This is a genomic window from Flavobacterium frigidum (assembly GCF_048286795.2).
In genome coordinates this window covers 57,672-107,291 of the sequence record NZ_JBLVPT020000012.1, presented here as the reverse complement: position 1 = coordinate 107,291, position 49,620 = coordinate 57,672, and the positions used below count along the sequence as shown (strand labels likewise).

The following is a 49,620-nucleotide window of genomic DNA, read 5'->3' as shown; positions in this document are numbered from 1 at the left end:
CGAAAAAACATCTATAAATGAACTACTTATGAAATCAGATTACAATAATGTCAATGAACATAATACTAACCAGCTGGTTTTCAACTTATTTTAATTGGACACTAGTGTTAAAATATAAAATCAAAATGCTTTTGGAAATTCTACCAAAAGCATTTTTTTTTACAAAATATTGTACAACTGAAAATTAAATTTCAAAATTTCGCTTTTACGTTCAACTTCTAAAATGATTCTTTTTTCCTCTTCGGATTTAAAAAGAGCGTTGATCTCTTGTAGAGTACGCTTGTATGTTGGATTATAGTTAATAGTTATAATCACATCTCCTTTTTGTAATCCTGCAATTGCCGCTGGAGAATTTGGGCGAACGTAAGCAATCTCATAAATAGGCTTTAATTGAAACTTATATTTAAAATCATTGGCACTAACTTTAACACCTCCCGCCTCATTATAACTAGAAGATAGCGTCACGGTTTCCATACGTACTGTTTCCTGTACCCATTGCAATCCGCTTTGCTGGATCTCAACACCACTTTTATTGTAACTAAAAGGCGTACTATAATTCCCATTCTTTTTTAAAAACATTTGATTGTTTTTATAATCAAAAACCACTGTAAATCGTTTCATAACCTCACCTCCCACAGAGCCTTTTCGGTCTACAACCATATTTACATTTTTAATAGAAACTGAATCCGGAAAAGCAACTACAGGATTATTAAATTCAAAATCTGCCATCTTAAATTTATTAACTAGAGCTCTTCTCCCTTTCACATCGCCGCTAAATCCCCTTCCCAGAAAATCTTCAAAATTCTTTGTCGGTATTTTAATTAATTCGGATCGATCTTGAAAGAGCCATAAAGCATCACTGTTTCCAATATCTATCAATAACTTAACAGGTATTTCTTTATTATCTTGAACAATGGTACTTTGTATATATGGCTTGGACTTTTCAATAGAAATAGGTATTTTTTTATAACTTTTTTCAATTTTTAGTCGATTTTTTTCCGTCTCTCTGTACACTACAACTTTCTTTTTGCTATAATTGACTTCAACTAAATAGTTTCGGAAAAACTGATAGCCAATAATACCATTAACTGGAATTCCAACATTAGATGATAGATTAAATTCGGGATCCAAAATAATATAAAGCATATGATTCCGAAATTTCATAGCATCAAATTCCAGAAGGTTATTGGTAGATTTCAAACCCTCTACTGCTTCTTGACTGCCCAATCCTTTTAGTAAAATTCTTTCTGTATTAAAAAAACGGACTTCTTTTTTGTCTTCCAAACTAAATAATATGGTTTCGTCGACACCCGTATCCAAAAGAAAATTAAGCTCTACACCATTTACTTTTATAGGAATAAAAACTAAATTATTGATCAGCTTAAATGGGATGCTGATTTTATTAACGCCATTTTCAAACTGAAATCCTTTTTGGGCAGAAATAGAGCAAAAAAATAGGCAAATGAGAATTGTTACTACTGTTTTTTTCATTGTTAATCTTTGACATAAAAATACTAAAAAAATTATATCAAAACTGCAGTTTTAACAATATATACTCGTTTTGATTGTAATACATTCGGAAAAAAAATCGCAAATTTGCAATTCAATAATTATATGACTATGCCAAAAATATCTATCAAAGGCACACAAATGCCAGAATCACCAATCCGTAAATTGGTTCCTTACTCCGAAATCGCTAAGAAAAAAGGAAATAAAGTATATCATTTGAACATTGGCCAACCGGATATTAAAACACCCGAGGTTGCAATGGAAGCTGTTAAAAACATTAATTTAACTATTTTAGAATACAGCCACTCAGCAGGAAACGAAAGCTATAGAACAAAATTGTCTGCTTCTTACATTAAGCAAGGTGTATCTGTAAACAAAGAAGATATAATTATCACTACAGGTGGATCAGAAGCGTTAATGTTTGCAATGGGAAGCACTATGGACCAAGGTGATGAAATCATCATACCAGAACCTTTTTATGCAAATTACAACGGATTTTCAACAGCCTCAGGCGTTACTGTTGTTCCTGTAATCTCAACAATTCAAACTGGATTTGCTTTGCCAGCAGTAGCTGATTTTGAAAAACTAATTACTCCAAAAACAAAGGCAATCTTGATTTGTAATCCAGGAAACCCGACTGGATATTTATATTCAAAAGAGGAAATAATGCAATTGGCCGCTTTGGTTAAAAAACATGATTTGTTCTTAATTTCTGATGAAGTATATCGAGAATTCACCTATGATGGCGACATTCATTATTCGGTTATGAATGTTCCCGGACTAGAAGAGCACGCTATTATGATTGATTCGGTTTCAAAAAGATACAGCATGTGCGGTGCAAGAATTGGATGTATTGTCTCTAAAAACAAAGAAGTGATGGGGGCAGCTATGAAATTTGCGCAAGCAAGACTAAGCCCACCCACCATTGAACAAATTGCAAGTGAAGCGGCATTAGACACTCCACAAAGTTATTTTGACGAGGTAATTTCAGAATATAGAGAACGAAGAGATACTTTAGTAACTGAGTTGAATAAAATTGAAGGCGTTGTGGTATCCAAACCAAAAGGTGCGTTTTATTGTATTGCACAACTTCCAATTGAAAACGCTGATGATTTTGCGCAATGGCTATTGGAAACCTATGATTTAAACGGTGAAACAGTAATGGTAGCGCCAGCTGCAGGTTTTTACTCTACTGCTGGAATGGGTTTGAATCAAGTTCGAATTGCTTACGTGCTAAAAAAAGAAGATTTAATTCGTGCAGTACAAATTATAAAAACAGCGATACCAATCTATAACGCAAGGTAAAGTAATAGCAAAAAAGGGGCTGAAGATTAGTTTCAAAACATAGCACCTTACATTTTAAAAGAAAGGCAATAGCGAATTCGTTGTTGCCTTTCTTTTATTTTAAAAAAACATAGAATACAAAACGCAAACAATAAAGTACTCTTAAATACTTAGGCTATAGAAATACTTTACTTTTTATTATTTATCTTTACCGCTCAAATAAATATACCCACTATAATAGTTGCTTTTAATGATAAAAAACGAAGAATTTCAAGACGAAATAGGAGATAATCATTTTAGTTTATCTGCAAAAAATCCAGTAAGAGATGATGCTTTTGACCTTTCTGATGATGACAAAATTGAAAAAATAAAAAAAGATGTTGAGAGTATTTTAAGTACCCTTGGAATGGACTTAACAGATGATAGTTTAAAAGGCACGCCCAATCGTGTAGCAAAAATGTTTGTAAAAGAAATTTTTGGAGGTTTAAATCCTTCAAAAAAACCAAAAGCATCTACTTTTGATAATAATTACAAATACGGCGAAATGCTAGTAGAAAAAAACATAATTGTTTACTCTACTTGCGAACATCATTTATTACCAATTATTGGAAGAGCACATGTTGCTTATATTTCAAATGGTAGGGTAATAGGTTTGTCTAAAATGAATCGTATTGTTGAATATTATGCCAAAAGACCTCAGGTGCAAGAGCGTTTAACGATGCAAATTGTTCAGGAATTACAAATCGCTTTAGGTACTGAAGATGTAGCTTGTGTAATAGATGCCAAACACCTTTGTGTTAATTCAAGAGGAATCAGTGATATTGAGAGTAGCACGGTAACCTCCGAATTTGGTGGAAAATTTAAAGACAATGTAACGCGCAGAGAGTTTTTGGATTATATCAAATTAGAAACAAAGTTCTAGTCCTCTCCCCGACCCTCTCCAAAGGAGAGGGAGCCTGGTCTGGTAAAATCAAAACAATTATTATTAACACATTCACGTCTCAACTCCCTACCCTTTGGGGAGGGCTGGGGTGGGGAAAACAATAATCTACAATGCCATTATATAGTAACCAAACTCTAAAAATATACAATTCTCTTTCTGGAGAAAAAGAAACATTTGTACCCATTCACGAAGGTAATGTAGGAATGTACGTTTGTGGACCTACTGTTTATAGTAATGTGCATCTTGGAAACGTTCGTACCTTCATGTCATTTGACATTATTTTTAGGTATTTTTTGCATTTGGATTATAAAGTACGCTACGTGCGAAATATTACAGACGTAGGGCATATTGTGGATGATGTAGATGAAGGTGAAGATAAAATTGCAAAAAAAGCGCGTTTAGAGCAACTAGAACCTATGGAAGTGGTACAACGCTATACGGTTGATTTTCATGATATCTTGAACGAATTTAATTTTTTACCACCAAGTATAGAACCAACAGCTACGGGTCATATTATCGAACAAATTGAAATTATTAAAACTATAATCGACAAAGGAATTGGGTATGAAGCCAACGGATCTGTTTATTTTGATGTAGTAAAATTTAATGAAACCAATCATTATGGCCGATTAAGTGGCAGAAATATAGAAGACATGCTTGCTAACACTCGTGATCTAGACGGACAAAGTGATAAGAGAAATTCACAAGATTTTGCACTTTGGAAAAAAGCAGAACCGCAACATATCATGCGTTGGCCTTCACCATGGAGCGATGGATTTCCAGGATGGCACTTAGAGTGTACGGCTATGAGTACAAAATATCTAGGCAATCATTTTGATATTCACGGCGGTGGAATGGATCTGAAATTCCCACATCATGAATGCGAAATTGCTCAAAATGAAGCCTGCACCGGTCAGACTCCTGTTAATTACTGGATGCATGCCAACATGTTGACTTTGAATGGAAAAAAAATGGCCAAATCTACTGGTAATAATATTTTACCAAGAGAAATATTAACTGGTGAAAACACCATTTTAAGCAAAGCTTTCTCTGCATCGGTAGCTCGATTTTTCATGTTACAAGCACACTACAGAAGCATTCTTGATTTTTCTGATGATGCAATAGTTGCCGCAGAAAAAGGATATAAACGATTGATGGAAGCAATGCATTCATTAAAAGATATCTCAGCTAGCGCAAAAAGCACTATTGATATTCCTGCTTGGAAACAATTGTGTTATGATGCGATGAATGATGATTTTAACACGCCAATTTTAATTGCGCAGTTATTTGAAGGCGTTCGTTTTATAAATATATTAAAAGATGGGAAAGAAACATTGAATACCGAGGATTTAAAATCATTCGAGAAAGCAATGACCGATTTTGTTTTTGAAGTTCTTGGAATGGAAGATGAAAAAATTTCAGATAGCAGTAATGACAAATTAGAAGGAACAGTTAATATGCTTATTGAAATGAGGAAACAAGCCCGTGACAATAAGAACTTTGCATTATCTGACCAAATTAGAGATCAACTAATAGCATTAGGAATTCAGCTCAAAGACGGTAAAGAAGGAACTACTTTTAGTATTTAAGTTCCAATTGCTACGCGAACCAATTGTAAAAAATAAAAGTGACGTTTTACATAACTATTCAAAATATGTTATCAAAAATAATTGTTTACCCTTTTTTAGTATTGGTTCGGTTTTATCAAGTTGCTATTTCCCCTTTTACACCTGCAGCTTGTAGATTTCAACCAACTTGCTCATCTTATATGATTGAAGCATTACAAACTCATGGTTTATTTTATGGTGGTTTTCTTGGAATAAAGCGCATCTTGAGTTGCCATCCTTGGGGAAAAACAGGTTACGATCCCGTTCCTAAAAAGTAAGGCATCACAAACATTAACTTTTTATACTTTAAAAATTGAACTTTAAATATCTATTTTTACGATCAATAAACAAATTTAACACTAAATGACACACGCTTTAAACATTGTTTGGAATCCATCAGAAGGAATCGATTTAGGCTTTTTTATTATTCGATATTATAGCTTAATGTTTGTAATTGCTTTTGGATTAGGCTGGTACATCATGAAACACATTTTTGAACGTGAAGGAGAATCTCTTGAAAAACTAGATTCTCTATTTATTTGGACTGTTCTTGCCACTTTAATTGGAGCACGATTAGGTCACGTTTTCTTTTATGATTGGGAATATTATCGCAATCACTTATCTGAAATTATTTTACCGTTTCGTTTTACTCCAAATTTTGAATTTACAGGATATCAAGGGTTGGCAAGTCATGGAGCTGCTATTTCTATTATTGTTGCCATGTATTTTTACAGCAAAAACATTCTTAGACGACCACAATTATGGATTTTAGATCGAGTTGTAATACCAGTAGCCAGTGGCGCCATTTTTGTACGATTAGGGAATTTTTTTAATTCAGAAATTATAGGCTATAAAACACAATCTACTTTTGGAATAAAATTCATTAGAGATCACTTTAGTGCAATGGATGCAGTTAATGCCACACAAATAGCAAATCCAAAAGACGCGTACACTGCCATAGCCACTGATCCAAAATTTGCATCATTACTGGAGCAAGTTCCTGCTAAACATCCTACCCAGTTATATGAAGCGTTTTGCTACATTTTTGTTTTTGCCATCTTATTTTTCTTCTATTGGAAAACTGAAAAAAGAAAATACACTGGCTATATTTTTGGTATGTTTCTAGTTTTGTTATTCTCCGTACGTATAGTAGTAGAATCGGTTAAAGAAAGTCAAGGAGGATTTGAAAGTACCTTAGGATTACTTTCTACAGGTCAGTGGTTGAGTATTCCTTTTATACTCATTGGACTTTATTTTGTATTTACTGCAAAAAAAGAACAGAGTAGTTTATAAAAACTATATTATTACAAAATAACAAAGCGTTATCTGCAACTGAGTGGATAACGCTTTTATTTTGATACTAGTTCTGTGTTAACATTAAAACTAAAGTGAAAGAATATATAAACAACAAACTAACAACGCGGAAAGTAACATTGCAAAGAAAAACTTTACAGCTACGCACCCATTATGATGATTATTAAATATTCTAAAACTAGTAATTCTTTTTTCAAATCGTAGTTCAACACTTTCAAAGTAATGAACGTCACTCCACCTTTATTAATTTAATTGAAAAATACTAAATAAGATACGGTGGTATTCACATACAAATTGTATTATAAAAACCTCAATACTTTAGAATAGTAAATACAAGGTAAAATTTTTTACACAGTAGCAAAACAAAGAAAGAGAATAATCTACAGGCTACTTTTGACCAAAAAAAAGAGATTCAACTTTCGTTGAATCTCTTTTTTTAACCTTGTATAAAAATTATACTAAACTTCTTGATGTGCTTTTTCTACCTTGTTTTTATCTTCTTTAGAAATAGTATCAACTAAAACTGGTGTTGCAATAAACAATGAAGAGTATGTTCCTACAATGATACCCACTAACATTGCAAAGATAAATCCTCTAATAGATTCGCCACCAAAAATAAACATGATTAATAAAACAACAATCATCGTTAAGGACGTATTAATCGTTCTTGACATTGTTGTATTAATAGATTGATTTACAATATCAGAGAAAGTACCTTTAGTCTTTCCAGCTAAAAATTCACGAACTCTATCAAATACAATTACAGTATCATTCATTGAGTAACCAATTACAGTAAGAATCGCAGCAATAAAATGCTGATCAATCTCCATTCCGAAAGGCATAAATTTGTAACATAAAGAATAAATACCTAAAACAAAAATAACATCGTGCGCTACAGCTGCAATCGCACCTAAACTATATTGCCATTTTCTATAACTGATCATTAAGTATAAAAACACAATTGCCATAGCACCAAGAACGGCCCAATACGCATTTGTCTTAATATCCTCAGCAACTGTTGGTCCAACTTTTGATGCTTGTACAATACCTAATGTTTTACCTTCGTAAGCATTCACAAATTTTTCATAGGTCATATCTGCTGAATAATGCTTTTTCAAAGTTCCAAACAATAGTTTGTTTACTTCTTCATCTGCTTTTATTCCTGGCTCTTCAACTTTATACTTCGTTGTTATTTTTAATTGGTTGCTGTTACCAAAAATTTTCACCTCGGCGCTACCATCTAAAACTTTAGCTAATTCTGCTTTTACAGTTTCTGTTTCAATTGGTTTCTCGAAACGCACTTGAAAAGTTCTTCCTCCAACAAAATCAACTCCTTCATCTAAACCATTTGTTGCTAACGATATTACACTGATTACAACTACGATACTCGAAAACAAATACGTCCACTTTTTAACTCCTAAGAAATCAAAATGAAAGTTATTGAACATGTTCTTAGAGAAATTAGTAACAAATGTCAAGTTGTTCTTTTTGCTAATATTCAAGTCGATAAAAATTCTAGCGATAAAAATAGAAGTAAATAATGACGTTATAATACCTATTAATAATGTAGTCGCGAAACCCTTAATTGGTCCTGAACCAAATATAAACAACACAGCACCTGTTAAAATGTGCGTAACATTCGCATCTGTAATTGATGACATAGCACCTCTCCAGCTATAGGATGTTTTAACTGCTTCCTCCAGCGTTTTTCCCGCTCTTAATTCTTCTTTTGCTCTTTCATAAATAATAATATTTGCATCGACAGCAGTTCCCATTGTTAAAACAATACCTGCAATACCTGGCAAAGTTAAAACAGCTCCAAGACTTGCTAAAATTCCGAATAAGAAAAGTAAGTTTATCGCCAATGCAATATTAGCATACCAACCTGCTTTACCATAATAAATCATCATCCATAATGATACTAAAAGCAAACCTATAATTGCTGAATTAGTTCCATTGTCAATAGCTTCTTGCCCTAAGGATGGCCCTACAACTTCTGACTGCACAATATCAGCAGTAGCTGGTAATTTACCTGCTCTTAAAACATTTGCTAAATCTTTAGTTTGAGTTACATCAAAAGCTCCAGAAATTTCAGACCTACCACCTGAAATTGGTCCTGTAGAAACACCTGGTGCAGAATAAACCACATCATCCAGAACAATCGCAATATTACTTTTTTGAGTATATGCTCTACCAGTTAATTCTTCCCAAGCTTTTGCACCTTGACCATTCATTTGCATCGAAACCGCTGGTTTACCCGATTGATCAAAAGTATCTTTTGCATCAGTAATAACACCACCAGCCATAGCAGGAACATTATCTCTATTTCCTTTTAAAGCATACAATTCTAATACTTCAATATCTTTTGCCTTAGCATCTTTTATTGTTGTTGGAATACCCCAAACAAATTTAGCGTAACGCTGATCACCTGCTAATAAAATTCTGATATCTGCTCTTTTTAAATATCCGTTAATTGTTGCCGTATCTTTTGGAGAGAAAAGTCCTAAAACTGGACCTCCACCTTGACCAACAATTTTATCAAATATAGGATTTTGACCTTTTTTAGCAACAGTAGAATCTTTAGTATCTGCAAGCAAAGCGCTTAATGAATCTTTTACTACCGGTTTAACTTCAGTAGTTTTTACTTCTGTTTTTTTCAATGACTCATTAGCAGCCATTAAGAAATTACCAATTTCCTCAATTTTATACGTTTCCCAAAATTGTAATTGAGCCGTGCTTGATAATAATTTTTTTGCACGATCTACATCTTTAGCACCCGGAAGTTCTACAAGAATTTGACCAGAGTTACCTAATTTTTGAATATTAGGTTGTGTTACACCAAATTGATCTATACGTTTTCTTAATACACCAAAAGCACTTTCAACAGATTCTTCAACTTTTCTTTTGATTACTTTTTGAACTTCAGAATCGGACATTTGAAAATCAACACCACCTTCACCTTGCAAACTTCTATTTGCAAAAATATCTGGAGAAGCTAATTTTACCGTTCCTTTTGAATTTGCTTCAAAAGCATCAAAAAATTTATCCAAGTAGGATTTATTACCTTGCATATCCGCAGTTGCGTCAGCCAAAGATTTATTGAAAATTGGATTTTTAGAATTATTGGATAATCCTTTTAAAATATCTTTAACTGATATTTGAAGTATCACATTAATACCTCCTTCTAAGTCAAGACCTTTATTGATTTGTTTGTCACTTACCTCATTAAAAGTAAAATCAGTAAAACCAATATTGAATACTTTTTCCTTACCAATAGAATCTAAATATTTTACTTCTTTGTCAGCATTTCCATTAGCAAAAGATTTTGCATCGCTTTTTACTTTACTGGCTACAAAAGTGAACGAAAGTTGGTAAATACTTACCAATGCAAATAGAATTGCGAAAAATTTAATAAGTCCTTTATTCTGCATTATTACTAAAAATTAATTATTTTTATTTATTTATTTTTGCTTTAAACCTTATAAAATGTGACTTGGCATCCATTTTTTTACCAAAAAAAAGACAAATCAAGTTCTACATTATTTTTTTAAACCGAGCAAATATATAATTAACGTTAAGATTAACCAATTTATTTATTAATTAATCTCAAGAAAAAGACTGCATAGTAGCAGTCTTACTCATTATATGTATATTTTTTTACGCTAAAATCGATTTTAAGGCATCATTCATTTGCCTAACCGCGTCTGCACTTTTTGCAAACAAGGCTTTTTCTTCATCATTAAGTGCTATATCAAGAATTTCTTCGATACCATTTTTACCAATAATACAAGGAACACCGATACAAATATCCTTTTGACCGTATTCTCCTTCTACAAAAACAGAACAAGCGATCATTTTCTTTTGGTCATTCAAAATGCTGTCTACCAAGAAAGCAACTGAAGCTCCCGGAGCATACCAAGCTGATGTCCCAAGAAGACCTGTAAGTGTTGCTCCACCAACCATCGTATCTGCAGCTACTTTTTTCAATTCTTCTTCAGATAGAAATTGTGAAACTGGAATTCCATTATAAGATGCTAGTCTTGTCAACGGAATCATAGTAGTGTCACCATGCCCGCCGATAACCATCGCTGAAATATCATTAGCCGGTTTGTCTAAAGATAAAGATAAATACGTTCTAAAACGTGAACTATCCAGTGCTCCTCCCATTCCAATAATTCTATTTTTTGGCAATCCAGTAGCTTTCAATGCTAAATACGTCATGGTATCCATAGGATTAGAAACTACAACTATTATTGTATCTGGAGAAAACTTAAGTACGTTTTCAACAACTGTTTTCACAATTCCTGCATTGATTCCTATCAATTCTTCACGAGTCATTCCTGGTTTTCTTGGAATTCCTGATGTAATCACTACCACATCACTTCCTGCTGTTTTAGAATAGTCATTAGTAACGCCTGATACTTTGGTATTAAAACCCGTATTGGTAGCACATTGCATAATATCTAGCGCTTTACCCTCAGCAAAACCTTCTTTGATATCAAGCAACACTACCTCGCTAGCAATTCCTCTATAAGAAATCACGTCTGCACAGGTTGCACCTACATTCCCTGCTCCTACAATGGTAACTTTCATATTTTAAAGTTTATTCGGTTATTAGTTAATTTCTGTGGTTAATAGTTTATTTATTATGCATCAATATTTGCATACACTGCATTTTTCTCAATAAACTCTCTTCTTGGTGGTACTTCGTCACCCATTAACATAGAGAAAACCCTATCGGCTTCCGCCAAACTGTCAATTGTTACCTGACGCAAGGTTCTGAAACTTGGATCCATTGTAGTTTCCCATAATTGCTCCGCGTTCATCTCTCCAAGACCTTTATAACGTTGAATTCCTGCGCTTCCGCCCATTCGTTCATTCGCTTGATCGCGTTGTACGTCATTCCAAGCGTATTCTTTCTTGTTTCCTTTTTTGACTAAATATAAAGGTGGTGCAGCAATATATACGTGACCTTCTTCTATTAATTCTTTCATAAAACGGAAGAAGAACGTCAAGATTAAAGTAGAAATGTGACTACCATCGACATCGGCATCACACATAATAATTACTTTATGATAGCGTAATTTTTCAATATTTAAGGCTTTACTATCTTCGGCAGTTCCTATTGTAACTCCAAGAGCAGTAAATATATTTCGAATCTCTTCGTTTTCAAAAACCTTGTGGTGCATCGCTTTTTCTACGTTCAAAATCTTACCACGTAATGGCAAAATAGCTTGAAACGCACGATCACGACCTTGTTTTGCAGTTCCTCCTGCCGAATCTCCCTCGACAAGATATACTTCGCATTTTGCAGGATCTTGCTCTGAACAATCTGATAATTTCCCTGGCAATCCACCGCCACCCATTACGGTTTTGCGTTGTACCATTTCACGTGCCTTTTTAGCTGCGTGACGCGCTTGTGCTGCAAGAATTACTTTTTGAACAATGATACGTGCATCATTTGGATTTTCTTCCAAATAATTTTCAATCATTTCACTCACCGCTTGAGAAACCGGAGAAACAACTTCTCTGTTTCCTAATTTCGTTTTGGTTTGTCCTTCAAATTGTGGTTCAGCAACTTTTACAGAAATAATAGCTGTTAAACCTTCACGGAAGTCATCACCAGAAATATCAAATTTCAGTTTATCTAACATTCCAGAAGCATCTGCATATTTCTTTAACGATCTCGTAAGACCGGTCCTGAAACCTTGCAAGTGCGTTCCTCCTTCGTGTGTGTTGATATTATTTACGTAAGAGAAAATATTCTCTGTATAACTTGTATTGTAAATTAATGCAACCTCAACTGGAATTTCACCTTTTTCATGGTCCATAGAAATCACGTGCGCAATAATTGGCTCACGGTTCCCGTCTAAATAACGGATGTATTCTTTTAGACCTTCATCAGAATGAAAAATTTCAGAAACAAAATTCCCATCTTTATCTAATTCTCTTTTATCAGTAAAAGTAATTGTGATTCCTTTATTCAAATAAGATAATTCACGCATACGAGCGGATAAAGTATCATAAGAATACTCTATTGTTTGCGTAAAAATACTTGGATCCGGATAAAAAGTAACGATTGTTCCTCTTTTGGTTGTTTCTCCAATTTGTTTAACCGGATACAACGCTTTTCCTTTTTCATATTCTTGCTCGTATACTTTTCCATCACTACTGTGAACGGTAGCTCTCAAATGATTGGACAAAGCATTCACTACAGAAACTCCAACACCGTGAAGTCCTCCAGAAACCTTATAAGAATCTTTATCAAATTTACCTCCAGCACCAATTTTAGTCATTACTACTTCCAATGCTGAAACACCTTCTTTTTTATGAATACCAACCGGAATACCACGTCCATTATCTTCAACAGAAATAGATCCATCTTCATTAATATCGACTCTGATGGTATCACAATGACCACCCATTGCCTCATCAATAGAGTTATCTACAACCTCATAAACTAAATGGTGTAGTCCTCGAACACCTACATCTCCAATATACATCGATGGTCGCATTCTTACATGCTCCATTCCTTCTAACGCCTGAATACTATCCGCTGAATAATTGTCCTTCTTGATTTCTTCGCTCATATATTTTATTCTAAAAACGTAATTTTTGTCTAACAGGCAAATATATAAAATCACAAATTATATAACCGTTAAAATACCTTTTTAAGTACTTAAGTTATTAACATTTGTTCATATAAGACAAAAAAAATGCGCTTCAACTAGAGCGCATTTTTATATCTAAAGCAAAACAAAAATAATGGGTTAAAAAGTACCTCTTGTTTTTGCAATTTCAGTATCTGCTTGCATGTGTGCCGAATTTGCTCTTCCACTTGGATCCAAATTTTCTTGCCATTTTGGAATCCATTTCCTAACAGTCTGTGCAGCACTTATCTGTGGATAGTACTTATTAAAAATAGACCTGTAAAAATAGGCTTCTTTAGTTGCAGGAGAATTATACGGAAACTCGATTGCAGCTCCAGCTAATTGCTCATCTGTAACTTGTGTTGCACAATAATCAATCAATTCATCAATCCAATTATACCCAACACCATCCGAAAATTGCTCTTTTTGCCTCCATAAAACTTCGTCTGGAAGATAGGAATCGTCCTGAAAATCAAAAGCTTTTCGCAAAATGTATTTTTCTTTACCCTGATACGTCTTAGGCATTTTTTCTTCTGCTTTAATTCGTATGGCAATATCTAAAAATTCTTTATCTAAAAACGGAACTCTAGTCTCAACACCATGAGCCATCATTGCTTTATCTGCTCTTAATAAATCAGCTGTGAACAATTTTTGGACTCTTTCGATGGTTTCCTTCTGAAAATCTTCAACCGAAGGGGCATTGGCAAAATACAAATACCCACCAAAAATTTCATCTGCACCTTCACCAGACAAAATGACTTTAATCCCTGATTTTTTTATAGCTTTTGCAACAAAATACATAGGAACACTTGCTCGTACAGTAATGACGTCATAGGTTTCTATTTGCCGTATCACTTCTTGAATAATTTCGATTCCGTCTTGGACAGTAAAGTAAATTTCGTTGTGCTCAGTATTCAAAAAAGCCGCTACTTTGCGCGCTGCTGCAACGTCAGGCGCATTAGCATCTAAACCAATTGCGAAAGACTGTAATTTTTTTCCGCTTTCTGCTTGTAATCTCGCAGCTATAGCCGTTATCAAAGAAGAGTCTAAACCTCCTGACAGTAAGACACCAATAGGAACATCTGCTATTAGTCTTTTTTGGGTAGCTTTTATCAGTGCTTTTCTAATTAGTGTAAAATCTGTTTCTTGATTTGCTTTCTCAAAATTTTCAAATTCAGGTCTAAAATATTTTACAAAACCCGTATTGGCCGTGTAATAATGCCCTGGAGGAAACGTAGAACATGTTTTACATTGATCAACAATAGCTTTCATTTCGGAAGCAAAATAAATTCTTCCTCGTTCGTCTAAACCATAATATAAGGGTTTCACGCCTAATGGATCGCGAGCGGCCATATAATTGTCTCCATCAACTATGACAAAAGCAAAATCGCCGTCCAGTTTATCACAGAAATCAAAGCCAAATTCTTCGTACAAATGCACGATTACTTCTGAGTCTGATTGCGTTCTAAAAGTATGTCCTTTCAAAATACCGGAACGAAGTTCTTTGTGGTTGTAAATTTCTCCATTATGAATCATGTAGGCAGTGGCGGTCCCTTGAATGGGTTGCTTTCCAGTACTTAAATCTAAAATAGAAAGCCGTTCATGACTTAAAAAATGTCCTTTTTCAGTAATAAACAAACCGTTTTCATCTGGACCTCTATGAGCCATTCTTTTAGAGAGATCCCTTACTAGCTGCTCCTCTTTTCCTTTACCAATGATCGCTAATATTCCGCACATAGTACCCTAATTTAATTTTTTTAATTGCAGTTTGACAAATATGCGCTACCTACTACCGATACGAAATATAATTTCAACTATTAATTACTATCTGTTACTAAAACTTAACTTTTAGATTTAAAATGTAACTCAAAATTTATCTTTGATCATGAATAAGAAGATAAAATCTTTCTTACCACCTTATTTCACTTTCTGACCTTTTAAATAGGTTGCTGTAGGTTTCATTTTAACTATTTTATTCTCTTCTACTTTCATCAAATCTTGATCATACATCACAAAATCAGCCCATTTACCTACTTCCAGACTTCCTTTTTCTTTTTCTTCAAAATTAGAATACGCCGCCCACAGTGTCATTCCTCTCAAAGTCTCTGCTCTTGAAAGCGCATTTTCCATTTGAAAACCACCTTTTGGATATTCTTTTGTATCTTTTCTAGCTACTGCTGCATGAAAAGTAAGCATCGGGTTCACTTCCTCAACCGGAAAATCAGTTCCCAATGCAATAGTCCCCGCTTTTTGTAGCAATTTTTTATACGCATAGGCATTTTTTAACCTTTTTTTTCCCAATCTGTCTTCAGCCCAATACATATCTGATGTAGCATGAGTAGGCTGTACCGAGGGAATAATTCCGAATTTAAAATAATCAAAATCTACTTCTCGCAACACTTGAGCGTGCTCAATTTTCCATCTGCGGTCTTTGGTTCCAGCCAAAGCTTTGCTGTAAATCTTCAAAATCACTGTGTTAGCTGAATCTCCAATAGCGTGCGTATTCAATTGAAATTTTGAAGCTGCAATTTGCATGGCCACATCTTTTAATCCTGAAATTGGCGCCAACAAAGCACCATATTGATCTGGTTTATCCGAATATGGTTTGTGCATACAAGCGCCACGCGAACCCAGTGCACCATCGCCGTACATCTTGAATGAACGTACATTCAAATTATCTGTTTTGTAAATTCCTTTTTTAAGGTACAAATCAATATTCTTTTGGTTGGCTGTGATCATAGCATATACGTTCAACTTCATTAATTTTGCTTTTTGCAAACTATCCATTAGGTTGATGATATCTGGATCTAAACCAGCATCGTTTACAGTAGTTAATCCATAATCGAACATTACTTTTTCAGCATCTAATAAAGCTGCTATTTGTATTTTTCGTGTTGGTTTTGGAATTATTTTAAAAACCAATTCCATCGGATTATCCACTAAAATTCCTGTTGGCTCTCCATTTGCAATTTCTATTTGACCACCATCAGCATTCGTGTTTTTTGTAATACCCGCCATCTGCAAGGCTTTACTGTTTACAATAATAGCGTGACCATCTACCCTATTTAAAACAACTGGAATATCAGGAAATGCCGCATCTAAATCGGCTTTTGTAGGATACTTTTTTACTTGCCAATCGTTTTGATCCCAGCCGTTACCCACAATAAAAGTTGGTTTTTTATCCTTTTGAAATGCTTGCAAACGGCTAACGATTTCAGCCATACTTTTAGTACCGCGCAAATCAGCTTCTTGCAAGCTTAATCCATAGCTGTAAAAATGGCAATGCGCATCAATTAATCCTGGATAAATAAACTTGCCATCCCCATCGATTGTATTTTTAGATTCGTATTGTTTTGATATGTCACTATTTGAACCAATAGCTACAATTTTTCCTTTATCAATAGCCATTGCAGAAAACTCCTGAAAAGAGTTGTTTACTGAGTAAATTGTTGCATCAGTAATTATAGTATCGACAGAAATTTTATTTTTTTGATCACAGGAGATCATCAAAATTAAAGCTAGGTAGAGTGAAATAGATTTCATAATAAAAAATTTAGTTAGGCTAATATAAAAAAACTGAACCGAATTATTTTAAACAAACGGAATTAAAAGAAATTTTTGAATTCTTAACTTGACCATTATGATTACTACTATAAAAAAACGCCCTCAAATAAGAGAGCGTTCGTCTATTTATAAAATTCTGATTTTTTTGCTGTTTATGCTTTCACATACGCATCATCATGCACACTCGTGACTGCTCTTCCGGAAGGATCGTTCATGTTTTTGAAGGCTTCATCCCATTCTAAAGCAATTTTTGTACTGCACGCTACACTTGCTTCTTGTGGTACGCACAAAGCTGCGGCATCACTCGGAAAATGTTCATGAAAAATAGAACGGTAGTAATATTCCTCTTTTGATGTAGGAGTTTGTAAAGGAAATTTATATTTTGCATTGGCTAATTGTTCATCAGAAATTTCAACAGCAACTGTAGCTTTCAAGGTATCGATCCATCCGTATCCAACACCATCACTAAATTGTTCTTTTTGTCTCCAAGCTACACTTGGCGGCAACATCTCTTCAAAAGCTTTACGAACGACCCATTTTTCCATTGGATGTTCTGCATTAATCATTTTATCTTGTGGATTGATGCGCATCGCCACATCCATGAATTCTTTATCTAAAAACGGAACTCGCCCTTCAATTCCCCATGCTGCTAAACTTTTATTAGCACGTAAACAGTCATACATGTGCAATTTCCCTAATTTGCGTACGTTTTCTTCATGAAATTCCCTTGCGTTTGGCGCTTTGTGGAAATACAAATATCCTCCAAAAAGTTCATCTGCTCCTTCACCCGACAATACCATTTTGATCCCCATTGATTTGATCACTCTCGCCATTAACCACATGGGTGTCGAGGCTCTAATGGTAGTCACATCATAAGTTTCTAAATTGTAAATCACATCTTTAACCGCATCTAAGCCTTCTTGTATAGTGAATTTAATTTCGTGGTGAATCGTTCCAATATGATCAGCAACAATTTGTGCAGCGGCTAAATCTGGAGAACCTTCTAAACCAACAGAGAAAGAGTGCAATTGTGGATACCAAGCATCAGCAATATCCCCAGATTCGATACGTTTTTGTGCATATTTTTTGGCTACAGCCGAAGTAATAGAAGAATCTAATCCTCCTGAAAGTAAAACACCATAAGGCACATCACTCATCAATTGTCTATGAACCGCAGCTTCGAGAGCTACTTTTATATCTTGAATGTTTGTTTCATTATCCTTTACGGCATCATAATCAATCCATTCTCTTTTATACCATTGTACAAATTCCCCGTCTTTGCTTGTCATATAATGTCCGGGAGGAAACAATTGGATCTTTGTACAATATCCTTCTAGCGCTTTCAACTCAGAAGCCACATAAAAAGTTCCGTGCTCATCCCAACCAATATATAATGGAATAATTCCCATGTGATCCCGAGCAACAAAATACTCATCTTTCTCTACATCGTAAATAGCAAATCCAAAAATCCCATTCATTTCATCTATGAAATGAGGTCCTTTTTCTTTGTACAAAGCTAAAATTACTTCGCAATCACTTTCGGTTTGGAATTTGTACTTGCCTTCAAATTGTTTACGCAATTCTCTGTGGTTGTAAATTTCACCGTTTGCTGCTAAAACCAATTGTTTATCTTCACTGAGTAAAGGTTGTTTTCCCGAAGCTGGATCTACAATAGCCAAACGCTCATGAGATAAAATCGCTTTTTCATTACTAAAAATTCCACTCCAATCTGGTCCACGATGACGAATAATTTTAGACATTTCTAATACTTGCGGTCTCAAAACATCCGCTTTTTGTTTGAGGTCAAAGGCACATACTATTCCACACATAACGCTATATTTTTTTAAAAAAATTTATTTATTTTGATAAAGCAAAGGTGGCGTTATAGTTCTAATTGAAAAACATAAATACTATTTTTGGTTATAAATGATAATCAAAAAATAGTATTTGTATCTAAAATGTAATTTAAAATGAACAAGGAGCAACATGAAGTTGCAGATATTAAAAATGATATCCGAATCTAGTCGATAATGAAGTGTTTAGTTCTTATTTAATTTCCTCCACTAAATACTTTGTACCATTAATTTCAAAAGTAAAACCTTCTTGATTGCCCATCAGTTTATTTCCTAAGGGAGATTGAGGTGATAATGCGATAACATTGATACCATCAACAGCAATTTTTGGAAGTGCGACACTTAAGTATAAATAAATTCCGTTTGCTTTGACCAAACTCCCGACAATAATAGTCTCAGCAATTGTAGTAGCATCAATTTTGTCTAAAACTGTTTTTTGATCCAATACTTCTCTCAATTTACGATTGAGTTTTTCCTGCTCAATATGCATCATTGACAAAGCGGTTTCGTGTTTGTCTCCGGCAGAACCTTTGGCATCGTTCTTAGAATCTTCGGTTAGGGCCACAATCATATCTTTAAAAACATCGATCCGATCCTGAACTAATTGCAAATAATGGGTATGTATTTTTTGTTTGAAAGTCATTTATTAAAGTTTAACCACAAAGTTCACAAAGAAAGCACAATCTTCACGAAGTTTTTTTTAATTGTATTTCGATACTTAAAAAAATTTAACCAATAAAGGCAAAAGATTAACCTAAAATCTTAAATATTCTTTTGTGGTCTTTGCGCTTTCTTTGTGAACTTGGTGGTTACGTAAAAAGATTAGAAATCAAATTTATAGTTCACTCCCAAAATCACTTGAAATCCTTGCACTGGATAATTTTGCCATTTTTGGTAGGCATTATTAGTGATATTATTGGCTCTGGCAAAAGCAGTCAATCGATCACTGTATTTAAATCCAACATTTGCATTGACATCAAAATATGATTTTAAAGTCGCAGTTCCCTCTATATACGCCGGTTCAAATGCCAATACTGTAAAATCTTTTCGCTCGCCAACATAAAAAAGATTAGCACCTGCAAACCATTTTTTAGTTATGGATACATCCAAATTAGAACCCACTTGAATCGTAGGCAAATTCCAAGCTTCTTGTTGTACATCATTCGTATAACTACTAAAAGTTCCGTTGATCCCAAAAGATACATTTTCAGAAAAATCAGCTTTTAGCTCCCCATAAAAACGCAACGTTAACATGTCATCGTACACTACTTGAAAAGAATTCCCATAAGCATAATCGGCATTTGCTGCATAATCATTGCTTCGAAACAAGGCTTTATTTCTTTCGTTTACATAGGACGCTTTGACATTATAACTTACTGTATTAGTCAATTTACCTTTTAATCCTGCAAAAATATCATATTGCTTGTCTGTAGGTGCGACTGTTAATGTTGGCGATACAAATGGATTTTCATTTACAAAGTCCATATAGGAGTTCTGTTCTAAATTTCCTTCGGCACCAGCATAAAAAATCATCAAATCGCCAACCACTTTATACGATGCGTTGAACTTCGGATATATTAAAAATTTATTATTGCTGTTCACGTTATCCATACTGTAAAACAAACCAGCTCCAATATTTAGCGTCCAATCGTCCTCTTTCATCACAAAACTCGGAACAATTCCAAAATTGGTAAAACCATATTTTACACGCTCCGTATTTGTTTTAGAATAATTATTCTTGAAACTTCCGCCCACATAATCAACAATAATATTTGTTTTTACGGCACTTTCCATAACATCAAATGTTACCGTTGACTTTGCATAAAATCGGTTTTCAGAAGTTCCTGAAGCATCCGAAAAGTGATGATACATAAAGCTTGCTTTGTTTAAAATACTTTCGTTAAAACCAATATTACCGCCTAATGATAACGTTCCATACGTTTGCTGCGGCCTGATACTATTAATCAAAGTCGCTTTATCTTGTGGCGTTAAACTACTCCCAAAATAAGTTGGCAATCCGTACCAATTGTATATTTGATTTTGATATCCTAAGTCTAAATTCCAGGATACGTCTCTTTGATTGGAACCATACATCAAATCTAGTGAAGTATCATAAAAGCGATTGTCAAGTGCCACATTTTGTATTCCGCCTTCGGAAGAATGATGGCGAAACATGCCTCCTATATAATCTGTGTTACTGATATCATGATTTACAAATAACTCCCCAATAAAAGTTCCATAATTCCCCACCCCAAATGTGGCATAATTTTTATATAAAAGTGCTTGTTTTTCTTTTTCTACTCCTTCTGCTTTTCCTTTAGAAGGTGTAAAAGTAGAAGCTACAGGAAAAGAGAAAATGGTATACTTAATCTTTTCTTTTTGGGCCGTTTCCTCTTCATCGAGTTCCGGAATTTCTTTTGGTTTAAAAGCATCCGAAATTTTTGGCGTGTACGGTTTTACTACATTTACAGTTTCGGTTCCTATTTGCTCTTTCTTTTGTGCAAACGAAAATTGGAAAAATAAAAGAAATAAAATCCCCAATCCAACACTTCCCGAAGGGAAAGGAGCCGTAAACGTTACTGCTGTATTTGTGAATGATTTTATGTTTAATTGTTTAACTGTCATGTTTTATTTTTTTACTTCTTATTTCTAATGCTTCTCATCTTATTTTTTAAACTTCCCATTCGCCTTTTGCAATAAATTGCGATTTACCGCCGATATTGATATCAAAATCATTATTAGTCAATTTTCCATCAAAATAAATTTGTGACGGTCTGTTGATGTATTCCCCCTGATGATTGGTAATTTGAATGTCTAACGCATGATATTTTAAAAGAAAAGCCTGCAAACACGTACTGGCACTACCAGTAGCTGCATCTTCTATCAGTTGATTGTTCTCGACACAAAGCATCCTACTACTGAGTTTAGCATCTTCTAAACAATAAAAATACAAGGCTCTGTGACTGGTTTTACAATTTGCCTGCATCCAATTGTTCATTTTATCCTTATCGATAATTAAACGCTCTAATGCCTTTATATTTTTGAGAGGAACAATTACAAAAGCACTTCCTGTAGTCACTTCCTGAATAGGAAATGCATCCTCAAAATCAGTACTACTTAAGTTGCTGAAAGTCGTGAAATCTTCCTTTGAAAAAGTATCCAAAAACTGAGGTTGAGCAGCTTGTAACCATACCAAATCTCCCACTTGACGTACTGGAATTTCACCTACGGGAACGGAAATTGTAATTTTATCTGGTTTATTTTCGAATATTTTATTCATCAAAACCCATGAAGTTCCTATAATGGGATGTCCAGCAAATTGCATTTCATGTTCTGGCGTGAATATGCGAATCGTAGCTGCGCACTTTTGACCATCAAGTTTTGCAATAAAAGTGCTTTCTGCAAAGTTGATTTCGCGCGCAATTAGCTGCATCTGTTCAGTACTTAAAGAATGTGCATCTAAGAAAACAGCCAGTTGATTGCCTGCGTATTTATTTTCTGTAAAAACATCAACGATATAAAAAGGTAGATTCATTCTCTTTGTTTTTTGGCTTGGATAATTTTAAAAAATATATGCCTATTCTATTTGTTTTTTTTGAATGTAATTCCCAAACGTCCTACTTAGTAATAGATGAATTCGTTTTGGATTCTTCCATTTTAATTCTGTCCAGTTCTTTTTGAGCATCGGCAACCACATCTGAAAAATCAGTGAAATTTTGAATGACATTTTCTAAAATATAAGTTGCTTGATAACTGTCTTTCAATCCGTAAAAATTCTTGGCCATTAAGACTAATCCTTTGGCTCCGAAATATTTATAGCTAGAATAACTCTTTGCTAACTTTTGAACTGCTGTGTTAGAAGCTTCAAATTTCTCGTCTTTATTTTTGAAATAAGCGTCATAATACAGGGCTTCAGCAGCTAATTCGCCTTTGGCAATCGTCATTAATTTGGCGTAAGCTACTTTCGCTTTATCTTCATCACCAGTCTCAATTGCGGCACGCGCGATGATAATTTGAGCATCACTTTTTACATTGCTATCTGTTTTAGGATTTATTAAAACCTTTTCTGCATAAATACCAGAATTAGCATAATCTTTTTTATCATAATAGGATTTCATCAAATTTGATTGTGCGAATGTTTTATTTTGAGCAAGGTCTGCCTCGTTTTCCAATCGAATTAAAACCGGAATTGCTTTTTCATATTCCTTATTTTTAAGGGAAATTTGGGCCAATCGCAACAACGATTGTTCTGTAAATTCACTTCTGGATTGCGCAATCACATATTCATAATTAGGAATTGATTTACTCTCAGCACCTTCAGCATAATGCAGTTGTGCTAAATAATAATTCGCCTGCAGAGCATGAATTCCGCGAGGAAACTGATTTATATATCCGTTAAATCCCGCTATGGCTTGCTTGGTGTTGTTTTGTTGAAATTGTTTTTCGGCGCCTTGATAGGTGTCATTATCTAATTCAGCATCGGTTACAGCTACAAAATCTAAGGTTCGAACCCAAGTTGCATATTCATCTACTCTGCCATTGTCTACATAAATCAATCGCGCGGTTGCAACTGCTTCAAGCGCTTCTGGAGTTCGCGGAAAATCAGCTGCCACTTTTTTAAATTTGGCTAATGCTTGATCATCTTTGTCTGTGTTGTAATACACTAACCCTTGACGCAAAATAGCTCTGGAAGTGAAAGAACCTTTTTTGAATTCCGTATTTAACCTGTCGTACGTTTTTACCGCAAGGTCATTTTGATTTTCGGCAACGTAGGTATTGGCCAATTCAAAAAGTGCATCGTCTCTGTATTCTGATTTTGGATACAGTTGTAAAAAAGCATTTATCTCGTCAATTTTCTTGTCATTTTTAGACATAAAACCATAAGAAATAGCTTTTTGGAAATACGCATAATCCGCATCTACACTTTTAGACTCAATCACTTTAGTATACGCATCCATTGCTGCAGCATATTTTGTAGTCACAAAACGGCAATCGGCTAACCGCAAATACGAATCATTCAAACGTACTTTATCAGAAGGCGCTTTTTCTATTTGGTTTTGGAAATAATTTCCCGCTTGCTCATATTCTTTTAATTTAAAATACGTATACGCAATATTGTAATTACTGTTTTTAAATTCTGGCGTGGTGCTGGCTTGGCTTGCACCAATAAACTGCTTAAAACTCAACAACGCTTCTTTGAATTCACTTAACACATACTCTGTTTCTCCTTTCCAGAACGTAGCACGAGCAGTGAAAATTGGATCTTTTTGTTCGACTATCGATTTCGAAAACATTTTCAAGGCTTCCTGATAATTTTCGTCCGTGTACAATTCTAAACCACGATAAAAAAGCACTTTTTGATACGCTAATTTATTTGCTGGTGATTTATTTTTTTCTAATAAAACTAATGCTTCTTTGTAATTTTTAGAAGAAATATAGGAATCAATTAATAGCTTTTCAACCTCAGTACGGCTTGAATTTTCTGGATATTTTTTCAAAAAAGATTGTAAAACAGCTGGTACACTTTGATACGAATTTCCTAATTCATAACTTAATTTAGCATAATTCAAACTGGCATCTTCTTGAATGGCCAAATCAAACTCCATTTCCGAAGCATTTTTAAAAGCATTCAGAGCTTGTTGTTTCTTATCGGTATTGAGATAACTTTCTCCCAAATGATAATACGCATTCTGCGCTACAAAATCTTTACCGCCAATGATTTTATTGAATTGCGCGATGGCACTTTCATAATCTTTTTGTTTGTAATGCGCATAGCCCAATTGGTAAAAATCTGTATTGTTCCACTTTCCTTTTTTTCCTTTGTAAGCTACTAAATATGGAATGGATGTATCATATTGCTTTAAATTAAAATAGCTTTCACCAATGATTTTACTCAGTTCAGATTTTTCTAAAGGTGTCGATTTTGCCATTGCTTTCTGTCCTAAATCGATCGCTTTTTGAAAATTCCCCAACTTAAAATTCATATCCGCTTGATAGTACGATAGCTTTTCTTTGTATTTTTCTTCCCCTGAAACTTCATCAAAATACTTGGTAGCTTGCTTGTAATCATCGCCTTCATAAGCCATAAATCCCAGATAATACTTAGCCTGAGAACCATATTCTGCTGAGTTTACGACTTTGTTCAAATAAACGATTGCTTCTTTTTTCTTTTTGGCATTAAAAAAACTATAACCTTTCTGGAAATTGAATTTGTCTAAGTCTGATCTGCTCAAACTACTTTCATCTACTTTATCAAACCATTGCAGTGCTTGCGGATAATCCCCCTGGCTAAAATGAAAATGCGCCACCTCAATGTAAGCCTGATTTTGCTTGACACTTGTAGGATATTCCGTGACAAATTGCTCCATCAACTCATCTGCATTGGATTGATTGGTTCGAATGGCACAATTGGCGGCATAATATGCACAATCCGATTTTAGCTCTTCGGTAGTCGCAGTTTCCTTTACTTTATTGAAAATGATTTGCGCAGAGGCATATTGATCATCCTTAAATAACGCTACTGCTTTGTTAAAATCTTTAGAATCGTGAGTATATATCATAGATTTTTGTGCCGAAACAGCCACAGTGACCATGAAAATCGATATAAAATAGAGCCAAGAAATTTTACGCATTGTAATTTATTTTAATAATTCAAATGTATCATATTCTGCAGTCTATAACGAATCGTTATTGGTTTTTATTATAAACATTTTTTTTAACACGGTAGAATTTAACTTTCCACACACAGCGATTTCGCCCTGTAAATGCAACTGCTTTGGCATATTATCCATAATTTTCTAAATTGTGTCTCATAGAACAGAATTTATTTTGAATAGAACCGTTATCTTATTACTTTTACCCAATAAACAAATGTAAATTATGTCACAAGCTGTACTGTCTCTAAAAAATGTAACGATATATCAAGAAGGAAAATCTATTTTATCAGAAGTAAATTTAGAGGTTAAACACGGAGAATTTCTATACATTATAGGGAAAACAGGCTCTGGAAAAAGTAGTTTAATGAAAACATTATATGCTGATTTACCTTTGACTGAAGGAGAAGGACACATTGTAGACTATGATTTAGCAACGCTAAAAGAAGATGACATTCCGTTTTTAAGACGTAAAATTGGAATCGTTTTTCAAGATTTCAAATTACTTCCTGATCGCACCGTAGATGCTAATATGCTTTTTGTATTGAAAGCAACTGGATGGACAGACATCACAGAAATGCAAAATAAAATTGAAGAAGTATTGAATAAAGTGGGGATGAAAGATTTTGGTAAAAAAATGCCACATCAACTTTCTGGAGGAGAACAACAACGGGTGGCTATTGCACGTGCTTTGCTGAACGACCCCGAATTAATCCTTGCTGATGAACCAACTGGAAACCTTGATCCACAAACCAGTGCCGAAGTGTTGGAGGTTTTAAAGAAAATCAATGCCAACGGAAAAACCATTATTATGGCGACGCATGATTATGCTTTGTTGATGAAATTCCCTTCAAAAACATTAAAATGTGAAGATGCTAAAATCTTTGAAGTAGTTCAACGAACGGCATAATGCTTTCTATTCTTGTTCCAATATACAATTACAATGTGTTTCCTCTTGTTGTAGCGTTGCACAAACAATGTACGGATTGCGGAATAGATTTTGAAATTCTTTGCCAAGACGACGCTTCTAATTCAAGTTTAAACGCTTTCAATGAACACGTAAACGAACTGTCTAATTGTAGTTTTGTCTCTTTAAAAGAAAATCTAGCACATCGCGCAAACCGAAATTCCCTTGCCGCACAAGCAAAATTTGATTATTTGCTTTTTATCGATGGGGACTCTATAATTATTCATGACAATTTCATAAAAAAATACGTTGAAACTCTTCAGGATTTTGATGTTGTTTATGGCGGAAGGTTGCATCCTGAAAAATGTCCTTCTAACCATCAAAAACTACGTTGGAAATACGGAAAATTTATTGAGGACAAATCTGCACCAAACCGGAAGAAAAAAACGTATCAATCGCTACTTTTCAACAATACTGTAATCAAAAAAGTGCTTTTCAACAAAATAAAATTTGACACGAACAGCAAGAAATACGGTCACGATGATACGCAATTGGCGTTCGAGATAAGCTTGCTAAAATGCAAAGTAAATCACACAGAAAACCCAGTTGAACATGGAGATATTGATACTAATCTCGTTTATTTGAATAAGACCAAAGCGTCTTTGGAGAATTTGATTTCACTGTACGAAGAAGAAAAAATTGATATTGAATTTGTGAGACTGATTCAATTGTATCATTTTTTAAACAGAACAAGACTTACTTATATTATTTCAAAATTACATTCCGTTTTCGAATCATTTTTTATTAAAAATCTGACTGGGAAATATCCTAATTTATTTGTTTTTAATTGGTTTCGAGTGGGCTATTTATGCTCATTACAACAAAAAAATTAATTCTTTTTGAGTCCGATAAATAACTGATCCCAAGTTTCCATAATAGAATCGACCTGGTATTTTTCACTGGACACTTTTGCCTTTTCGCCCATTTCTTCTCTTAATTTTATATTCTCGATTAAAGTCTCGACTGCATTTACATAATCCATCTCGTTACCGTTTTCAATTAAAAATCCATCTTTGCCATGAGTTAAAACACCTCTCGGCCCACACGGACAATCATAAGCTACACAAGGCAATCCAGATGCCATGGCCTCGATTAACACCATTCCAAAACCTTCAAATCGAGATGTCATCAGATAAAATGAAGCTTCTACATATTTATGTTCAATATCTTGAACTGGTTTATGAAAAACAACATTATTCGACACCTTTAGGTTTTCGGCCAATGATTTTAAATCGAGGTTTCCTGCGGCTTTACCGTAAATTTCCAAAATCCAATCGGGGTGCTTCACAACTACTTTTTTCCAGATTTGTAACAATCTATCAAATCCTTTTTCATACGTGTGCCTTCCTACGGCAATAGCTTTTTTATTTTCTAAAGCACTGGTTTTACGAGGAGTAAACCATAAAGGATTAGGTATAACAATTGTATTTTTAATATTCCATTCAGCAATGTTTTCGCTAGTTAAAACAACAAATCGATCGTATTTATGTATTCCTGCTTTTTTAAAAATGCTAATACCATTAGATATGACTTTCGTCAGGAAATTATCCTTTAATTCTCTTTCCTCGATAAACTTAGAACTGTGCATTTCTAACACAAGAGGAATTTTATTTTTTAAAATAAAAGGAATCAAATATGCTTTCAAACCATTATCACAAACGACAATGACATCGGGCTGAATGGTATTAATTTTAGTTTTTAATCCCTTCGAAAAAGAATTTAAAAACTGATATAAGTTTCCTTTTAAAACTATATCGTGAAAAATAATATTGGAATTAAAAGTATAGAACAACGGAGAAAAACCTTCGTTTTGAGTCAGAATATAAACTTCATATCCCAATTTTTCAACAAGATAATTTGCTTTTACTGAAAGGACTCTGGCTACACCACCTTCGTTATTTATGTTGGGAACAATGTATAAAAGTTTCATTTTTTTGAAATCATAAACTGATCAAAATCCCGAATATAATCTTCTTCGTCATATACATCAGAAGCCAAAACCAAACACACTGCTCCCGAAGAAAAATTATCTAATTCTCTCCAAATTCCCGTTGGGATATACAACCCAATATTAGGTTTGTTCAGTAGAAATGATTTTTTCTCTGTTCCATCATTTAAAATTACTTCAAAACTGCCGCTCAAAGCGATTAATACTGCGGATTGATTGATGTGCGAATGACCGCCTCTAAACGAATTGCTAGGCACATCAAAAAGGTAGTACACGCGCTTAAATTCAAATGGCACAATATCCTCTTGAATAAATGCTAAATTCCCACGCCTATCCTCTACAACAGGAATTTGCAACAGCTGTATGTCTCTGAGTGTAGTCATAGTTCTATTTTAAGCTAATTTTCATAAGATCCAACCATTGTTTTCCGATACTTGAAACCGAAAAAGATTGCACACTTTGCAATGCATTTTGCTTGCAATATCGATATAAATTTTCATCTTCTACCAATAAATTCATTGCTTCAGCAAGTTTTTCAACATCTTGGTTTGCAACCAACAATCCATTTTCCTTATGCTGAATCATTTCGCGTGGTCCAGATGAACAATCAAAAGCTACGACTGGTGTTTCGCAAGCCAAAGATTCTAGAATAACATTGGGCAAACCTTCATACAAACTACTTAAAACAAAAAATCGCGCCTTTTTTAAATATTTAAATGGATTGTCCTGGTAGCCCAAAAAATGTACTTTATCAACTACATTTCTTGTTTTGGCCACATTTAAGAGCATTTGCATTTGTTCTCCATCGCCCAGCAAAACCAAATGAATACCGGTTTTTGGTAAAATAGATTTGGAATATGCTTCAATCAATTTATCAAATTGTTTGATGTTGGTTTCCATTTGGCCCATGCTAATAATACAATCAAATTCAAGCTCACTTTTCTCTTTGCTTTTTAGGGTAATTTCATCAATATCAATTGGATTATAAATTCGGATAACATTTTTTAACTGGTGTTTATTCTGTATTAATGCTTTGGATTCATCCGAAATACTGACTATTTTATAACAATCTCCGTACATAAAGCGGCTAAGAAAAGTCCAATTTGGCAGGTAATGATCTATTAGAAAACTATGAACAGTAAAAATAGTTTTCGTTTTATAAAGCCACTTTGCAATGAGCACTTCTTGAATGGGTTTTACTCTAAATCGGAAATCGATAATGAAATCAAATTGGTTTTCGACTAGGCATTTTCTAAGAAAAGTGAACCGTTTCCATTTATTAAAAAAGTTGTTGGATGCATTTTTCTGCTTACCTAAATTAACTAATTTCCCGGAATAGGCATACGATACGGAATCGAGAACGATAATATTATGAACCTCTAATCCTTGTTTTTCAAAAAAATGAGACAGTGTGGCCATCACCTTTTCGGCTCCGCCAATACTTAATCGATAACCAATTAAAGCAATTTTAATTTTTTTGTTGGGCAATATCATTATCGATTTCTTATTTTCGTATCAAATATAACTCTTTTAAAAAAATATGCAAGTCAATCCATTGGTCACCATTATTTGCTTATGTTACAATCAGCAGGATTATATCTTGGAGAGTTTGTTTTCAGTAATTAATCAAGATTATCCTTGTATAGAACTGATCATTGTTGATGATTGTAGTACAGATAACTCGAGAGCAGTAATCGAAAAATGGCAACTTGATTTCCCGAAAATTCAATTTATTGCAAACGACTTTAATTTAGGAAGCACGAAATCGTTCAATAAAGCCTTGAAAAAAGCCCAAGGTGAATTCATCATTGACTTGGCGGCTGATGATGTTTTATTGCCACATTGTGTGAGCTCACAAATAAATGCTTATAAAAATACAGCTTATAAAAACCTTGGTGTTGTCTATGGCAATGCTGCATTAATCACTGAAAAAGGAGTTTTTGATTCTTATTATTTCCCTGTAAACCATCTTAAAAAAGTAGTAACTTCCAGACTCACGGGTGATATTTACGAATCCATTCTTAGTGGTGGTGATTGTATGTGCTCGGTTTCATCGATGGTAAAAAAATCAGTGTTTGATTCTTTAAATGGTTATGACGAGTCGCTGGCTTATGAAGATTTAGATTTTTGGATTCGCACATCTCGAATGTATGATTTCGATTTTATTGATGCCATTTTAATTCAAAAAAGGACGGTTGAAAATTCATTAGGAACCCATTTTTTTAAGAAAAATGATGCTCGAGGCCGAAAAATAAACCACTCTACTTATTTAATTCTAAAAAAGGCAATTGCACTTAACAAAACAAAAAAAGAGAATAAAGCTGTTTTAAAACGAATTCATTTTGAACTGATTTTAGCCTGTAAAACAGCCGATTACATGCTGCTCTTGAAATATAGTTTACTTGCGATAAAGCTAAGACTATAATTACAATTTTTTTAGATACTGATTTAACCGATTTTGTTTCCTAGTATTTTGATTCTATCAAAACGCGTTCATTCAATTAAATAGGACTGCTGAGCAAAGTTCGATTTGCATACAATTATTATACTTTCAATTTTAGACTTTTTTTGAGTTTTGTAGATGTAAAAAACTTCAATCAGGTAGCTATCGTTAATTGTGTGAAGATTTTAAATTACTACTCGAGGTCAAAATTTATTTTTAATTTTCAAATAGTAATTTCTCAATCCCACCCGCTTATTAATTCCTCGAAACGAATACACAAGCGAAAAAACAAGCAATATAGAAATGATGATCTGCGCAGTATAGTTTGAAAAATAAAATAGACATAAACAACTTGCAGCTCCCACAAATAGTGAAAACACTATAATTTTAGCACACGCTACTTTGAAACTAAATCCATATTTTTTATTCACAACTCGATAGACATAAAAACCATACAAGCTAAAATTCAGAATACTGGCAAGTCCTATACCTAAAAGTCCAAAATAATTATACGATAAAATGGTTAAGCTTACATTTAAAAAATCACCTAGTAATTCCTGAATAAAATACTGTTTTTTATCGCCTTTAGCCAAAATTACAAACCCTAGTGGCCAAATTACCGCCTTTATAATCATTGCAAAAAGCCCCGCTTTAAAAATCATATTAACGGGTAAAAAATCTTTTGAATACAACAATTCAATCCAGTAAGGAGCTGTAATATAAAGAAACAATATGGCAGGTGTAAGCAAAAGTAAAGTAATTTCAATTTGATGATTTACTAGATTTTTCATCTCAGAATGATTTTCGTTTATGCTAGTCAATCTGGGATAAAAATCGATCGCCATGGCATTAAATATCAGTCCTACGTACGAAATCAAAATAACTGTACTAACTTCATAAAACCCGACAATCTCTAATGCTGCACCTTTATTATTTAAATAGAGCTTGATAAGAAACGTACATACATACCCAAAAATAACATTTATTGACAATAAAAAACCAAGTTTTAAAATCGGTATTGCTTTATTCCAAATTTCAGAAATAGGAAGTCTATTCACTTGCTGTTGCACATTTCTGGTGTAATAGATATTGACCATCAAATTGATTGCGCTGGCCAGCAAAATGACATATATAATCCCATCGAATCTTAAAAAATAATATAGGGCAACACTACAAATTGAAACTAAAATTGAGGAAACTATATTAGAAATAGCGATTGTTTTTAGCATCCGCATTCCTTGTAATATTGCAACGCGGCTAGCGGTATAACTGGTAAAAATAAAGTTGATTGACAAAAAAACAAACCAATAATATTTGTTTGAAGAACCAAAAGTAAGTTGGCTCAGAAGAGGACTGAATATGATTGTTAATACTGTACCAAATATACCAATCCCCAATGCCATTTTTTGCACTAGATAAATAGTTTCAGATGTTTTTTGAGCGCTGTCTGGCTTTCCCGACGCATTTGCGATTTCTCTCACACTGGTAGTGCTAATGCCAAAACTAGTAACTGCAGAAATAATATTAATTGTATTTGTCACCAGTCCAACTATTCCTATACCAATTGGGCCTAAAAAAACAGCAATAAATTTATAGCTAACGACGCTCACAGCCATTTTGATAAATTGCATCGCACCAAAAACACCAGTAGCTTCTAAAATTGATTGATATGAATTAGAATTACTATTTCGCTCCATCTTATTCCAATTTACAACCAAAGGATTCGTATTGATTTCTGAATTCTCTTTTCCAGATGGACCATTTCTCGTTCGAAACTAATTTGTTTTGATGACCAATAATAGCGTAAATCACGGTTTCATCAAAATCGTTTGGGTAATTATTAATGGCATCAAACTTATTTGTAAACCAAGCCTCATTCAACATCAAATTAAAAGCAAACATATCGATCAACACTCCGTTTTTATTTTGTGAAGTTGCCGAGGATGAAAAGCCAGTTTTCATAACTTCGTTGTTTGTGTGCGCAAAAAACATTTCTTTATTTCTGTTGTAAAACTTCACCGCATTATAGAGCTGGAGTCCTTCGTTTACATCATTATTATGATTGGACCACAATTGCAAAAAATAATTTTTATGAAATAGAATACCTGCAACTGCATATATGGAATAATATGCTAGCAACCTGTCAAGTGTATTAATTTTGAAAAACCTAAGCATTTTGCGAATACCGAATCTATCTAACTTATAAAAAATACAGTAGTATAAAAAGGGGTTTCTAATGAATAAATCTGGTTTGTAAACAGTAATCTTATTGGCAATTTTTATCGTTTTTTTCTGTATTAATTTTGGATTTCCTAGCCAAAAAAGTTTTACAAACTGAATACCATTTTTTTGTGTCGAAAATAATAATTCTTGCAAATCTACTTTTTCAGTAAACCACATATCATCTTCCAGCAAAATAAAATAATCCGAAGATTTTTGCGCAATTTCTACCCATAAATCAATTGGAATTGCAGTTATTGCAGGAGTTTTACCAACTGAAGTGCATTTCACTTTTTCGTCATAATAACCCGATTTATAGATCATTGTTTCAGGGAAACTGCGTTGTAATTTATCCAAGTACTTTTGTGGTGTTCCATCGTCTAAAATCTTAATATTAAACTCTAAACCACTACAGTTTCTATAAATACTTTGAATACATCTATCCAAATAATACGGCCTATTAAATGATTTGATTAGGATGTCCATTCATTCAGTTTTTCAATGATTTTAGTCACCTCATCCATCGTTAAAACAGGACTTATAGGTAAACTCAATACTTCATCATGAATTTTTTGGGTAATCGGAAAAGACAAATGGTTCAAAAATGACAAAGCCTTTTGATTGTGCGGCGGAACTGGATAATGGATAACCGTCTGTATGCCGTTTTGATGCAAATAATCTTGTAAATCTATTCTGTTTTGAGTTCGAATAACAAACAAGTGAAAAACGTGATTGGATTGCTTCTTTTCATCAATTGATACCGTTGGCAAGATGATTTTTTCATTTTTAATTTCAATCAAATACCGTTTGGCAATTGCTTTTCGGTGTTCATTATCTGCATCTAAAAAAGGGAGTTTCACATTGAGAAAAGCCGCTTGAAGCTCATCTAATCTTGAATTAAGCCCAATGTGATCGTTGTAATATTTGGTTTCGGAACCGTAATTCCGAAGTGATCGAATGGTTTTGGCTAACTCCAAATCATTTGTGGTAACTGCGCCAGCATCTCCTAAAGCACCAAGATTTTTCCCAGGATAAAAACTATATGCTACGCTTGATTTTTGATTCGAGATTTTTGACTCTAGATTTTTGATTGCTCCGTGAGCCTGAGCAGCATCTTCAATGACTAGCAAATTATTTACCTGAGCAATTTCATGTATCGCATCCATTTCTGCCAATTGTCCGTAGAGATGAACCACAAGAACGGCTTTGGTTTTTGAGTTGATTTTTTCTGTAATTAGATCGGGATTGATGTTGTAGGTTTCTAATTTTGGCTCGACCAAAACAGGAATTAAATCTGCCTCCAAAATAGCGAGGATACTAGCAATATAGGTGTTTGCAGGAACAATAACTTCATCCCCTTTCTGTAGTTTCCCCAGCTGAATGTATGCTTTAAAAATCAAAACCAGAGCATCCAGACCATTTCCTGTACCAATGCAATATTGTGTCCCGCAATACTTAGCGAAACTCGTTTCGAATTCCTTTACTTCATTGCCTAAAATATACCAACCAGTAGCTAAAACCACTTTCAATTTTTCTTGAAAAGCAATTTCATACGGTTCGTTTATTTTTTTTAAATCAAGAAATGGTATCATATCAGCTTCATTTTATAAAAATCCTGACTGTAAACAGAGCAGCCTAATTCTTCTTTTTGTTTCAAAAGTCCAGCATTGTATCCTTTTTCATCATCCTCATTCACAATTCCCATATCAAAAAAAAGTTTGCCTTCACTCTTGTATTTTTTTATCAAATTGATGAATAGAAAATCCAAGGCGCGCATCTCCTCACCTTTTTTTGTGGTGGCTCCATATTGCGATTTCACCACTTTTTCTGACTCGAAAATCGTAATGCCTGCAATGATTGCGCCGTCATAATAAGCTGAAAACTGTCTAATATTATTCGGAAACTTCTCTTTGAGCGCCGAAATTTCTTGCCACGTATGTACGGGCTTTGCATTGTGTTTTTCTAATAGTCTTGGCTCTAAAACCATTTTCCAAAACAACTCCAATTGCTGTTCTTCGACTAGTTCGAGATCGAGTTCCTCAATTCTCCTGAAATGTTTTAATTTACTTTTTGAAATGGTTAATGGCGTGGCTAAATTGATGGCCAAGTTCATTTCTTTGTGATCCAAAAGTGTTCCTTTCTTAATCAAGAAAAAATCAATTTCGGCATTGCCTTTTGACACATAAAATGAAGGAATTGGTTTGTAATAAAAGGTTTGCATCTCATTTTCTTTCAAAAAAGACAAAAGTGAATCCAAAATTACTGCTACTTTTTCTCCATTTAATTTAGCTGAATACACCAATCCCCCATAAGTAAGCCCTTGATGCGAAAAAACGGCATTTCCACCTCTGTTTGCAGGCAAAAGAGCGACTAGTTTATCGTCCTCAAAAATCATCAAAGAAAAATCTTCGAATCGATCTTTGTGGTATTCCATAAAATCGCGGTGAAACAAAAAGGTAGCGTTTTTGGCTTGACCAATAAAGGTGTTCCAATTTGCATAATCCTTCTCTTGGTACTGTTTTACGGAGTAGTTTTTCACTATTTAATTTTAGACTTCGTGAAAGTAATCATTTTTTATTTATGTTCTAATGTAGGCAAATACCATTTGAATTTTACTGCCATCAGACGAAAGGAAATAATAACCAGCGAGGTTGTCAGGTATAAAACATCATTTTCTAAATTAAATTCACGAAGAATAAAGAAAACTATTCCACCTAAAATACAAATTGTCGCATAAATTTCTCTCCTAAAAATAACAGGTATTTCTGTACATAAAATATCTCGAATAACGCCACCAAAACAAGCTGTCATGGTTCCTAATGCCACACATATAACTGGATGAAGACCAATATTTATTCCTTTTTCGAGTCCAATTAAAGTAAAAACACCCAACCCAATGGTATCAAATAAAAACAAGGACGTTCGCAACGTATCGAATTTTTTTCTAAAAATAATGGCCAATACAAATCCGATGATGATTACATAAACGTAAATTAAATCTAGCATCCATCCCACTGGCGTTCTGCCAATCAAAATATCGCGAAGTGTCCCGCCTCCTACCGCTGTTACGAAAGCGATGATAAACACTCCAAAGGGATCCATTTTTTTATTCATTGCCGTCAAAGCGCCAGACATAGCAAAAGCCATCGTGCCGATAATGTCTAAAAATTGGAACATTTATTTTGGATTAAAATGGATAAAACGCCTGTTGTTTGCTACTATTATAGAAAACAAAATTAAAGAAAATACTGGTGTAAACGCTTCTATTTTCTACAATTAATCAACTTACGATTCACCTTGTAAATATTCGAATTCAAATAGAACAAACTGAAATATCTCTATGTATCTTTGTTTTCTAAAAATTAAATAGTTGTACCTCTTGAAACAAATCACTTCGATACAAAATCCCTACATCAAATCATTAGTGCAATTGCAGGAAAAAGCAAAAGTACGCAAACAAACTGGAACCTTTTTAATGGAAGGAAAGCGCGAAATTGCAATTGCTATTAAAGGTGGTTATGAAATGGAAAAGCTCTTGTTTTTGCCGGAAATTTGCTCGGAAGCCGAAGCCCGACAATTATCTAGCTACGCTGATTTGATTGAAATTAATAAAGAAGTCTATCAAAAACTAGCTTACAGGGACACTACCGAAGGTGTTTTGGCTGTGGCCAAAACCAAATCGATGCAATTATCCGATTTGAAATTATCCCAAAACCCGTTGATTCTTATTGCCGAAGCACCCGAAAAACCTGGAAATATTGGCGCTTTATTGCGAACGGCCGACGCTGCTAATCTGGATGCAGTACTTATAGCAAATCTTAAAAGTGATTTGTACAACCCAAACATTGTGCGATCCAGCGTTGGATGTTTGTTCACGAACCAAATTGCAACTGGAACTACCGCTGAAATTATAGCTTTTTTGAAAGAAAGAAATATCAATTTTTATTGTGCTACTTTACAAAACTCGACGTCGTACCACACGCAAGATTACACTACTCCAACGGCATTAGTTGTAGGAACAGAAGCCACTGGATTGACAGAGGAATGGCGTAACGCAGCCACCCAAAATATCATTATTCCGATGCAAGGCGAAATTGATTCGATGAATGTTTCGGTCGCAGCTGCCATCTTAATCTTTGAAGCTAAAAGACAAAGAGGGTTTTAGATTTTAGATTGCATATTAACGATTGGAGATTGCTAAAAAGAGAATGCCTAAAATAAAAAAACAAACTACTTTATATCCCACAAATGAATTTAGAAGAAAGAATTTTACAAGCTGAAACCAGAATTTTTAAAACCGTTTTTCCAAGCACGACAAACCACTACGATACTTTATTTGGAGGAACAGCCATGTTAATGATGGATGAAGTAGCGTTTATAGCAGCCACAAGATTTACTAGAAAAAGATGTGTAACGGTTTCGTCTGACAGAATTGATTTTAAAAAACCAATTCCAGCTGGAACAATTGTAGAACTAATAGGTAAAGTATCTAAAATTGGAAACACTAGTTTAGATGTGAAAGTAGAAATTTATATCGAGCAAATGTACAGCAATCATAGAGAAAAGGCCATATCTGGAAACTTTACTTTTGTTGCATTGGATGAAAATAAAAAACCAATTCGCATTCTAGACAATAATGAAACTGCTTAGAACCCGTATTATTTTCGAATCCTAAAATCTTCTTGTTTATTTGATTACTTATTGTTATTTTTAAGAAATGAACCATGCCGTTATGACAGAAATAGATTTAGAAAAAGAAAACAAAGCAATTGCCCAAGAATACAAAGAACTGCTACGTATTAGTTACCAAACCTTGACCACTGAGGACAAGAAACTGATTCGGAAAGCATTTGATGTATCTGTAGAAGCACACAAAGATCAACGAAGAAAATCAGGTGAAGCATATATCTTTCATCCCATTGCTGTGGCAAAAATCGTTGCTTCAGAAATTGGTTTGGGCGCTACCTCTATTGCAGCTGCATTACTTCATGATGTGGTTGAAGATACCCCAACAACTATTCAAGATATTGAACGTTTGTTTAATCCAAAGGTTGCCCAACTCGTTGAAGGATTAACCAAAATATCGATGGTTCAAAAGGATTTAAACGCTTCATTACAAGCCGAAAATTTCAGAAAAATGATTCTGACTTTGAATGATGATGTTCGTGTAATTCTGATTAAACTTGCCGATCGTTTGCATAATATGCAAACCATGGAGTCGATGCAGGAAGACAAGCAAACTAAAATTGCCTCAGAAACCTTATACATCTATGCTCCATTAGCACACCGATTGGGTTTGTACAACATAAAAACTAAACTAGAAGATTTAGGTTTAAAATACACAGAAAAAGCTGTTTACAATGATATTGTAAGTAAAATAAAAGAAACAAAAGAAGAACAAGACGCTTATATCGAAGCCATTTCTACTGTTCTGAAGACTTCATTAGACCTGGAAGGTGTAGAATATATAATTAAAGGCCGTCCAAAATCTATTTATTCTATTCGCAGAAAAATGCTGGCGCAAAATGTAAGCTTTGATGAAGTCTATGATAAATTTGCATTGCGAATTGTTTACAAATCGAATACTCACGATGAAAAATTTCTAGCTTGGAAAATATATTCAATAGTTACAGATCATTACAGACCAAGCCCTAGTCGTTTGCGAGACTGGATTTCATCACCAAAATCAACTGGATATGAAGCCTTGCACATTACGGTTATGGGACCAAAAGGCCGTTGGGTAGAAGTACAAGTTCGAAGTGAGCGTATGGACGAAATTGCGGAAAAAGGGTATGCTGCGCACTATAAATATAAAAACGGCGCTACAGAAGAAAGCGGTTTAGATGTTTGGTTAAACTTACTCAAAGAAGCTTTAGAAAATTCTGAAACGAATGCTGTAGATTTTGTTGAAGATTTTAAAATGAATTTATATTCCAAAGAAATCTTTGTATTTACTCCAAAAGGTGAAATAAAATCATTGCCCAAAGGCGCTACATCACTTGATTTTGCTTTTAGTATTCACTCTGAAATTGGGATTCGCACTAGAGGAACACGCGTTAATGGAAAATTGGTTCCTTTGAATTTCGAATTAAAAAGTGGCGACCAAATTGACATTATTACTTCGCAACATCAAAAACCCACCATCAACTGGTTGGACTATGTAACTACTTCGCGAGCAAAAACGAAAATAAAAAATGTTTTAAACGAAAACACTAAGAAAATTGGTGAAGAAGGAAAAGAACTTCTGACTCGAAAATTAAAACATTTAAAAATAACCATGAGCGAACAAGTGGTTAATGAATTAGTTAATTTTTTCAAACTCAAAACAAGTTTAGATTTATTTTATCGTGTAGGAATTGGTGCCATTGAAAATCAACAACTCAAGGATTACGCAGCACAAAAAAGTAATAGTTTCATTAATTTTTTCAAAAATAAAATGAAACGTTCACCAAGCACAGCCGATGAGGACATTCATAAACCAACAATCAGTAGTAATTATGACATGCTCGTTTTTGGCAAAGAACATGATAAATTGGATTATAAGTTATCGCCTTGCTGCAACCCCATACCTGGAGATGACGTATTTGGATTTGTAACCATCAACGAAGGAATAAAAGTGCACAAAAAAGATTGTCCGAACGCGCTGGGCATGCAGTCCAACTATGCGTACCGAATTATGACAGCCAAATGGATTGACTCCTCGCAAGAAGAATTCAAAGCCATTATTAACGTTACGGGAATGGATGTTTTAGGGCTTACCAACCAATTGACAAAAGTGATTTCAAATAACATGCATGTCAATATTCAAAGTATTTCCTTGAGCACTGATGCAGGAATTTTTCATGGTCAAGTGGCTGTAATTGTGCAAAACAATACCATTTTGAAAAAAATGATCAATAATATCAAAAAAATTGACGGTATAGATAAAGTAACACGTGTTTATAAAACGTAGTAATAAATTCGATTTTTGTTTTAAATCAAAGTGTACTGCATATGAAACTTAAAAAACTTAAAACTAAACAAACTGGAATCTTTATACTTTAAACTAAAAAAATTACCTTTGCCTGCATATGACACTCATTTCCACAGATAACACCAAAAACCAAGAGATTGTAAAAAATGTTTTTACAATGTATCTCGAAAAAAAAGGACATCGCAAAACTCCAGAACGTTATGCAATCCTTCAGGAAATTTACGATAGCGAAGAACATTTTGATGTAGAGAATCTGTATATCAAGATGAAAAACAAAAACTATCGTGTGAGTAGAGCAACACTTTACAACACCATTGAGTTGCTATTAGACTGTGCTTTGGTACGCAAACACCAATTTGGCCAAAATCAAGCACATTACGAAAAATCATACTTTGACAAACAACACGATCATATTATCATGACCGATACTGGAGAAGTAATTGAATTTTGCGATCCTAGAATTCAAACTATCAAAAAAACAATTGAAGAAATTTTTGATATCGAAATCACCAACCACTCGTTGTATCTCTACGGAACTAAAAGACAAAATAAAAGCTTAGACGAAAAAGATCGTCCTTAAACATAAAAACTAACTACAAATAACATACAGAATGACGGTAGATTTATTACTAGGATTACAATGGGGAGATGAGGGAAAAGGAAAAATTGTTGATGTTCTTACTTCTAAATATGATATTATAGCCCGTTTTCAAGGGGGACCAAATGCAGGACACACCTTAGAATTTGACGGCATAAAACATGTTCTTAGAACGATACCATCCGGTATTTTTCACAAAACTGCTGTAAACATTATTGGAAACGGAGTAGTAATTGATCCTGTTGTATTTCAAAAAGAAATTGAAGGACTGGAACGATTTAATTTAGACATCAAAAATAAATTAATCATTTCTAGAAAAGCACATCTAATTTTGCCTACGCACCGCTTACTAGATGCCGCCTCTGAAGCGTCTAAAGGAAAAGCAAAAATTGGTTCTACCTTAAAAGGAATTGGTCCAACTTATATGGACAAAACCGGAAGAAACGGACTTCGTGTAGGAGATATTGAATTAGAAGATTTTGCAGACCGTTACAGAGCTTTGGCTGACAAGCATGAAGCCATGATCAAGTTTTATGATGTGGCCATCCAATACAATCTTGAAGAACTTGAAAAAGAATTCTTTGAAGCAATTGAAGAACTAAAAAAATTAGATTTCATCGATAGTGAAGAATATTTACACCAAGCGCAAAAAGCAGGAAAAGCCATTTTATGCGAAGGTGCTCAAGGTTCTTTATTAGATGTCGATTTTGGTACGTATCCTTTTGTAACTTCATCAAACACAACAGCTGCTGGCGCTTGTACTGGTTTAGGGATTGCTCCAAATAAAATCAAAGAAGTCTACGGAATTTTCAAAGCCTACGTAACACGTGTAGGTAGTGGTCCGTTTCCAACAGAACTTTTTGACGAAGATGGTGCTACGATGGCACGTGTAGGAAATGAATTTGGATCTGTTACAGGAAGACAAAGACGTTGTGGTTGGTTAGACTTAGTAGCGCTTAAATATGCGGTACAAGTAAATGGTGTGACTCAGTTAATGATGATGAAAGGCGATGTATTGTCAGGATTTGAAACCTTAAAAGTGTGTACGGAATACAATTATAAAGGCGAAAAAATTGCTCATTTCCCTTACAACATAGAGCCAGAAAATGTAACTCCTGTTTACCAAGACTTCAAAGGATGGAAACAAGATTTAACAGGTATGACAAGTTATGATGAATTGCCAATTGAATTGAAAGAATATATTGAATTTATCGAAAGAGAAGTTGAAATTCCAATCAAAATAGTCTCAGTTGGTCCCGACAGAAAACAAACCATCTTAAAATAATACAACCAAACGCCCTGAATTTCGGGGCGTTTTTTTTGTTTAAATCTATATTGAACCTTATGACTGATCCAAAAATCATAATCAAGAACACTGAAGTACTCTCTGATAACCATTATGTTTTAAACAAAGTTACCTTTGACTATCAAAAAAAAGACGACTCTTGGATTACCCAAAAAAGAGAAGTATACGACCGAGGCAATGGTGCAGCAATTTTATTGTATAATAAACAACAAAAAACCGTCATTTTGACCCGACAATTTCGTTTACCTACATATTTAAATGGGAATTCAACTGGCATGACGCTGGAAGTTTGTGCCGGACTTTTAGACCAAGACAATCCAGAGCAATGCATCATTCGGGAAACCGAAGAAGAAACTGGCTACCGCATTACAAACGTTACTAAAGTAATGGAAACCTATATGTCACCTGGCGCAGTAACCGAAATTTTATATTTATTTGTAGGCGAGTACGATGAATCGATGCGAGTGAGTGAAGGAGGTGGCGTAGCACACGAGGAAGAAAACATTGAGGTAATAGAAATGCCACTTGATGAAGCCTATGCTATGATTGAATCTGGCCAAATGCAGGATGCTAAGACTATTATTCTATTGCAATATGCCAAAATTAACAGTTTCCTGTAATGAATAATGCGACCAAAGGAATTCTATTTGCTTTATTAGCCACCTTGCTTTGGTCTGGAAATATGGTCGTTGCAAGCGGCATAAAAGGCCACATTCCTCCTGTTGGTTTGGCTTTTTGGCGCTGGACCGTTGCTTGCATTGTGTTGGCGCCATTTGCTTTAAAAAGTACTATCAATGATTTCAAAATTATACGGAATCATTTTGCATACCTTGCACTTACAGCTGTAATGGGCATCACCGTGTTTAATACGCTCATTTATTTTGCAGGTAAAACAACAAGTGCGGTCAACTTATCATTGATAGCGATTTCCATTCCTTTATTCATTGTAGTTTTGTCTCGAATTATTTTTAAAGAAAAAGTTTCTAACATTAAAATTACAGGAATTGCAATAATCATTACGGGAGTTTTGGTACTCATTTCGAAAGGATCGTTTCAAGCTCTGTTACAAATCAATTTTGCGATTGGAGATGTTTTGATGCTTTTGGCTTGTTTATTTTTTGCATATTATACCATTTTAGTCCGTAAAAAGCCAGATGAATTGTCGCCAAAAGTCTTTCTTTTCAGTGTTTTTGTAATTGGAACCATATTATTGTTTCCGTTTTATTTTATTGAAAATCTGTACTTTAAAAAAGTATATTTTGACATCAAAACAATCTTAGTTGTAAGTTATGTTGGAATTTGCGCCTCCTTAATTTCGTTTTATTTCTGGAACGAAGCGATTCGATTTATTGGCACTTCAAAAACGGCCATGATTTATTATCTGATTCCCGTTTTTAGTGGCGTTTTAGCATATATTTTTCTAAATCAAGCCATTGTAATAACTCAAGTTATCAGTATGGGAATTATTATTGTGGGTTTATTGATTACCAATAAAAAATAATGTCAGAATCAAAAAAAAACTATTCAGACAAAAATAAATTGCTGTAAAGAAGTTCTATTTCTTTTTTAAATTCGGCAAAAAGAAAGCAATGATCCCAATCAAAGGTAAAAAAGCACAAAGAATATAGACATAAGTAATACTGGTATGATCCGCAAGATTTCCTAATAAAGCCGAACCTAAACCACCCATTCCGAAAGCAAAGCCATAAAAAAGACCAGAAACCATTCCGAGTTTTTTAGGCAATAATTCTTGTGCATAAACTAAAATTGCTGGAAATGCAGATGAAATAATTATTCCTATCACCACTGATAATACTCCTGTCCAAAACAAATCCATATACGGCAATAATAATGTAAATGGTGCAGCTCCTAAAACAGAAAACCATATCACATATTTTCTCCCAAACTTATCGCCAAGCGGCCCACCAATTAAAGTTCCGATAGCGCAAGAAACTAAAAACAAAACCAAATGAAATTGGGCATCTTGCACCGATAATCCAAATTTTTCAATCAAATAAAAGGTGAAGTAACTCGACATACTCGCCATATAAAAGAACTTCGAAAATATTAAAATCATTAAAATCACTACCGATATTACAATCGTTTTTTGAGATAGATTGGGCAAATCGATCACCGCTTTTTTAGTAATTCTTAAATTCAAATGGCTTTGATACCAAAGTGCAATTCGGCTTAAAACTAGCAATCCGATTAACGCAACAATGGCAAACCAAATGATGTAAAATTGTGTGTTTGGCACTACTATAAGCGCCACTAACAAGGGACCAATTGCTGTCCCGGCATTACCTCCCAATTGAAAGATAGACTGCGCTAAACCCCGTTTTCCGCCTGAGGCCAAAAAAGAAATTCGCGAAGCTTCTGGATGAAAAATAGAGGAACCAATGCCAACCAAAATTACTGCTACGATTATCATTCCAAAACTAGAAGCATAGGATAAATTAACAATTCCAGCTAAAGTAAACAACATTCCGAAAATTTGAGAAAAAGGTTTGGGCCTTTTATCAGTGTACAATCCCACTAGCGGTTGCAAGATCGAAGCTGCCAGCTGATACGCTAGGGTGATTAAACCTATTTGCGCAAAATTTAAATTAAAATTTTGCTTTAAAATGGGATAGGAAGCAGGAATAACTGCTTGCAGCAAATCGTTTAATAAATGAGCAAAAGCAATCGAAAATAATATCGAATAAATGGTTTGTTGCGCAATAGGACTAGTATCGGTATTTGAGGACGTCCCTAAAGTTGAATTCATAGTATAATAAAATAGGTCAATGATTAACTAACAAGACTCGCATTAAAAAATTCAAATAAACTGAACCAAAAAATACCAAAATAATAGCGTAACAAACGATAATGGGATTCCAAAACCAATCATCATGCTACTCAATCGCGGTTTTAATCCGTGTGTGGAAGCCAAAATACAAGCGGTAATCATGGGCGCCATTGCCGATTCTAGTACTGCAACTTGGATCACTTTTGAATGCTGCTGCAAAATTACAACATACAACACGTAAATCAGTGCGGGCGTCAGTATTAGTTTATATAAAAGACCTAATCCCAAAAAGTGCCAATGCTGACTTTTTCGATCGAAACGCAACTGTAAACCTACGGATAGCAAAGCTAAAGGCGTTACAAAACTACCTGTTGTTTTGAAGACCACCTGTAGAAAATCCAGAAACTCAAAATTCAGAATATTCATCACGCAAGCAATTAAAAAAGTGATAAACGGTGGAAAAAGAAAAATCTTTTTGGCAATTTGAAAACCATTGGGATTCCCGCTAGAATAAATGGTCGCCACCAAAATTCCTAAAGTAGACAGCACCACAAAAGAGCCCGGTTGGTCTACCAAAATGGCTGTTTTCAAACCTTCTTCGCCATACAGCGCTTCAATAATTGGAAAACCCAAAAAAGAAGTATTTCCTAAACCAGCGGTCAGAATTAAGCAACCAATCAATTTTTTAGACCATCTCAACCGCTTTCCTAAGACACTAAAAAACAAATACGACACTATAAAGCCAATCCAAGCTACACCAATAGGATAGAGTAATTCCGGGCTCCAATTAATTTTAGGAATGTAATACAAAGCCAAAGCAGGAAGGCAGACGTAAATAACAATCTTGTTTAATACAGTATAGGCGTGAGTGGGAAACCATTTTACATGTTGCAATAAAATGCCTAGCAATAAAAAAACAAAAATTAGGATAAAGTTGGTCATAATCATCAAAGATATTGACTAATGGTAAATAAAATGAATTCAAAAAAATAAAATTTGTAAAAATAGACGACAAAAGAGGAACCATCAAAATGAAATGACATTTTAAGAGAATGACGGTCTATTCAAAATAGTTTTTATTATTTTTACTATTCTAAAAAATAGTTTTGCCAAATAAAAAACCTAATCCTAGCGCCTTACAAGAAAAACCCGGTATTGCTGCTCCTGAAATTATCAGTGCTTCGGCCATTGGTACCATTCAACGTTTTAGAAAAATACAACCTTCGGCAAAAGATCTTGTTGCTGGCATTTTAGACGAAAACATTACAGCCTTGAGTCGCTCCATTACTTTAGTGGAAAGTACCAATAGCGGTCATTTGGCGAAAGCCAATGAAGTTATCAATGCGTGTTTGCCTCACGCCAATCAATCGGTGCGTATAGGAATCACAGGCGTTCCAGGCGTTGGTAAAAGTACTTTTATTGAAGCTTTTGGAACCTATTTAACTAGTTTAGGCAAAAAAGTGGCGGTACTCGCTGTAGATCCCAGCAGTACGATTAGTCACGGCAGTATTCTTGGGGATAAAACCAGAATGGAAAAACTCGTAAAGGATAAAAATGCGTTTATCCGTCCTTCGGCTTCGGGAGAAACATTAGGAGGTGTAGCTCGAAAAACTCGAGAAACCATAACGCTTTGTGAAGCAGCTGGCTTTGACACTATTATCATAGAAACTGTAGGTGTAGGCCAAAGTGAAACCGCCGTTCACAGCATGGTTGATTTTTTCCTTTTATTAAAAATATCTGGTGCGGGTGATGAATTGCAAGGAATAAAGCGCGGAATCATGGAAATGGCCGATGCTATTGTCATTAACAAAGCGGATGGTGACAATATTAAAAGAGCGAATCTAGCCAAACTGGAATTTAATAGAGCGTTACATCTGTTCCCTGCCAAAAAATCAGGTTGGACACCTACTACTGCTGCTTGCAGTGCAATTACTAATGAAGGTATTAGTGCCGTGTGGGAAACTATTCAAAAATTCTTGGAACTGACAAAAGGCAACAATTATTTCTTTGAAAAACGCAAAGAACAAAACCAATATTGGATGTTAGAAACGATTAATGAACAACTGAAATCAAATTTCTACCAACATCCAGAAATTCAAAAGCTACTTGAAAGCAATAAAAAAGCGGTGCAAAATGATGAAATTTCACCTTTTGCAGCCGCTCAAAAATTATTAGAAAAGTATTTTAAATTTTAACCGTTAAGCCTTTTATTAACGAATGTTACTCACCGAGTTTTTAGCGGTATCGTGTTTGGTTTTTAAAACATTACTTATCATTTCAAAACCAATGCGAACTTGCGTTTTTAAGGTATCCTTTAAGCCAGAAGTAGCTTTTTCAACTATAACAAATGTCAATTCAAATTCCCCATTAGTCAATTCTAGCATCACACCGTCCCCTTTATCATTGATTTCCCAAGCTTTTTTTCCGGTTTTTGCATAAGAAGCTGCAGCAGCACCTCCACCTGCGCCACCTGATAAATTACCAACGCTAGAAACTGCTGCGGAAATAATAGCGCCACCGGGTAAAGATCCGCCCAATAACGAAGCGCCTTGCGCTAATGCTCCGCCGTCGGCTTGTAACCCTTGATTTACTTTTTCTCCAAAAGCGAGACTCTCATCCTTAGACAATTCAATAATACTATTATTGGCGGTATTAACTCTGTATCCTGTATTAGAAGCAAATAAAACGACACAACCTCCTTCAACTACTGCAACAGTTATTTTACCAGCGCTTACTTTTTCGCCAAATGTTGCCCCTTGAGTCTGTTTTGGAACGGTAACATTCATCGAAATTCTATTTGGCATTCCACCGTTTATATTATTTATGTTGCTTTTTCCATTTACTATTGTTCCTTGCATTTCTTTTTCTTTTATAGCAGTATCACCCCCTTTTTGTTGAGCAAAACAATTTTGCACCAATAAAAGTAGAACTAAAAAGATTTTTGAAATTGTTTTTATATTTTTCATGATAGTTAAGATTTAATGGTTAATAGTAATACCGTATTAAAGGTTTGTTTTTTCTATCTCAATCCTTATTAATCTTATTAAACTCTAATCTATTATAATTCAGAGTATTAAAAGTACGACTAATTTATTTAAATGTAAAATTTATTTTAAATCATCTAAAAACATGAAATAAAAAAGCGGTTGCAAAATGATGAAATTTCACCATTTGCAACCGCTCAAAGATTGTTAGAAACCTATTTTAAAAAAGAATAATCTATTCTGTTCTTCTTTTTACTTCTAAATAAGTTTGGTATCCATACTTTAACATTAAAACACCAAGAGCAATCTTACCAAATTTACCAATAATATATCCTACAATATGTCCAGAATTATAGGCTTCACTTGCGTTTATATTTGATCTAATTTCAAACGGAAAAAAGTTAAAAATCCCTTTAATTAAAAGTATTGTGCCAAAAATAAACATAGAATACATAAAAACATTTTTCATTTTAATACAAATTATGTAAAACAAAAATTTAACTACTCCTCGTAAAGTTTAATTTCTCGGTCATAAAACTCATTGGCAAGAACTATTAATCCCTCCATTTCTGCATTTAATTCGGCCTCGTCAAGATCCTCTGCTTCTTCTATAAACTCTACTTCATCGTCTTTCAAATTGATGATAAATCTTGGGTAATCAAGGTGTATGATGAATATATCTTCGGGGAAATCTGTATTGTCTCCTAATAAAAATTTTGGTAATTCCATTTTAGTATTGTTTAGTTGATTTGATATTGAGTTATTTAAATTTTGAAAGAACTATTTATCCGAAAGAATTATAGGTGTATTTCGGCTGCTATTCATAAAAATAATCTTGGTATTAGTTGATGCTGCTAGTTCTTTCTGCGCTTTTATTTGCTCGTATTGCAATTGCTTATCTGATAATCCTGTTGAAATAATACGCTGGTAATCAGCAATACCTTGCGCTTCTACTCGCTTACGCTCTGCTTCTTGTTTTTCTTTCTGCAGCACAAATGTCATTTTTTGGGCATCTTGCTCGGCATTAATTTTACTTTCGATAGAAGCTTTTACCGATGCTGGAAGGTTTATATTGCTAATCAATAATTGCTCTAAAACCAAACCTCTTGATTTAAAATCGGCTTCAATTGTTTTAAATATACGCTGCTGAAATTCATTCCTTTTAGTAGAATACAAAGCTACTGCATCATAATAAACAGCATTGTCGCGAATACGAGTTCGAGTAACGGGACGAACAATTTTATCACTGTAGTTTACGCCAATTTCTTTTAAAATTTTTGGAGCAGCTTCTGGCGATACTCTAAATAAAACAGTAAGGTCGATAACGACTTCAAGTCCATCATTTGACAACACACGAATGGCATCATCACCCGCTTGAGCGCCTTCACTATGAATTGCAGACATGGTATAATTTTGGGTTTGAATATCAAATTCTGTCACATCCATAAGCGGATTTATCAAACTGAGTCCGCTTTGTAAAATATCTGTTTGAACGCTACCATAAAGGGACTTTACTCCTACTTTCCCAGCGTCAATTTGTTTGAACATAGACGAGAAAATCCCTAAAATGATCAGAAGTACTCCAATGATTTTAAGACTACCAGAGAATTTTGAGAAAGAATTTAGGTTGTTTTTTAATGTAAAACTTAAGATCAAAAAGATTATTCCAAGAATAATTAATAGTATCATTTTTTTTATTGGTTAGATTATTATTCTAGTTATACGGAAATACGAATGAGAAGTTACAGCGTACGAAAAATTTTATTCTTTATGATTTTGTAAAACTAACTTTTTTGTAAGTCTCGCAAAGCGAATGTATAAAAAAATAGCTGCTGCTGTTAATCCTGCCAAGAGTCCGATCCAGATTCCAACAGCCTTGAGCTCCGTATACTTGCCCAAATAATAGGAAATAGGAAAGCCGATGACCCAATACGCCACAAAGGTAATGTACATGGGAATTTTTACATCTTGCAAACCGCGTAATGCGCCTAAAACAACGACTTGAATACCATCAGA

General features: G+C 34.2%; 42 protein-coding genes (1 of these 42 cut by a window edge). 16 read left to right on the top strand and 26 right to left on the bottom strand.

Features of this window, described 5'->3' with window-relative positions; translation table 11 throughout:
• Window positions 1–159 precede the first annotated feature (159 nt).
• Window positions 160–1,491: a PDZ domain-containing protein gene (locus ACNQGB_RS12360; protein ID WP_417946609.1), complete on the bottom strand. Its 1,332-nt coding sequence runs from the start codon at window positions 1,489–1,491 to the stop codon at window positions 160–162.
• Between the two features lie 129 nt (window positions 1,492–1,620).
• Between ACNQGB_RS12360 and ACNQGB_RS12355 the strand changes: the two genes are divergently transcribed.
• The 5 genes from ACNQGB_RS12355 (at window position 1,621) to lgt (ending at window position 6,636) form a co-directional block, all read left to right on the top strand.
• Complete coding sequence (locus ACNQGB_RS12355; protein ID WP_417946607.1) at window positions 1,621–2,814, top strand: pyridoxal phosphate-dependent aminotransferase; 1,194 nt, start codon at window positions 1,621–1,623, stop codon at window positions 2,812–2,814.
• Window positions 2,815–3,043: 229 nt separating this feature from the next.
• Window positions 3,044–3,715, top strand: a complete 672-nt coding sequence (gene folE / locus ACNQGB_RS12350) for a GTP cyclohydrolase I FolE (protein ID WP_417946605.1) — start codon at window positions 3,044–3,046, stop codon at window positions 3,713–3,715.
• A gap of 131 nt (window positions 3,716–3,846) precedes the next feature.
• The gene (gene cysS / locus ACNQGB_RS12345; protein WP_417946603.1) at window positions 3,847–5,325 is read left to right on the top strand and encodes a cysteine--tRNA ligase; all 1,479 of its coding nucleotides are present in this window, start codon (window positions 3,847–3,849) and stop codon (window positions 5,323–5,325) included.
• Window positions 5,326–5,390: 65 nt separating this feature from the next.
• Window positions 5,391–5,621: a membrane protein insertion efficiency factor YidD gene (gene yidD / locus ACNQGB_RS12340; RefSeq protein ID WP_417946601.1), complete on the top strand. Its 231-nt coding sequence runs from the start codon at window positions 5,391–5,393 to the stop codon at window positions 5,619–5,621.
• Window positions 5,622–5,706: 85 nt separating this feature from the next.
• Window positions 5,707–6,636: a prolipoprotein diacylglyceryl transferase gene (gene lgt, locus ACNQGB_RS12335; protein ID WP_417946599.1), complete on the top strand. Its 930-nt coding sequence runs from the start codon at window positions 5,707–5,709 to the stop codon at window positions 6,634–6,636.
• A 479-nt stretch (window positions 6,637–7,115) separates the two neighbouring features.
• Here lgt and secDF read toward each other — a convergent pair whose 3' ends face one another.
• The 10 genes from secDF to ACNQGB_RS12285 form a co-directional block, all read right to left on the bottom strand.
• Window positions 7,116–10,088, bottom strand: a complete 2,973-nt coding sequence (secDF, locus tag ACNQGB_RS12330; protein ID WP_417946597.1) for a protein translocase subunit SecDF — start codon at window positions 10,086–10,088, stop codon at window positions 7,116–7,118.
• Window positions 10,089–10,314: 226 nt separating this feature from the next.
• Window positions 10,315–11,250, bottom strand: a complete 936-nt coding sequence (gene mdh / locus ACNQGB_RS12325; RefSeq protein WP_417946595.1) for a malate dehydrogenase — start codon at window positions 11,248–11,250, stop codon at window positions 10,315–10,317.
• Window positions 11,251–11,303: 53 nt separating this feature from the next.
• On the bottom strand, window positions 11,304–13,247 hold the full coding sequence (gyrB, locus tag ACNQGB_RS12320; RefSeq protein WP_282743231.1) for a DNA topoisomerase (ATP-hydrolyzing) subunit B: 1,944 nt from the start codon (window positions 13,245–13,247) through the stop codon (window positions 11,304–11,306).
• 180 nt (window positions 13,248–13,427) lie between these two features.
• On the bottom strand, window positions 13,428–15,044 hold the full coding sequence (gene asnB / locus ACNQGB_RS12315; protein WP_417946593.1) for an asparagine synthase B: 1,617 nt from the start codon (window positions 15,042–15,044) through the stop codon (window positions 13,428–13,430).
• Window positions 15,045–15,224: 180 nt separating this feature from the next.
• Complete coding sequence (locus tag ACNQGB_RS12310; RefSeq protein WP_417946591.1) at window positions 15,225–16,850, bottom strand: amidohydrolase; 1,626 nt, start codon at window positions 16,848–16,850, stop codon at window positions 15,225–15,227.
• 173 nt (window positions 16,851–17,023) lie between these two features.
• Window positions 17,024–18,700 (bottom strand): asparagine synthase B, encoded by a 1,677-nt coding sequence (asnB, locus tag ACNQGB_RS12305; RefSeq protein ID WP_417946590.1) that lies wholly within the window; start codon window positions 18,698–18,700, stop codon window positions 17,024–17,026.
• 217 nt (window positions 18,701–18,917) lie between these two features.
• Complete coding sequence (locus tag ACNQGB_RS12300; RefSeq protein WP_417946588.1) at window positions 18,918–19,367, bottom strand: hypothetical protein; 450 nt, start codon at window positions 19,365–19,367, stop codon at window positions 18,918–18,920.
• Between the two features lie 179 nt (window positions 19,368–19,546).
• Window positions 19,547–21,349: a TonB-dependent receptor gene (locus ACNQGB_RS12295; protein WP_417946586.1), complete on the bottom strand. Its 1,803-nt coding sequence runs from the start codon at window positions 21,347–21,349 to the stop codon at window positions 19,547–19,549.
• Window positions 21,350–21,395: 46 nt separating this feature from the next.
• Window positions 21,396–22,259, bottom strand: a complete 864-nt coding sequence (locus ACNQGB_RS12290) for a PhzF family phenazine biosynthesis protein (RefSeq protein ID WP_417946584.1) — start codon at window positions 22,257–22,259, stop codon at window positions 21,396–21,398.
• Between the two features lie 82 nt (window positions 22,260–22,341).
• Window positions 22,342–25,356, bottom strand: a complete 3,015-nt coding sequence (locus tag ACNQGB_RS12285; RefSeq protein WP_472777119.1) for a tetratricopeptide repeat protein — start codon at window positions 25,354–25,356, stop codon at window positions 22,342–22,344.
• Between the two features lie 247 nt (window positions 25,357–25,603).
• On the opposite strand from ACNQGB_RS12285, the gene ACNQGB_RS12280 reads away from it, so the two are divergent.
• Entirely contained in the window at window positions 25,604–26,287 is a 684-nt protein-coding gene (locus tag ACNQGB_RS12280) for a cell division ATP-binding protein FtsE (RefSeq protein ID WP_417946153.1), read from the top strand.
• Window positions 26,287–27,177 (top strand): glycosyltransferase family 2 protein, encoded by an 891-nt coding sequence (locus ACNQGB_RS12275; protein ID WP_417946155.1) that lies wholly within the window; start codon window positions 26,287–26,289, stop codon window positions 27,175–27,177. The genes ACNQGB_RS12280 and ACNQGB_RS12275 overlap by 1 nt, the downstream gene beginning before the upstream one ends.
• Here the strand turns inward: ACNQGB_RS12275 and ACNQGB_RS12270 are convergent.
• Genes ACNQGB_RS12270 through ACNQGB_RS12260 form a run of 3 tightly spaced genes read right to left on the bottom strand, consistent with a single transcriptional unit; the run spans window position 27,174 to window position 29,786 of the window.
• The gene (locus ACNQGB_RS12270) at window positions 27,174–28,274 is read right to left on the bottom strand and encodes a glycosyltransferase family 4 protein (RefSeq protein WP_417946157.1); all 1,101 of its coding nucleotides are present in this window, start codon (window positions 28,272–28,274) and stop codon (window positions 27,174–27,176) included. The genes ACNQGB_RS12275 and ACNQGB_RS12270 overlap by 4 nt on opposite strands.
• The gene (locus ACNQGB_RS12265; RefSeq protein WP_417946158.1) at window positions 28,271–28,675 is read right to left on the bottom strand and encodes a sugar 3,4-ketoisomerase; all 405 of its coding nucleotides are present in this window, start codon (window positions 28,673–28,675) and stop codon (window positions 28,271–28,273) included. Before ACNQGB_RS12265 ends, ACNQGB_RS12270 begins: the two co-directional genes overlap by 4 nt.
• A gap of 4 nt (window positions 28,676–28,679) precedes the next feature.
• Window positions 28,680–29,786, bottom strand: coding sequence for a glycosyltransferase (locus ACNQGB_RS12260; protein WP_417946159.1), 1,107 nt, complete (start codon window positions 29,784–29,786; stop codon window positions 28,680–28,682).
• 46 nt (window positions 29,787–29,832) lie between these two features.
• Between ACNQGB_RS12260 and ACNQGB_RS12255 the strand changes: the two genes are divergently transcribed.
• Window positions 29,833–30,717, top strand: a complete 885-nt coding sequence (locus ACNQGB_RS12255) for a glycosyltransferase family 2 protein (RefSeq protein WP_417946160.1) — start codon at window positions 29,833–29,835, stop codon at window positions 30,715–30,717.
• Window positions 30,718–30,938: 221 nt separating this feature from the next.
• Here ACNQGB_RS12255 and ACNQGB_RS12250 read toward each other — a convergent pair whose 3' ends face one another.
• Genes ACNQGB_RS12250 through ACNQGB_RS12230 form a run of 5 tightly spaced genes read right to left on the bottom strand, consistent with a single transcriptional unit; the run spans window position 30,939 to window position 36,132 of the window.
• On the bottom strand, window positions 30,939–32,432 hold the full coding sequence (locus tag ACNQGB_RS12250) for an oligosaccharide flippase family protein (protein ID WP_417946162.1): 1,494 nt from the start codon (window positions 32,430–32,432) through the stop codon (window positions 30,939–30,941).
• A 1-nt stretch (window position 32,433) separates the two neighbouring features.
• The gene (locus ACNQGB_RS12245; protein WP_417946164.1) at window positions 32,434–33,441 is read right to left on the bottom strand and encodes a hypothetical protein; all 1,008 of its coding nucleotides are present in this window, start codon (window positions 33,439–33,441) and stop codon (window positions 32,434–32,436) included.
• Window positions 33,429–34,547, bottom strand: a complete 1,119-nt coding sequence (locus ACNQGB_RS12240; RefSeq protein ID WP_417946166.1) for a DegT/DnrJ/EryC1/StrS family aminotransferase — start codon at window positions 34,545–34,547, stop codon at window positions 33,429–33,431. Before ACNQGB_RS12240 ends, ACNQGB_RS12245 begins: the two co-directional genes overlap by 13 nt.
• Window positions 34,544–35,494, bottom strand: a complete 951-nt coding sequence (locus ACNQGB_RS12235; protein WP_417946168.1) for a GNAT family N-acetyltransferase — start codon at window positions 35,492–35,494, stop codon at window positions 34,544–34,546. Before ACNQGB_RS12235 ends, ACNQGB_RS12240 begins: the two co-directional genes overlap by 4 nt.
• A 35-nt stretch (window positions 35,495–35,529) precedes the next feature.
• On the bottom strand, window positions 35,530–36,132 hold the full coding sequence (locus ACNQGB_RS12230) for a trimeric intracellular cation channel family protein (protein WP_417946170.1): 603 nt from the start codon (window positions 36,130–36,132) through the stop codon (window positions 35,530–35,532).
• A gap of 202 nt (window positions 36,133–36,334) precedes the next feature.
• On the opposite strand from ACNQGB_RS12230, the gene ACNQGB_RS12225 reads away from it, so the two are divergent.
• From ACNQGB_RS12225 to ACNQGB_RS12195, 7 genes are all read left to right on the top strand, one after another.
• The gene (locus tag ACNQGB_RS12225) at window positions 36,335–37,120 is read left to right on the top strand and encodes a TrmH family RNA methyltransferase (RefSeq protein ID WP_417946171.1); all 786 of its coding nucleotides are present in this window, start codon (window positions 36,335–36,337) and stop codon (window positions 37,118–37,120) included.
• Between the two features lie 83 nt (window positions 37,121–37,203).
• Window positions 37,204–37,605 (top strand): acyl-CoA thioesterase, encoded by a 402-nt coding sequence (locus ACNQGB_RS12220; protein WP_309758003.1) that lies wholly within the window; start codon window positions 37,204–37,206, stop codon window positions 37,603–37,605.
• 82 nt (window positions 37,606–37,687) lie between these two features.
• On the top strand, window positions 37,688–39,907 hold the full coding sequence (locus ACNQGB_RS12215; RefSeq protein WP_417946173.1) for a RelA/SpoT family protein: 2,220 nt from the start codon (window positions 37,688–37,690) through the stop codon (window positions 39,905–39,907).
• A gap of 118 nt (window positions 39,908–40,025) precedes the next feature.
• A complete protein-coding gene (locus tag ACNQGB_RS12210) occupies window positions 40,026–40,508 on the top strand; it encodes a Fur family transcriptional regulator (RefSeq protein WP_417946175.1) in 483 nt (160 codons plus the stop codon).
• Window positions 40,509–40,539: 31 nt separating this feature from the next.
• On the top strand, window positions 40,540–41,811 hold the full coding sequence (locus ACNQGB_RS12205; RefSeq protein ID WP_417946177.1) for an adenylosuccinate synthase: 1,272 nt from the start codon (window positions 40,540–40,542) through the stop codon (window positions 41,809–41,811).
• 59 nt (window positions 41,812–41,870) lie between these two features.
• A complete protein-coding gene (nudK, locus tag ACNQGB_RS12200; RefSeq protein ID WP_417946178.1) occupies window positions 41,871–42,452 on the top strand; it encodes a GDP-mannose pyrophosphatase NudK in 582 nt (193 codons plus the stop codon).
• Window positions 42,452–43,333, top strand: a complete 882-nt coding sequence (locus tag ACNQGB_RS12195; RefSeq protein WP_417946180.1) for a DMT family transporter — start codon at window positions 42,452–42,454, stop codon at window positions 43,331–43,333. Before nudK ends, ACNQGB_RS12195 begins: the two co-directional genes overlap by 1 nt.
• Window positions 43,334–43,387: 54 nt before the next feature.
• Here ACNQGB_RS12195 and ACNQGB_RS12190 read toward each other — a convergent pair whose 3' ends face one another.
• Window positions 43,388–44,599 (bottom strand): MFS transporter, encoded by a 1,212-nt coding sequence (locus ACNQGB_RS12190; RefSeq protein ID WP_417946182.1) that lies wholly within the window; start codon window positions 44,597–44,599, stop codon window positions 43,388–43,390.
• 51 nt (window positions 44,600–44,650) lie between these two features.
• Window positions 44,651–45,562 carry an AEC family transporter gene (locus tag ACNQGB_RS12185; RefSeq protein ID WP_417946184.1) on the bottom strand — a complete coding sequence of 304 codons (912 nt, stop codon included), beginning with the start codon at window positions 45,560–45,562 and terminating at the stop codon, window positions 44,651–44,653.
• A 164-nt stretch (window positions 45,563–45,726) separates the two neighbouring features.
• Between ACNQGB_RS12185 and meaB the strand changes: the two genes are divergently transcribed.
• Complete coding sequence (gene meaB, locus ACNQGB_RS12180) at window positions 45,727–46,815, top strand: methylmalonyl Co-A mutase-associated GTPase MeaB (protein WP_417946186.1); 1,089 nt, start codon at window positions 45,727–45,729, stop codon at window positions 46,813–46,815.
• A 15-nt stretch (window positions 46,816–46,830) separates the two neighbouring features.
• Here the strand turns inward: meaB and ACNQGB_RS12175 are convergent, their stop codons facing one another.
• The 5 genes from ACNQGB_RS12175 to ACNQGB_RS12155 all read right to left on the bottom strand — a co-directional run.
• On the bottom strand, window positions 46,831–47,586 hold the full coding sequence (locus ACNQGB_RS12175) for a hypothetical protein (protein WP_417946187.1): 756 nt from the start codon (window positions 47,584–47,586) through the stop codon (window positions 46,831–46,833).
• Between the two features lie 253 nt (window positions 47,587–47,839).
• A complete protein-coding gene (locus tag ACNQGB_RS12170; protein WP_417946189.1) occupies window positions 47,840–48,073 on the bottom strand; it encodes a hypothetical protein in 234 nt (77 codons plus the stop codon).
• Window positions 48,074–48,105: 32 nt separating this feature from the next.
• On the bottom strand, window positions 48,106–48,333 hold the full coding sequence (locus tag ACNQGB_RS12165; RefSeq protein WP_417946190.1) for a hypothetical protein: 228 nt from the start codon (window positions 48,331–48,333) through the stop codon (window positions 48,106–48,108).
• A 51-nt stretch (window positions 48,334–48,384) separates the two neighbouring features.
• Entirely contained in the window at window positions 48,385–49,293 is a 909-nt protein-coding gene (locus ACNQGB_RS12160; protein WP_417946192.1) for a prohibitin family protein, read from the bottom strand.
• A gap of 72 nt (window positions 49,294–49,365) precedes the next feature.
• Window positions 49,366–49,620, bottom strand: partial view of an MATE family efflux transporter gene (locus tag ACNQGB_RS12155; protein WP_417946193.1) — the final stretch only. 1,128 nt of this gene lie beyond the right edge of the window; 255 of the gene's 1,383 nt are visible here — the last part of the coding sequence; its start codon lies beyond the right edge, outside the window — the gene reads right to left on this strand; the stop codon is at window positions 49,366–49,368.

Excerpts from the sequence above, each read along its gene's own strand:
- ACNQGB_RS12285 (WP_472777119.1), bottom strand. The coding sequence starts at position 25,356 with ATGCGTAAAATTTCTTGGCTCTATTTTATATCGATTTTCATGGTCACT.
- ACNQGB_RS12255 (WP_417946160.1), top strand. The coding sequence starts at position 29,833 with ATGCAAGTCAATCCATTGGTCACCATTATTTGCTTATGTTACAATCAG.
- ACNQGB_RS12265 (WP_417946158.1), bottom strand. The coding sequence starts at position 28,675 with ATGACTACACTCAGAGACATACAGCTGTTGCAAATTCCTGTTGTAGAG.
- ACNQGB_RS12175 (WP_417946187.1), bottom strand. The coding sequence starts at position 47,586 with ATGAAAAATATAAAAACAATTTCAAAAATCTTTTTAGTTCTACTTTTA.
- ACNQGB_RS12195 (WP_417946180.1), top strand. The coding sequence starts at position 42,452 with ATGAATAATGCGACCAAAGGAATTCTATTTGCTTTATTAGCCACCTTG.
- ACNQGB_RS12360 (WP_417946609.1), bottom strand. The coding sequence starts at position 1,491 with ATGAAAAAAACAGTAGTAACAATTCTCATTTGCCTATTTTTTTGCTCT.
- ACNQGB_RS12250 (WP_417946162.1), bottom strand. The coding sequence starts at position 32,432 with ATGGAGCGAAATAGTAATTCTAATTCATATCAATCAATTTTAGAAGCT.
- ACNQGB_RS12230 (WP_417946170.1), bottom strand. The coding sequence starts at position 36,132 with ATGTTCCAATTTTTAGACATTATCGGCACGATGGCTTTTGCTATGTCT.
- ACNQGB_RS12355 (WP_417946607.1), top strand. The coding sequence starts at position 1,621 with ATGCCAAAAATATCTATCAAAGGCACACAAATGCCAGAATCACCAATC.
- ACNQGB_RS12245 (WP_417946164.1), bottom strand. The coding sequence starts at position 33,441 with ATGGACATCCTAATCAAATCATTTAATAGGCCGTATTATTTGGATAGA.
- asnB (WP_417946590.1), bottom strand. The coding sequence starts at position 18,700 with ATGTGTGGAATAGTATGTGCCTTTGACCTCAAACAAAAAGCGGATGTT.
- ACNQGB_RS12160 (WP_417946192.1), bottom strand. The coding sequence starts at position 49,293 with ATGATACTATTAATTATTCTTGGAATAATCTTTTTGATCTTAAGTTTT.
- ACNQGB_RS12215 (WP_417946173.1), top strand. The coding sequence starts at position 37,688 with ATGACAGAAATAGATTTAGAAAAAGAAAACAAAGCAATTGCCCAAGAA.
- ACNQGB_RS12275 (WP_417946155.1), top strand. The coding sequence starts at position 26,287 with ATGCTTTCTATTCTTGTTCCAATATACAATTACAATGTGTTTCCTCTT.
- yidD (WP_417946601.1), top strand. The coding sequence starts at position 5,391 with ATGTTATCAAAAATAATTGTTTACCCTTTTTTAGTATTGGTTCGGTTT.
- ACNQGB_RS12220 (WP_309758003.1), top strand. The coding sequence starts at position 37,204 with ATGAATTTAGAAGAAAGAATTTTACAAGCTGAAACCAGAATTTTTAAA.
- ACNQGB_RS12210 (WP_417946175.1), top strand. The coding sequence starts at position 40,026 with ATGACACTCATTTCCACAGATAACACCAAAAACCAAGAGATTGTAAAA.
- ACNQGB_RS12310 (WP_417946591.1), bottom strand. The coding sequence starts at position 16,850 with ATGAAATCTATTTCACTCTACCTAGCTTTAATTTTGATGATCTCCTGT.
- ACNQGB_RS12270 (WP_417946157.1), bottom strand. The coding sequence starts at position 28,274 with ATGAAACTTTTATACATTGTTCCCAACATAAATAACGAAGGTGGTGTA.
- ACNQGB_RS12185 (WP_417946184.1), bottom strand. The coding sequence starts at position 45,562 with ATGACCAACTTTATCCTAATTTTTGTTTTTTTATTGCTAGGCATTTTA.
- ACNQGB_RS12295 (WP_417946586.1), bottom strand. The coding sequence starts at position 21,349 with ATGACAGTTAAACAATTAAACATAAAATCATTCACAAATACAGCAGTA.
- ACNQGB_RS12290 (WP_417946584.1), bottom strand. The coding sequence starts at position 22,259 with ATGAATCTACCTTTTTATATCGTTGATGTTTTTACAGAAAATAAATAC.
- cysS (WP_417946603.1), top strand. The coding sequence starts at position 3,847 with ATGCCATTATATAGTAACCAAACTCTAAAAATATACAATTCTCTTTCT.
- asnB (WP_417946593.1), bottom strand. The coding sequence starts at position 15,044 with ATGTGCGGAATATTAGCGATCATTGGTAAAGGAAAAGAGGAGCAGCTA.
- mdh (WP_417946595.1), bottom strand. The coding sequence starts at position 11,250 with ATGAAAGTTACCATTGTAGGAGCAGGGAATGTAGGTGCAACCTGTGCA.
- lgt (WP_417946599.1), top strand. The coding sequence starts at position 5,707 with ATGACACACGCTTTAAACATTGTTTGGAATCCATCAGAAGGAATCGAT.
- ACNQGB_RS12170 (WP_417946189.1), bottom strand. The coding sequence starts at position 48,073 with ATGAAAAATGTTTTTATGTATTCTATGTTTATTTTTGGCACAATACTT.
- nudK (WP_417946178.1), top strand. The coding sequence starts at position 41,871 with ATGACTGATCCAAAAATCATAATCAAGAACACTGAAGTACTCTCTGAT.
- ACNQGB_RS12280 (WP_417946153.1), top strand. The coding sequence starts at position 25,604 with ATGTCACAAGCTGTACTGTCTCTAAAAAATGTAACGATATATCAAGAA.
- ACNQGB_RS12260 (WP_417946159.1), bottom strand. The coding sequence starts at position 29,786 with ATGATATTGCCCAACAAAAAAATTAAAATTGCTTTAATTGGTTATCGA.
- ACNQGB_RS12300 (WP_417946588.1), bottom strand. The coding sequence starts at position 19,367 with ATGACTTTCAAACAAAAAATACATACCCATTATTTGCAATTAGTTCAG.
- secDF (WP_417946597.1), bottom strand. The coding sequence starts at position 10,088 with ATGCAGAATAAAGGACTTATTAAATTTTTCGCAATTCTATTTGCATTG.
- folE (WP_417946605.1), top strand. The coding sequence starts at position 3,044 with ATGATAAAAAACGAAGAATTTCAAGACGAAATAGGAGATAATCATTTT.
- ACNQGB_RS12190 (WP_417946182.1), bottom strand. The coding sequence starts at position 44,599 with ATGAATTCAACTTTAGGGACGTCCTCAAATACCGATACTAGTCCTATT.
- ACNQGB_RS12240 (WP_417946166.1), bottom strand. The coding sequence starts at position 34,547 with ATGATACCATTTCTTGATTTAAAAAAAATAAACGAACCGTATGAAATT.
- ACNQGB_RS12205 (WP_417946177.1), top strand. The coding sequence starts at position 40,540 with ATGACGGTAGATTTATTACTAGGATTACAATGGGGAGATGAGGGAAAA.
- gyrB (WP_282743231.1), bottom strand. The coding sequence starts at position 13,247 with ATGAGCGAAGAAATCAAGAAGGACAATTATTCAGCGGATAGTATTCAG.
- ACNQGB_RS12165 (WP_417946190.1), bottom strand. The coding sequence starts at position 48,333 with ATGGAATTACCAAAATTTTTATTAGGAGACAATACAGATTTCCCCGAA.